The 44,526-nt window shown below is 64.6% G+C and carries 27 protein-coding genes; 16 read left to right on the top strand and 11 right to left on the bottom strand.

Annotated features, from left to right (window positions below; translation table 11 throughout):
- Positions 1–138: 138 nt before the first annotated feature.
- The gene (locus E8E91_RS12265) at positions 139–4,266 is read right to left on the bottom strand and encodes a sulfite reductase subunit alpha (protein WP_280375961.1); all 4,128 of its coding nucleotides are present in this window, start codon (positions 4,264–4,266) and stop codon (positions 139–141) included.
- Positions 4,267–4,861: 595 nt separating this feature from the next.
- On the opposite strand from E8E91_RS12265, the gene nirB reads away from it, so the two are divergent.
- Both nirB and nirD read left to right on the top strand, forming a co-directional pair.
- The gene (nirB, locus tag E8E91_RS12260) at positions 4,862–7,420 is read left to right on the top strand and encodes a nitrite reductase large subunit NirB (protein ID WP_280375960.1); all 2,559 of its coding nucleotides are present in this window, start codon (positions 4,862–4,864) and stop codon (positions 7,418–7,420) included.
- A complete protein-coding gene (nirD, locus tag E8E91_RS12255) occupies positions 7,420–7,788 on the top strand; it encodes a nitrite reductase small subunit NirD (protein ID WP_280372280.1) in 369 nt (122 codons plus the stop codon). The genes nirB and nirD overlap by 1 nt, the downstream gene beginning before the upstream one ends.
- 609 nt (positions 7,789–8,397) lie before the next feature.
- On the opposite strand, the gene E8E91_RS12250 is transcribed toward nirD, so the two are convergent.
- Complete coding sequence (locus E8E91_RS12250; protein ID WP_280375959.1) at positions 8,398–8,667, bottom strand: hypothetical protein; 270 nt, start codon at positions 8,665–8,667, stop codon at positions 8,398–8,400.
- A gap of 154 nt (positions 8,668–8,821) precedes the next feature.
- Positions 8,822–9,481 (bottom strand): gamma-glutamylcyclotransferase, encoded by a 660-nt coding sequence (locus E8E91_RS12245; protein ID WP_280375958.1) that lies wholly within the window; start codon positions 9,479–9,481, stop codon positions 8,822–8,824.
- 459 nt (positions 9,482–9,940) lie between these two features.
- Here E8E91_RS12245 and E8E91_RS12240 point away from each other — a divergent pair, with 459 nt between their 5' ends.
- Complete coding sequence (locus tag E8E91_RS12240) at positions 9,941–10,618, top strand: response regulator transcription factor (protein ID WP_280375957.1); 678 nt, start codon at positions 9,941–9,943, stop codon at positions 10,616–10,618.
- Here the strand turns inward: E8E91_RS12240 and E8E91_RS12235 are convergent.
- The gene (locus E8E91_RS12235; protein WP_348532216.1) at positions 10,615–12,057 is read right to left on the bottom strand and encodes an ATP-binding protein; all 1,443 of its coding nucleotides are present in this window, start codon (positions 12,055–12,057) and stop codon (positions 10,615–10,617) included. The two genes, E8E91_RS12240 and E8E91_RS12235, sit on opposite strands and share 4 nt — an antisense overlap.
- A gap of 155 nt (positions 12,058–12,212) precedes the next feature.
- Here E8E91_RS12235 and E8E91_RS12230 point away from each other — a divergent pair, with 155 nt between their 5' ends.
- The 6 genes from E8E91_RS12230 to E8E91_RS12205 all read left to right on the top strand — a co-directional run bounded on the left by E8E91_RS12230 (position 12,213) and on the right by E8E91_RS12205 (position 23,302).
- A complete protein-coding gene (locus tag E8E91_RS12230) occupies positions 12,213–18,179 on the top strand; it encodes a peroxidase family protein (protein ID WP_280375955.1) in 5,967 nt (1,988 codons plus the stop codon).
- Positions 18,180–18,463: 284 nt separating this feature from the next.
- Complete coding sequence (locus E8E91_RS12225) at positions 18,464–19,120, top strand: DUF3313 domain-containing protein (RefSeq protein WP_280375954.1); 657 nt, start codon at positions 18,464–18,466, stop codon at positions 19,118–19,120.
- Between the two features lie 185 nt (positions 19,121–19,305).
- Positions 19,306–19,644, top strand: coding sequence for a DUF3302 domain-containing protein (locus E8E91_RS12220; RefSeq protein WP_280375962.1), 339 nt, complete (start codon positions 19,306–19,308; stop codon positions 19,642–19,644).
- Between the two features lies 1 nt (position 19,645).
- The gene (locus tag E8E91_RS12215) at positions 19,646–20,605 is read left to right on the top strand and encodes an HlyD family secretion protein (RefSeq protein WP_280375953.1); all 960 of its coding nucleotides are present in this window, start codon (positions 19,646–19,648) and stop codon (positions 20,603–20,605) included.
- A gap of 244 nt (positions 20,606–20,849) precedes the next feature.
- The gene (ppk2, locus tag E8E91_RS12210) at positions 20,850–21,668 is read left to right on the top strand and encodes a polyphosphate kinase 2 (protein ID WP_280375952.1); all 819 of its coding nucleotides are present in this window, start codon (positions 20,850–20,852) and stop codon (positions 21,666–21,668) included.
- 149 nt (positions 21,669–21,817) lie between these two features.
- Positions 21,818–23,302, top strand: a complete 1,485-nt coding sequence (locus E8E91_RS12205; protein ID WP_280375951.1) for a transglycosylase SLT domain-containing protein — start codon at positions 21,818–21,820, stop codon at positions 23,300–23,302.
- A gap of 42 nt (positions 23,303–23,344) precedes the next feature.
- On the opposite strand, the gene E8E91_RS12200 is transcribed toward E8E91_RS12205, so the two are convergent.
- Together E8E91_RS12200 and E8E91_RS12195 are read right to left on the bottom strand one after the other, a co-directional pair.
- A complete protein-coding gene (locus E8E91_RS12200) occupies positions 23,345–23,845 on the bottom strand; it encodes an outer membrane beta-barrel protein (protein WP_280375950.1) in 501 nt (166 codons plus the stop codon).
- Positions 23,846–23,889: 44 nt separating this feature from the next.
- A complete protein-coding gene (locus E8E91_RS12195; RefSeq protein ID WP_280375949.1) occupies positions 23,890–24,462 on the bottom strand; it encodes a DUF3313 family protein in 573 nt (190 codons plus the stop codon).
- Between the two features lie 40 nt (positions 24,463–24,502).
- Here E8E91_RS12195 and E8E91_RS12190 point away from each other — a divergent pair, with 40 nt between their 5' ends.
- The 3 genes from E8E91_RS12190 to E8E91_RS12180 are packed head-to-tail and all read left to right on the top strand — an operon-like array spanning position 24,503 to position 26,177.
- Positions 24,503–24,865 (top strand): hypothetical protein, encoded by a 363-nt coding sequence (locus E8E91_RS12190; RefSeq protein WP_280375948.1) that lies wholly within the window; start codon positions 24,503–24,505, stop codon positions 24,863–24,865.
- Positions 24,862–25,707 carry a winged helix-turn-helix domain-containing protein gene (locus tag E8E91_RS12185; RefSeq protein WP_280375947.1) on the top strand — a complete coding sequence of 282 codons (846 nt, stop codon included), beginning with the start codon at positions 24,862–24,864 and terminating at the stop codon, positions 25,705–25,707. Before E8E91_RS12190 ends, E8E91_RS12185 begins: the two co-directional genes overlap by 4 nt.
- Entirely contained in the window at positions 25,704–26,177 is a 474-nt protein-coding gene (locus E8E91_RS12180) for a hypothetical protein (RefSeq protein ID WP_280375946.1), read from the top strand. The genes E8E91_RS12185 and E8E91_RS12180 overlap by 4 nt, the downstream gene beginning before the upstream one ends.
- A gap of 59 nt (positions 26,178–26,236) precedes the next feature.
- Here the strand turns inward: E8E91_RS12180 and E8E91_RS12175 are convergent, their stop codons facing one another.
- Positions 26,237–26,416: a hypothetical protein gene (locus E8E91_RS12175; protein WP_280375945.1), complete on the bottom strand. Its 180-nt coding sequence runs from the start codon at positions 26,414–26,416 to the stop codon at positions 26,237–26,239.
- 769 nt (positions 26,417–27,185) lie between these two features.
- On the opposite strand from E8E91_RS12175, the gene E8E91_RS12170 reads away from it, so the two are divergent.
- Together E8E91_RS12170 and E8E91_RS12165 are read left to right on the top strand one after the other, a co-directional pair.
- Complete coding sequence (locus E8E91_RS12170; protein ID WP_280375944.1) at positions 27,186–28,262, top strand: hypothetical protein; 1,077 nt, start codon at positions 27,186–27,188, stop codon at positions 28,260–28,262.
- Positions 28,262–28,681 carry a hypothetical protein gene (locus E8E91_RS12165; protein WP_280375943.1) on the top strand — a complete coding sequence of 140 codons (420 nt, stop codon included), beginning with the start codon at positions 28,262–28,264 and terminating at the stop codon, positions 28,679–28,681. The genes E8E91_RS12170 and E8E91_RS12165 overlap by 1 nt, the downstream gene beginning before the upstream one ends.
- Before the next feature lie 4 nt (positions 28,682–28,685).
- On the opposite strand, the gene E8E91_RS12160 is transcribed toward E8E91_RS12165, so the two are convergent.
- From E8E91_RS12160 to msuE, 4 genes are all read right to left on the bottom strand, one after another.
- Positions 28,686–29,807: a sigma-54 dependent transcriptional regulator gene (locus E8E91_RS12160; protein WP_280372263.1), complete on the bottom strand. Its 1,122-nt coding sequence runs from the start codon at positions 29,805–29,807 to the stop codon at positions 28,686–28,688.
- Positions 29,804–30,988, bottom strand: a complete 1,185-nt coding sequence (locus E8E91_RS12155; protein WP_280375942.1) for an acyl-CoA dehydrogenase family protein — start codon at positions 30,986–30,988, stop codon at positions 29,804–29,806. The genes E8E91_RS12160 and E8E91_RS12155 overlap by 4 nt, the downstream gene beginning before the upstream one ends.
- A gap of 64 nt (positions 30,989–31,052) precedes the next feature.
- Complete coding sequence (gene ssuD, locus E8E91_RS12150; RefSeq protein WP_280372261.1) at positions 31,053–32,198, bottom strand: FMNH2-dependent alkanesulfonate monooxygenase; 1,146 nt, start codon at positions 32,196–32,198, stop codon at positions 31,053–31,055.
- A gap of 10 nt (positions 32,199–32,208) precedes the next feature.
- On the bottom strand, positions 32,209–32,772 hold the full coding sequence (gene msuE / locus E8E91_RS12145; protein WP_280375941.1) for an FMN reductase: 564 nt from the start codon (positions 32,770–32,772) through the stop codon (positions 32,209–32,211).
- Positions 32,773–33,057: 285 nt separating this feature from the next.
- On the opposite strand from msuE, the gene E8E91_RS12140 reads away from it, so the two are divergent.
- The gene (locus E8E91_RS12140; protein ID WP_280375940.1) at positions 33,058–34,122 is read left to right on the top strand and encodes a sigma-54 dependent transcriptional regulator; all 1,065 of its coding nucleotides are present in this window, start codon (positions 33,058–33,060) and stop codon (positions 34,120–34,122) included.
- A gap of 821 nt (positions 34,123–34,943) precedes the next feature.
- Positions 34,944–44,526: peroxidase family protein (locus tag E8E91_RS12135; RefSeq protein ID WP_280375939.1), on the top strand; the 9,583-nt coding region annotated here is incomplete at its 3' end.

The following is a 44,526-nucleotide window of genomic DNA, read 5'->3' as shown; positions in this document are numbered from 1 at the left end:
CGCACCCTACGGTCCAGACCGGGCGAAAGAGGTCGGCGTTGTGCTCGGTAGTGGATTCGCCCCCTTCCAGGGGGCTACCGCAAGTCCACGTTCTACGAACGTGGATGTTTACTCGCCAAACGGGCCGCAGGTCCGCCCTCAATACACATCCCGCACATAGCGCTTGTCCCTGGCCAGGGCGCTGACGTAAGCCTCGGCTTGTGCTGCGCTCATCCCACCGTGCTCCCGCACCACCGCCTTGAGCGCCGCGTCCACGTCCTTGGCCATGCGGCTGGCGTCGCCACAGACATAGAAATGCGCGCCGTCCTCCAGCCAGCGCCACAGCTCGGCGCCCTGTTCGAGCATGCGCTGCTGCACGTACACCTTCTCCGCCTGGTCGCGGGAGAAGGCAGTGTCCAGGCGGTGCAGATGGCCGGAGGCCTGCCAGGCTTCCAGCTCGTCGCGGTAGTAGAAGTCGGTGGCTTCCCGCTGTTCGCCGAAGAACAGCCAGTTGCGGCCTTTGGCGCCCGATGCCTGGCGTTCCTGGAGGAAGGCGCGGAAAGGGGCGATGCCGGTGCCGGGGCCGACCATGATCATCGGCCGCTCGGGGTCGGCTGGTACGCGGAAGTGGGCGGACTTCTGGATGAAGATCGACACATCGCCCTGGTGCGCGCGGTCGGCGAGAAAGGCCGAGCAGATACCGGCGCGGTCCTGGCCCTCGCACTGGTAACGCACGGTGGACACTGTCAAATGCACCTCCTCCGGCGTCGCCAGGGGGCTGGATGCGATGGAGTAGAGGCGCGGCTGCAGGCGTTTCAGCCGGCCCAGCAGCTCGTCCGCGCTGACCCGGACCGGATGGGCGCGTAGCAGGTCGGCCAGTTGCCGTCCCCAGAGCCAGTCGTCCAGCCCGGCCTTGTTCGCTGGTTCCAGCAGGGCCGTGAGTTCGCCGCTCGCGGAACGCTCGGCGACGAAGCGCAGCAGGTCGGGGGTGATCTTCGCGATGTCGAAGTAACGGCCCAGGGCGGTCGACAGCGGCATCGCGCCCTGGTCCTTCACCTCCACCCGCTGGTCACCGTCCAGCTTGAGTGCGGCCAGCACTTCGTTCACCAGATTCGGGCAGTTGCTCGGCCATACCCCCAGCGCATCGCCAGCTTGATAGCGCAAACCGCTGTCTTTGAGATCGAGCACGATCTGCCGGGTTTCCTTGCTGGAACCTGGGGCATTCAGCACCGGGTTGCGCAGCAGACGAGAGGCGAGGGGGCGTTGGCGGTTGTAAGTGGGCGCATCGGCGTCCTCCGCCGCTGCTCCGATGGTTTCCGGCACGGGTTGCGTGACCAGGTGGCCGGCCAGGGCGGCACGGACGTTGGCCAGCCACGCCTGCGCCGGTTCCTCATAGTCCGGTTCGCAGTCCACCCGTGGCGCAAGGCGGCGCGCGCCGAGGGCTTCGAGGCGGGCGTCGAGCTTGCGGCCGAAGCCGCAGAACTGGTCGTAGTTGGAATCCCCCATGGCCAGCACGGCAAAGTCCAGCCCGGCCAGCGAAGGGGCGCTCTCCGCATTCAGGGCGCTCCAGAAGGCGGCGCCATTGTCGGACGGATCACCGTCGCCGAAGGTACTGGCGATCAGCAGCGCGGCACCGGCGCCGGCCAATTCGGCAGGCTGGGCGAGGTCCATGGAACGGACCTGTACTGCACGGCCGTCGGCCTTGAGGCTGTTGGCGCAATGGGTGGCGACGCTTTCCGCATTGCCGGTTTGCGAGCACCAGAGCACCAGCAGAGGCTTTTCCGCAGTCGGTGCCTCGGCTGCTACGGGCGCGGGCGCCTCCCAGCTACGGGAGAACAGCCCGGCGAGGATGCCGTCCAGCAGCAGGCGGGTTTCCGGGGCCAGCGGCGCGCTGGCCGGCAAGGTAGGGACGCCACCTTGCTTGCGGCTCTCTTCGCTGCGCAGGCCGAGCAGGTAACCCTGGAGGTAGCGCTGTTCGGTGGGCGCCAGGCAGAGCTCGGCGCTGGCATCGAGGTTCAGCAGACGGGCGAAGGCGTTGATCGGCATGTCGGCGAGTTCCTCCGGAAAACCGGCAGCGGCGCTGGCCGCGGCCGGCTCGACTTCTACCAAGGGGATGAGCTGGGGGCTGGCCGGAGCGACGGGTGCCAGGGCAACGGCGCTGTACTTGAACTCCGGCTGCAGCGAAATGGGGTCGATGGCGTCGCTGGTCACGGCGTTGATCGCGAGGTCCTCGCCATAGCGGTCGTTCCAGTGGAAGGGCGCAAAGCAGTTGCCCGGCTGCACCCGGTCGCTGACCACCGCCGGCAGCACCGCGCGGCCACGGCGGGAGCGCACTTCCACCTGGCCCTTGTCGACGATGCCAAGGCGGCTGGCATCGGCCGGGTGGATCTCCACGAAGGGGCCGGGGTTGAGCTTGTTCAGGATGGCGACCTTGCCGGTCTTGGTCAGGGTGTGCCACTGGTGCTGCACGCGCCCGGTGTTGAGTACCAGGGGAAACTCGTCGTCGGGCAGCTCCGCCGGCTCCATGTGGGGGCGGGCCAGGAACACGCCCTTGCCGTCTTCGGTGGCGAAGGCGATGGCCGGGCGATTGCCGTCGGCGTCGGTCCTGGGCGCCTGGCTGACGCCGTCATTGAGGTAGCGAATGGGGTTGCGCGCATTGGCTTCGCTACCGGGCGCACAGGGCCATTGCATCGGTCCCTGGCGCAGCAGTTCATGGCTGGCGCCGCGTATGTCGTAGCCGGTCTTGGGGTTCCAGGCCTGTTTGATCTCGTCGAACACGTCCTCGGCGGAGCGGTAGCTGAAGGCCTCTTCGAAACCCATGGCACAGGCGACGCGGGCGATGATCTGCCAGTCCGGCAGGCTGTCGCCGGGGGCGTCCACGGCCTTGCCGGTGAGGGTGAGATTGCGCTCGGAGTTGATCATCACGCCTTCCGCCTCGGCCCAGAGCGCGCCGGGCAGGAGAATGTCGGCGTAGCGGTTGGTTTCGGTATCGAGGAAGGCGTCCTGGGTGATCACCAGTTCGGCGGCCTGCAGCCCCTCGATGGCGCTGCGGCGATTCGGCACGGTGGCCACCAGGTTGGTGCAGATGATCCAGCAGGCCTTGATGTCCCCGTCACGCATGGCCTCGAACAGGGCGACGGTGCCGTTGCCGCCGTCCTGGCGCAGGTGTCCGCGCGGGAGCTTCCACAGGTCTTCGATGAAGGCGCGATCGTCAGCCACCAGCAGCGAGCGCTGGCCGGGCAGGCCGGGGCCCATGTAGCCCATTTCCCGTCCGCCCATGGCGTTGGGCTGGCCGGTGAGGGAGAAGGGCCCGCTGCCCGGACGGCTGATGGCGCCGGTGGCAAGGTGCAGGTTGCACAGGGCGTTGGTGTTCCAGGTGCCGTGGGTGCTCTGGTTGAGGCCCATGGTCCAGCAGCTCATCCAGTCCCGCGCTTCGCCGATCCATTGGGCGGCCTTGTGGATATCCGCTTCAGGCAGGCCGGTGATGGCGGCGACGCGTTCCGGTGCGTAGTGCTCGAGGAAGGCCGGCATGGCTTCCCAGCCTGTGGTGTGCGCGGTGATGAAGTCGGGATGGGTATGGCCGTTCTTGTGCAGCAGGTGCAGCAGGCCGTTGAGCAGGGCGAGGTCGGTGCCCGGCCTGATCGGCAGGTAGAGGCTGGCCTTGTCGGCGGTGGCGGTGCGGCGTGGGTCGACCACGATCAGCTTCGCCCCGGCCTTGACCCTGTCCATCATGCGCAGGAAGAGGATTGGGTGGCAGTCGGCCATATTGGCGCCCGTCACCAGGAACAGGTCGGCCTTGTCGAAATCCTGATAGGAGCCGGGCGGGCCGTCCGAACCCAGGGAGAGCTTGTAGCCGCTGCTCGCGCTGGCCATGCACAGGCGGGAGTTGGATTCGATGTGGCGGGTGCGGATGAATCCCTTGGCCAGCTTGTTGGCCAGGTACTGCGCCTCCAGGGACATCTGCCCGGACACATAAAAGGAAATGGCGTCTGGGCCGTGGGCGTCGAGCAGCTCGCGCAGGCGCCGGGCGGTGTCGCCGATGGCTTGGTCGATGCCGGTGCGTACCGGGTCGCGGCTGCGTTCATGGCGCAGGTAGGCGTGCTCCATGCGGCCCGAGTCGGTCAGCGGCTGGGCGCAGGTGTTGCCCTTGGTGCAGAGGCGGCCGAAGTTGGTCGGGTGGGACTTGTCGCCGCTCACCTTGACCACGCGGTTGTCCGCCACTTCCATGACGATGCCGCAGCCGACGCCGCAATAGGGACACACGCTTCGCACTGTCTTGTTCGCCATATCCGTACCTTGCGCAGAAACGAAAAAGCGCCATGCCACCCACCGTCGGAACGGGGGAGACACGGCGCCTTTGTCGTGGGGTGGGGCAATCGGCATTGATTGCCTTGTCGCAGCTATCGCAAGGCACATGCCAAGTCCCCTGCGATGCGCGTGAAGGCTTGGCGGGACGCTGCTTGCGGGTAATTTCCCGCTTGATTCGCAATGCACTGGATGAGCTTCAGGATGGGGCGCGGAAGGTGCATTCGCACCGTTTTGGTTCTTGTCCGGATGCTCGCCGGATTCGCTGTCGGCACCGGTCGAGGCAGCTGCCGGATCTGCTGCAGGCCGCGCTGTTGCTGGGGTCGGGGCAGGAGCGCGAAACATAGTTCGGCAATCTGGCACAGCCACTGCATAGGCAAAACCAGGCCCACCACGAACAGTGCGGAGGGCGGCCCGGCAGATCAATGGCGATCACTTCCCCGGGCTGACAGGTGCGCTAAGCAATGCTGCTCGGCTGCACCCATGAACGAACAGGCAAAGGCGCCTGGGACGGCAAGTCCCAGGCGCTTTTTTTTTGCTCCCAGAAAACGTGATTGGCTTGGGCCGGGTGCTACCTATGAACTCCAACTTCGCTTCCCCTGATGTGCAAACGCTGATCGTCATCGGCAATGGCATGGTCGGCCATCATTGCGTCGAGCAATTGATCGAGCGCGGTGCCCTGGATCGCTACCGCATCGAAGTCTTCAGCGAAGAGCCGCTGCGCGCCTATGACCGCGTGCACCTGTCCGAATACTTCACGGGTCGCGATGCCGAATCCCTGGCCCTGAGCGAGGCCAGCCTCTATCAGACGCCGGGCGTGACCCTGCACCTGGGCGTGCCGGTACTGGAGATTGACCGCGAGCGTCGCGAGGTGATCACCGCCAACGGTAGCCTGGCCTACGACAAGCTGGTGCTGGCCACCGGCTCCTATCCCTTCGTGCCCCCCATCGAGGGTGCCGAGGGCGACTCGCGGCTGGTCTATCGCACCCTGGCTGACCTCGACACCATCCGCGCGGCTGCCGTCCAGGCACGTCGTGGCGTGGTGGTGGGCGGTGGCCTGCTGGGCCTGGAAGCGGCCAATGCGCTGAAGTCCCTGGGCCTCGACGCCCACGTGGTGGAGTTCGCCCCGCGCCTGATGCCGGTGCAGCTCGACGACCAGGGCGGCCTGGCCCTCAAGGCGCGTATCGAAGCACTGGGCGTGGGGGTGCACCTCTCGAAGGCTACCCAGTCCATCAGCGCCGGTGAGGACTATCGCTATCGGATGAACTTCGCGGGCGAGGATTTCCTCGAAACCGACCTGATCGTCTTCTCCGCCGGTATCCGCCCGCAGGACGCCCTGGCCCGCCAGTGCGGCCTCGAACTGGGCCCGCGCGGCGGCGTGGCCATCGATGGCCAATGCCTGACCTCGGACGCGGACATCTTCGCCATCGGGGAATGCGCCGCCTGGAACGGTAGCATCTTCGGCCTGGTCGCCCCCGGCTACCAGATGGCCCGCAGCGTCGCCGCGCAGCTTTGCGGTGAAGACGCCGATCCCTTCATCGGTGCCGATATGTCCACCAAGCTGAAGCTGCTGGGCGTGGACGTGGGCTCCATCGGCGACGCTCACGGTGCGCTGCCGGGCGCCCGCAGCTACCGCTTCATCGACGAGGCCACCTCCAGCTATCGCCGCCTGGTGGTGTCCGCCGACGGCAAGCAGGCCCTGGGTGCGGTGCTGGTGGGTGACAACAGCTACTACGACACCCTGCTGCAATACGTGCAGAACGGCATCAAGCTGCCGGCCGACCCGTCCAGCCTGATCCTGCCGGTAGGCGAAGGCGCGCCGGCCCTGGGCGCCGATGCACTGCCGGCCACCGCCACCGTCTGCTCCTGTCACAACGTCAGCAAGGGCGCCATCTGCTCGGCCATCGACAGTGGCTGCACCGACGTCGCCGGGGTCAAGGCCTGCACCAAGGCGGCCACTGGCTGCGGCGGTTGCGCAGCGTTGCTCAAGCAGGTGGTCGAGCACGAGCTGTCGGCCCGTGGCGTGGCGGTGGACAAGAGCCTCTGCGAGCACTTCGCTTACACCCGCCAGGAGCTCTATGCACTGGTGCGGGTGGAAGGCATCGAGACCTTCGAGGAGATGCTCGCCAAGCATGGCCGCGGCCACGTCGGCTGCGAGATCTGCAAGCCGGCCATCGGCTCCATCCTTGCTTCCTGCTGGAACCGGCCGATCCAGAACCCCTGGCTGGTGCCGCTGCAGGACACCAACGACACCTTCATGGCCAACATGCAGAAGAACGGCACCTACTCGGTCGTGCCACGCATCCCCGGCGGCGAGATCACCCCGGAAGGCCTGATCGCCATTGGCGAGGTGGCGAAGAAGTACAAGCTCTACACCAAGATCACCGGGGGCCAGCGCATCGACCTGTTCGGCGCCCAGCTCCACGAACTGCCGGAAATCTGGGGTGATCTGATCGCCGCCGGGTTTGAAACCGGCCACGCCTACGGCAAGTCCACCCGTACCGTGAAGTCCTGCGTGGGTAGCACCTGGTGCCGCTACGGCGTGCAGGACAGCGTGAAGATGGCCCTGGACATCGAGAACCGCTACAAGGGCCTGCGCTCGCCGCACAAGCTGAAGTTCGCCGTCTCCGGCTGCACCCGCGAATGCGCCGAGGCGCAGAGCAAGGACGTGGGTGTGATCGCCACCGAGAAGGGCTGGAACCTCTACGTCTGCGGCAACGGTGGCATGCGTCCGCGCCACGCCGAGCTGTTCGCCACTGATCTCGATGACGAAACCCTGATCCGCTACATCGACCGCTTCCTGATGTTCTACATCCGCACCGCCGACAAGCTGCAGCGCACCTCGGTCTGGCGCGAGAGCCTGGAAGGCGGCCTGGATTACCTCAAGGCGGTGATCATCGACGACAGCCTGGGACTGGGTGCGGAGCTCGAAGCACAGATGCAACTGGTGGTGGACCGCTACGAATGCGAGTGGGCCAACGCCATCAAGGACCCGGAGAAGCTCAAGCGCTTCCGCACTTTCGTCAACGACGGGCGCGGTGATCCGGATATCCATTTCGTCAATGAACGTGGGCAGATCCGTCCGGTGACGGCGGCCGAGCTCACGCTGATCCCTGTAGCCGAGGAGGTGGTCTGATGATCGAAGCAAGCCTGCAACGCAGTGAAGTCCGGGGCCGCTGGCAGCCCGTCTGCCGCCGGGAAGACCTGGTGCCCAACTCGGGCGTGGTGGCCTGGGTGAGCAATATCCAGGTGGCGCTCTTCTATCTGAACGGCGAGGAGGGCGAGCAGTTGTTCGCGGTGCAGAACCACGACCCAATGGCCCATGCCAACGTGATCGGCCGTGGCATCGTCGGCCACCTGGGCGGTTCCCTGGTGATCGCCTCGCCGCTCTACAAGCAGCACTACCGCCTGGAGGACGGTTCATGCCTGGAGTATCCGGAGCAGAAGCTGCGGGTATGGCCGGTCAGGTTGCAAGGGGATGTGGTGGAGCTTGGGGTGGAGTAGTCCCGACGTTCGCGACGCTTGCTGAGGGGGAGCTAACTCTGTGGGGCAAACTCATTCGCTATGCCTGCGTTAGCTGTTGCGGTGTTGAAGGGAGCTCTCTATCCAGGCTTTAGGGCTAGCCGGCTTCCCCTCACCCCCGGCCCCTCTCCCTGAAGAGGAGAGGGGTGACTCGCGTCGGCGAGGCCAAAGTAGTCCTGAAGCCCATACACCGCCTGAAACTGAGCGAAATAGGTGGGGCGGGGACTCCGCCCCTTCAGGAGGCCGAGCGGGATCGTTGCAGAGGGGGACGAGCGGCATGGATGCCGCGAGAGGCGTGTGGGGCCATGGATGGCCCCTCTCGCCGTGCCCCCGGCGCAACGATGGAGGGAGGGAACCCGACGAAGTCGGGCCGGATGCAGGGGCAAGCGTTTTTGGTTTCTTTTTTGGCGATTGAAAAAAGAGACTCGCCGGGAGGCGAAACTGCAAGTGTCCGCAGAACTCGATAAACAGCCTGGCTCAGCGGTTCCAGCAACACTTGGCGCAGATGCTAAGAGCCGTACAGCGCAGACCTGCGGCCTGCTTGGCGAATTAATTCGCCCCCACAAAAAATATGTGCCAGCCGGGTGGGGGCTAAGCCTTGCTTTCGGCCGGGCCGTGGGCCCGCGCATACATCAGGTGGGCATCCATGAGCAGCGCTTCCATCGTCGATAGCAGGACCTCCTGGCGCAGCTGGCCGGAGGCACCGGCATTCCGCTCGTGGCGCAGGCGCTCGATCAGGTTGGAAACCTGAGCCAGGCGGTAGTCGCCCAGTCGGTGGCAATCCTCGGGGCTGGCGTCGGCGCGCACATCCAGAACGTCGATGGGGAAGTCTTCCAGGGTGGGAAAACGATGCGAAGTCATGCGCGGGGTGCTCGTAGCGGCTGGCGGGCTCGAAACGCTACGCACGGGCCCTGTAGGAATTCAAGGCAAACACATTGTGTGATCTTTCGTGTTGTGGATAAGGAATCCGAGGCGCCAGGCAGCGATCGCAGGCGAGAGGTTGGACCCACAGCGATCAGCTGAAACTCAGCGCACCCTGTTTGCAGCAGCGCACCAGGGCTTCCTCCAGTTTGCGATCGGGCATGGCGTGGGCTCGCAGGATGTTCGCGGTCTTTTCCACATAGTCCCGTGTGCTGCCGTAATGACCGCTGGCGCCGTCGAAGACCTGGCGCAGCACGTGGTCCGGCAGTGCGCCGGCATAGCAGGCGAAGTCACGCCGCAGCACGAAGCCCAGGGCCTTCACCTTGGGGCCTCTCTCCAGTTGGCAATTGAGCCATTTGGGCTCGTAGGCCGCATCGGGCATTTCCCGCTGCCAAAGGGCGATCAGGTGCTCCTGCAGCTGTTCCTCCGGCAGTCGGTAGGCGAAACCTGCACAGGAGCCGCCACGGTCGAGGCCCAGCACCAGCCCCGGAGATTCCGGGGTGCCGCGATGGATCAGCGACCAGAGATACAGGCCACGATGGTAGCCGTGGATGCGCGCGCGGCGCCTTTCTTCCGTGGGACATTCCGGCCGCCAGATCAGCGAGCCGTAGGCGAACAGCCAGACCGGACCGCCGCGATGGCGGGCCATGGTGTTTTCCAGGGAGGCGAGCAGTTCGGCGCGGGTGAGTTGCGCCGGCTGGTCGAGCAGCGGCGGGTAGGGCGTGAAAGGTGTGTCGTGGTTGCTTCCGGTCATAAGCGTACTGCGGATGCCAATGATGTGCGGACTCTCCCGGCCCGCTTCCTGTTTTTTAGCAGGTGGAAGGGCAATGGCGAACAGGCAGTCGTCGAATTTCCCGCAAAAATCCCGCGGATAGAGCTGATCACGCTCGACTGATAAAGCAAAGGAATGACCCGACATCGAGTTATCGCTAACGGCGATAAGTCGATAGAGCTGTTGCGTGCGCCTGACGAGGTTCGACGGCAGGGACATGGATGAATGCGCCGCCCGTCGCCCGGAGTACCGTCCATTCGGGAAAACCGCGCATTCAGCGGGGGCGCGCGCGCCCTCACCGGCATGGGAGGCAGGGCGCTGCTACTACTCAGGGTTGTCGGGGGACGTACGCCTCGCCATCGGGACAGTCCCCAATCCCGCCCAGTGCCGGCCTGCTGCCGCCGGTGAGGTGGGCCTGCGTCACTCGGGGAGTAACCTTTCGTGGAAGCCAGGATCAGGATCGGCATCGTCGACGACCATCCCCTGCTCAGGCAAGGTGTGGCCTCCGCACTCAAGCGTATCGGGGATTTCCAGGTCGTGGAGCAGGGCTCCCGCTCGGAGGACGCTGTGGATATTGCCCTGCGCCTTAAGCCCGACGTGCTGCTGATGGATGTGAACATGCCGGGCGACTGCTTTGCCGCCGTGCGCCGAATCACGGCCGAGGCGAGGGGCGTGCGGGTGCTGATGCTGACCGTTTCGGAAAGCGAAGACGATGCCTATGCGGCACTGGAAGCCGGGGCCCAGGGGTATGTGCTCAAGGGCGTCAGCGGGCCCGAACTGGTGCAGGCGATCCGCACTGTGGCCGGAGGCGAAAGCTTCATCACGCCAGCCTTCGCCAGCCGGCTGCTGGGGCGAATGCGGCATCGGCAGGATGTGGAGCGGCATCGGATCGAGCTGACCCACCGCGAAGAGCAGATTATCCGAGAAGTGGCAAACGGCCTGACCAACCGCGAAGTGGCCGACAAGCTCAATCTGAGCGAGAAGACCGTGAAGTACTACATGACCAACGTGATGCAGAAACTCCACGCACGCAATCGCGTGGAAGCCGTCGCTGCCCTGCGTCGCCAGTGGGATGAAGACCACGAGCAGACGCTCGACATGCAGGGCAAGGCGCGCTAGCCGGCCACCTCATCGTCCATCCTGAAGCGGGCGCTGACGCGGGTGCCTTCGCCCGGCGCTGACTGGATGTCGAACTGCCCACCCAGTGCTTCCACTCGGTAACGCATGCCGGCGAGCCCCAGTCGGCGGCGGCCTTGCCCATTGCTGGCCTGGTCGCTGGGGACGAAGCCATTGCCCGAGTCGGCCACCTGTACCTCCAGTTGCCCCTCAACCATACGGGCCGAGAGTTTCTGGCCCTGGCCACCAGCGTGTATCACGGCGTTGTTCAGGGCTTCCTGGGTGAAGCGGTAGAGGCAGATCTTCAGTGACATCGTGGCGTCGTCAGGCAACGGCTGGATATCCAGCTCCACCTGGGTATCGGTGCGCTGTTCGTGGCGCTGCACCACCAGGCGTAGCACCTGTTCCAGTCCCATTTCACTGATTTCCGGGACCGCCAGTCCACGGGAAATGTCGCGGATTTCGCGGAGGGCGTCCTGGCCGGCGCTGCGCAGGGTTTCCAGGGCATCTCCGTCGAAAGGTTCGCCTTGCTGTTGCAGGCGTTCGCGTAGTTGGGCGAGTTCATCCAGGCGGACCAGAATGAGTGTCAGCAATTGTGCTGGGCCGTCATGCAGGTCAGCACCCAGGCGTCGCAGGGTCAGTTCGCTGATGCGCGAGAATTCCTGGTTGGCAGTAGTGATGCGGCGCTGCAGCTGGGTATTGCGGGCATGCAGGCGTGCCTGTTCGACCATCCGCTGTTTCAAGGCGACCTGCTGGCGCTCGATGATGCGCTCGCCGCGGCGCACCACGAAGAAGAGCAATCCCAGCATCGCCAGCGTGGCCGAGCCGACCACTGCCCAGACCTGCAGGCGCACGGTATGGATTTCCTGTTCCAACTGGTCGGCGCGTTCATAGAACTCACCCACTGCCACCACCTTGCCCGAGCCGGATTCCCGCAGGGGCGCGTAGATTTCGTAGAGGGGAACCTTGAGGCTGCGCTCGAAGGCGTTCTCGTCCTGGCTGAGGTCTTCCAGGTCGGTGACGATTTCGCCCTGCAATGCCTCGCCGATCTCATCGGTGGGGAACTTGCGGTGCATTACCGACTTGTCGGTGCTGTAGATCACCGTCCCATCCGGGCGCCAGATCTTCACCGAAGCCACATGGCGGTTAAGGCTGCTGTTGACGATCAGCCGGTCAATGGCCGCCGCGCTTTCCGGGGGAATATCCTGGGTTCGCGCCAGCTCCTGCACGAAGGGTTCGAGGAAGCTTTCCATGTAGACGGCACCGGCCTGCGCCGCCGACTGCACGGCCGCCCGCTCGATGCGCTGGCTCACCAGGTTGCCCACCAGGCTCATGGTCAGGCCGAGGATCAGGCTGGCGGCGATGACGAACTGGGTGGAGCGCTTAAGCTGGCGAATCCGCTGGCGCAGGCGGCTTCCCCAGGAGCGGTGCGGCTCCGACATTGGTCCGGAGTCGGGTTGGACCAAAGTCGGGGCGCCGACTTGACCCAAGGTCTGCTGATTTGGTTCGACCTTCGCATCTGCGGGCATTCGCCTGACTCCTCGATGCTTTCTCCCAGGCCCCTGGCAATGCCCGGACAGGGCAATGGGAGATCGTTATGTACAGCCTGAAAAGCTTCACGCTCAACCTGAAGGATATTAGCTACCTGTTGCAGCAGGTCAGTTTCCCCACCCTGCGCGTAGTGGGTTACTCCGCCACGGGCGCCGCCCTGTTCGGCTATACCGGCGTCGATGGCGTGGTGCATGTACTGGGCACCGATGGCAGCTTCGATCCGCTGGCCCTCCCGGCTGGCGAGAGCGTCTGGTACAACGGCGCGCGCGACCCCATCGGCCTGCGCAACGTCTCCGGCTATTTCAACAACCTCACTCACGATGGCCATGCCTGGGGCAGCTTCGGCCAGGACTTCATCCGCCTGACCCTGCCGGACTACAGCCAGTACGTGCAGCAGAACGCCGACAACGCGGCCTGGCAGGATTACCTCTCCAGTCACCCTGGTGCCGAGTTGGGCACGCCGGCTTCCTACGCCGACCCGTTCGCCTCGCTGGTGGACTACACGCCGAGGATGATCAGCCAGACCATCGTCAGTGGCGGCGTGGTCTTCGCCACTGACGCCCAGGGCCACATCCTGCATGACGCCAACGGCGTCGCAGTGGTCAGCGATCCGGGGCTGCTCGGCCAGCTGGGCGAAGCCGATCCGACCTCCCCCAGTAGCGGTCAGTACTTCATCCGTAATCTCAACACGGTTTCCGGCGACCCCTCGACCACCGGCTGGTTCACGCTGTTCGGCCAGTTCTTCGACCATGGACTGGACTTCATCGACAAGCCGAGCCGGACCGCCACCATCACCATTCCCCTGGCACCCGACGACCCGCTCTACGGCTCCATCGGCCCGGACGGCCAGCCGGTGCATTCGATCACTGTCCACAGGGCCAGCGTGGGCAGCTTCGATGCTGCAGGCAATCCGCAATACCGCAACCTGGACTCGCCCTACATCGACCAGAACCAGACTTACGGTTCCGAGGCCTCTGTCACTCAACTGCTGCGCGAATGGGTGGCTGATCCGTCCAACCCTGGCCAGTTCCGACCGGGGGGCCGCCTGTTCGACGGCAACACTCTTAGCGATGAAGCCGCCTGGACGCTCAATGGCGTGCTCACCCACCAGACACTGCCGACCCTTAACGAGTTGCGCGCCCATATCGTGGCCACCGGGCGCGATGATCTGACCTGGGATGACCTGGCCAATTTCCGCGTGCGCGACGACGCAGGGCATGTGCTGGACGCGGACCCTGTCACCTCCGGCGTCCAGGCGGTCCATACCCGCGAGGCCCTGCTGCTGGACATGAACCCGCACTTCGATGACGTGCACATCGATGTGGCTCGCCTCATGGCCCTGGACAGTCACCTGGTGAGCGTGACGTTCGACCCGACGAACCCCTACGGGATCCTGTTCCACTACGACAACGGCCCGACCAAGTCCCTGTTCGGTCTGGTCAATCCCTCTGACTTCTCAATCTTTGCCGATCCGGGCACTGCCGATTACGCGGTCGCCAACGAGCTGTTGCTGGAGTCGGTGGGTGACCACTACATCGCCGGCGACGGCCGTGCCAACGAGAACTTCGGGCTGACCGCCATGCACCATGTCTTCCATGAAGACCACAATGTTCAGTTGATCAACCTGCAACAGGAGATTCTCCAAGCCGATGTGGGGGTTCGCCACAATTGGCAGGTCGGCATCGACAACGGGGCCGGGGGCTACTACACCGACGCAGCCGGCAACTACACGCTGACTGACGGCGTGACTGTCTCCTGGAACCATGACCTGCTGTTCCAGGGGGCCAAGCTGGTGGTGGAAATGGAGTACCAGCACGTTGCCATTGACCAGTACGCACGGCTGATCACGCCTGACCTGCCCGAGTTCGTCACCTATGACTCCGGCATCAACGCCAATATCTCCCTGGAGTATGGCCAGGCTGCATTCCGCTTCGGGCACTCGCAGTTGCGTGAAACCATCGATGCCCTGGAGCGGGACCTCAGCGGTGCCTACGACCTGACCGGGTCCATCACCCGCTACGCCCTGGAGAAGGCCTTCCTCAACCCCGGTGGCTTCGCTGAAGTCGGCCCGACTGCAATCGCTCTCGGCATGACGCGCCAGGTCAGCAACGAAATCGACGAGTTCGTCACCCCGGCGCTGCAGCAGGGCCTGCTGGGCCAACCGCTGGACCTGCCCACCATCAACCTGGCGCGCGGCCGTGACCTGGGGCTACCGACGCTTAATGCGGCCCGTCAGCAGATCCACGATGCGCTGATCGCCGAGCGGCAGACGCCCGCCGGCTCCCAGCACCACACCAACCTGATCGTGGATGCGTTGACGCCCTACACGAGCTGGAGCGACTTCGCCAACAACATGATTCACCCCGAATCCCTGGTGAACTTCATCGCCGCCTACTCCTTCGACGGTGATGTGGCCCATGCCCAGGCCATCATCGACGCCGACCAGACGGGCGCGGATGCCACCTGGGCCGGCGGCGTGGTAACGGCCGAGGATGCGGCGCGCTTCCTGTCCAACGCCGCTGACCAGAATGGCAACTTCGTTGCCGGTTCCGACGGCTTCAACCACATCGACCTGTGGATTGGCGGCCTGGCAGAGAAACACGTCTACACCGGCCAGCTCGGCACCACTTTCAACGCCATCTTCGAAGACCAGATGGAGCGGCTGATGGATGGCGACCGGTTCTATTACCTGTTCCGCCTCGACCTCGGATTGCCGGGCATGACCAACCTCAACGAGCAGGTGGTCACCGAGCAGTTCAAGGACATCATCGAGCGCACCACGGATGCCCGGCACCTGGCCGGTGACGTGTTCGGCTACATGGACAGCTACATCGAGCTGAGCTACCAGGACTCGGGCGCCACTGCCACGGCCTACAAGAGCGAGCACAAGTACGGCCACCTGGTGGACGCCAACCAGATGGGCGTCTATTCCACTGGCGGCTCAGGCGGTATCGGCGGCAACGGCCTGCTGCTCAGCCTGGTCAACCCGGAAACCCATGCTTCCGGCACGTACATCCGCGACTACCGTCCCGACCAGGGGGTGAATCCTGATGGCACTGCCGCCGTGGGCTACAACGCCCACGAGGTGGTGGCCGGGACCGACTATGCCGACTGGCTGGACCTGGGTGATGGCGACGACACCGGCTATGGCGAGGATGGCAACGATATCCTCGACGGCAAGGCCGGCGCGGACCACCTCTACGGCGGCAATGGCAATGACGTGATCTACGGTGGCGACATCGAGGACTTCCTCGACGGCGGCGACGGCGATGACATCGTCTATGCCGGTACCAGTGCAGGCGCCATCGACATCGTCATCGGCGGCAACGGCAATGACCATCTCTATGGCGAGGCCGGGATCGACGAGCTCTACGGCGGCGCCGGCAATGACTATATCGACGCCGGCGGCGATACCGACCTGGTCCATGGCGGTGACGGCAGCGACGAAATCTACGGCGGCGACGGGCCGGACATCCTTTTCGCCGAGGCCGGTGACGACATCATTTCCGGCGGCTCCACGGGCGATCAGCTGTTCGGGGAAGAGGGCGACGACATCCTCCTGCCCGGCATCGGTGGCGCACCGGGACAGGGGGACGGCGACGAAGCCCTTGGCGATGTCGGCTTCGATATCGCGGCATTCAGTGATGTGAACATCCAGCTGGATGCCGCCGCCGACCTGAACCAGCAGAACATCGTTGCGGCACCGGGAACCGCCGTGCTGTTCCAGCCGTTCAACGCCCTGTTGGCGAACATCGAGGGCCTGATAGGCTCGCGATTCAGTGACGCAAGGGCCAATCCCGCCAACCCGGCCAGCCCGACGGCGGGCCTGATCGGTGATGGCAGCGAGAACTGGCTGGTGGGTGGCAGCGGCGACGACGTCGTGCAGGGGAATGCCGGCAATGACGTGCTGGTGGGTGACTCGATTGGCTTGGCCGACCTCAACCACTTTCTTGCCGCTCAGGGATTCGCCCAGCACTTTACCGGGCTGCAGGCTGCGCGCTCGGGCTTCGTGCTCGGCGACAACCACGCCGGCGGTACGGCGGACGGCGCTGCCGACGAGGCGGTCTACAGCGGCAATTTCGCCGACTACAGCATCACCCTGATCAGCGATACCAACCCGGGCAGCAACGAGATTCGCGGCTTCAGGATCACCGACAAGCGCGTCGGCGCCGCCAACCTCGATGCAACCGACATCCTCGTCGGCATCGAGAAAGTCCGCTTCGCGGACCGCACCATCAGCCTGGACGTGAGCAACCAACTGCCGACCGGCAGACCCCTGGTTACCGGATTCGCCACAGCTCCAACCACCCCCAGCCGGCCATTGCCGACGCAGTACCGCCTGACCGCCAGCACCGCTGCCATCCAGGACGCCGATGGCATTCCCTCCGGTGCTGGCGCGTTCAGCTTCCAGTGGCAGGTACTGTCGGGGGCCGTCTGGGCTGCCATCAATGGCGCCACCGCCTCGACCTATGCACCGGTTGCCGCACAGGTCGGTCAGCAGTTGCGGGTAGCGGTCAGCTTCACCGACAACCACGGCGTGGTGGAGACGGTCTATTCCGATCCTACCGAGGCGGTCGGACGCTTTATCGAAGGCACCTCCCTCAACGACAACGGCCAGGGCGGTTTCCTGGATCGCGCAGCCCTGGTGGGGACGGCCTTCCAGGACGTCATGCTCGGCTATGCCGGCAACGATGTACTTAGCGGCGGCGACGGCAGCGACCTGCTGGATGGTGGCAGTGGCAATGACAGCATGAGCGGCGGTGCGGGCAACGACACCTACGTGGTTGGCTCCACCGGCGACGCGGTGAACGAGGCGCTGAACGGCGGTATCGACACGGTGCAGTCCTCGGTCAGTGTCAACCTCGCGGCCAACGTCGAGAACCTGGTACTGACCGGCACCGCCAACATCAACGGCGTGGGCAACGGGCTGGACAACCTGCTGATGGGTAATGCCGGCAATAACCGGCTGATCGGCCAGGCCGGCAACGATAACGTGCAAGGCGGAGCGGGGAGCGACACCCTCGTGGCCACGGTGGGCGACGGCAACGACCACTACGACGGCGGTGACGGGGTGGATACCTACGACCTGTCCGGCACGTCCGCCAATGCCAGCGTCGATCTGGCTGCAGGCACCGCCAGCAGCGCGCAGACCGGCATTGATCTGCTGGTATCCATCGAGAACGTCCTGGGCAGCAGCGGCGCCAACCAGATCACAGGCAGCTCGGCCGACAACCGCCTCGAAGGGCTCGGCGGCAACGATAACCTGGCCGGTGCACAGGGCAACGACGTGCTCGTGGGAGGGCAGGGCAATGACAGCGCGAGCGGCGGTCAGGGTGACGACCGGTTCATTGCCAGCCTGTTCGACGGCAATGACGTCTATGCCGGTAACGACGGCGTGGATACCTACGACCTTTCTGCTACCGGAGCTGCAGCCGTGGTCAGCCTGGCCACGGGTGTGGCCAGTAGCAGTCAGATCGGCAGCGATTTGTTAAGTGGTATCGAGAGCGTGACAGGCGGATCGGGTGCCGACACCCTGACCGGTGATGCGCTGGCCAACCAGCTTGCCGGTGGTGGCGGCGACGACAGTCTCAGCGGCGGGACAGGTGCCGATGTCCTGGCCGGCGGTGCGGGACGCGATCTGCTCACCGGCGGTGCGGATGCCGACACCTTCGTCTTCGCTGCGCTCAATGACTCGGGTACCAGCAACGGTACTCGGGATGTGATCAACGACTTCCAGCAGGGGAGTGATCGCATCGACCTCGGCCAGATCGATGCGAGGACGACCGGACCTGGCAATGCAGGGAATCAGGACTTCAGCTTCCTGGGTGAATGGAATGGCGCCGGCAATGAATTCAATGGACAGGCTCAGTTGAGGTTCCATTACGTCAACGTCGGCGGTGTGGAGCACACCTATGTGGAGGGCAACGTGAACAACAACAATGCCGCCGACTTCCAGATCGACCTCGTCGGGCACGTCGCCCTGGCAGCGGGTGACTTCATCGGCGTCGTCTGAACTTCCTCCGCCCGGCACTCCCTTGGAGGTCGGAGCGCCACTCCATCCCGCCCCATCCCCCATGCAGCCCGGTGCCACCCGCGCTGGGCTGCATGATCCCTTCGACAACGGTGTTCCAGTCGGCCGACACGTTTTGTTGCAAGGAACTCCGTCACACTGTCATGAAATGCTAAAGAACTGTCGTGAAATGCGAAGTGCTGAAAAGCGCTCATCCATAGGCTTTGCCGCCAGTCAGAAGAGGGGTGCAACCCGCAGGGTCAACCCCGTCAAAACTGGAGTCTTCTATGGTGAAACCGCTATTCGGATTTGCTCTGGCAGCGATCGTTATGCTGGGCAGCGGCTGTTCCAGCAAGGTCACCCAGCCCGAGGAGTATTCGGGCTTCCTGAGGGATTACTCGCAGCTCGAAGAGAAGATGTCTGCCAGCGGCCAGCCCGTGCTGCGCTGGACGGCGCCGGACTTCGACGCGAAGCGCTACGGCACGCTCCTGGTGGAAAAGCCGGTGTTCCATCCGGCCCCGGCCCCCAGCGACCAGGTGAGCCAGCAGACCATGGACCAGATCGCCACCTACATGCGCCTGGCGCTGCAGCGCGAGCTGATCGGCAAGGCCCGCCTGGTCGGCACACCGGAGGCGGACACCCTGATCGTGCGTCCGTCCATCTCTGCCGTGGCGATCTCCACCGAGCACCTGAAGGCCTACGAGGTCATTCCGATCGCCCTGCTGGCGGCTGCCACCACCACAGCGGTGGGAACGCGCGACCAGGAAGTGGCCATCTACGCCGAAGTGGAAGCGGTGGACGCGGCCAGCGGCAAGCCCGTCGTCAGGGCGGTGCGCAAGGGACAGGGATTGAGCCTGGAAAACCGCAAGACGCCGCTGGTCCTGGATGACCTCAAGCCGGTGCTCGACGACTGGGCGCGGGACGCGCGCAACTTCCGGCCCTGACGGGTCTCCCCCGATAAACCTCCAGGTGGGAACCGGTCGATGGCCGGTTCCCTTTCGCGTGTGCCGGAAACCCTGGCGCGCGACGGCCTGGCCACAAATCCGCAACAAGTCCGGCGCCTTGCACAACCCAACCGGATGTGGACGTCTTCCCCCGAAAACCAGGTGATGAAATGGTAAGTGACGGGATTCTCGATTACTTCGCCCTTGGCGTGCTGTTCTTCGTCGTGATCGTGCTGTTCTACGGCATCATCGTGATCCACGACATTCCTTATGAAATCTCCAAGCGGCGCAACCACCCGCACCAGGACGCCATTCATGCCGCTGGCTGGGTGAGCCTGTTCACCCTGCATGCGATCTGGCCGTTCCTGTGGATCTGGGCAATGTTGTACCGCGACGATCGCGGCTGGGGTTTCAGCACGCCGAAGGCGGAGCTGGAGCAGCAACTGGCCGAGATGCGCTGGCGCCTCGAACGCCTCGAAGGGCAGGGCGCGTCCCGTTCGGCCCGCGCGGTAGAGGAGGCCTGACATGGACCTGTTGCTGATCCTCACCTACACGGCCATCTGCGTCGCCATCTTCAAGATCTTCAAGATCCCGCTGAACAAGTGGTCGGTGCCCACTGCCGCGCTGGGCGGCGTGGTGCTGATCGGGACGCTGATCTTCCTGATGAACTACAACCACCCGTACTCCGAAGTGGCGCGCAGCTACTTCGTGTCGACGCCGGTGATTCCGACCGTCAGCGGCCAGGTGGTGGAGGTGCCGGTCAAGACCAACCAGCCCCTGGAGAAGGGCGATGTGCTGTTCCGCATCGACCCGACGCCGTTCGAGAACAAGGTCAAATCCATCAAGGCGCAACTGGTGTCGGCCCGCGCCGACCAGTCCCGCGCCCGGGAGCTGGCGGCGCGCAATGTCGGCAACCGCCGCGACGTGGACCTCACCACCGCACGGGTGGACGACCTGCAGGCGCAACTGAACATCGCCCAGTTCGACCTGGATCACACCGTGGTGCGCGCGCCGAGCAAGGGCTTCGTGACCCATGTGTCGCTGCGCCCGGGAATGATGGCCACGCGGATGCCGCTGCGTCCGTCGATGGTGTTCATCCCGGACGAGGGGCACTACATCGCCGCCTGGATGCGCCAGAACAGCCAGTTGCGCCTGACCCCCGGTGACGAGGCCGAAGTGGCTTTCGACGGCATCCCGGGCCAGGTGTTCAAGGGCAAGGTGAAGCAGGTGATTTCGGTGATTGGCGAAGGCCAGGTGCAGCCCTCCGGCAACCTGCTCAGTTTCACCGGCACGCCGCCTCCTGGCCGGGTGCCGGTGATCGTCGAGATCACCGACCCGGACTATGCCCAGTACGCGGCCCTGATGCCCGGCGGCGCCTACGGCCAGGCGGCGCTCTACAGCGAGCATTTCCATCATGTGGCGGTGATGCGCAAGATCCTCCTGCGCATGGCGGCCTGGATGAACTACATCTTCCCCTTCCATTGAGCGTTGCACCTGCCTTTCGCCTCGGAACCCCTGTGGGTGCCGGGGCGACAGGCAGGTGATTTTTTTTGGCTGCGGGAAATCCGGTTTGGGCGGCGTAACGGTTTGCCGCCCTCCGGTTTCAAGGACTGGCGGGACGTTCCCGCCGGCCGGATGCGGGACGGTCACAGGGAGTACCCGAGCGTGTCCGGACAATCGGCTGGATTCCGCCCTGCGGAGTCCGGATGTCTGGAAGAGAGAGGGATGTATGACCGGGAAATCCGACAAATCCAGGGAATCGAGCAAAGCGCCCAGAATTCCGCGCAAGGAATACGAGGCGGAGCTGAAGCGACTGCATGTCGAACTGGTGAAGCTGCAACGCTGGGTCGTCCAGGAAGGCATGCGCATCTGCATCGTCTTCGAAGGGCGCGACGGGGCAGGCAAGGGCGGGGTGATCAAGGCCCTGACCGAACGCACCAGCTCGCGCATCTTCCGTAGCGTCGCGCTGCCGACGCCCACCGAGCGGGAGAAGTCGCAGATGTACGTGCAGCGCTACATCAGCCACTTTCCGGCGGGCGGGGAGGTCGTGATCTTCGACCGCAGCTGGTACAACCGCGCCGGCGTCGAACGGGTCATGGGGTTCTGCAGTGAAAAGGACGTGCAGAAGTTCTTTGCCTTCACGCCCCTGTTCGAGCGAGCGGTGGTGGAGTCGGGGATCATCCTCCTGAAGTACTGGCTGGAAGTCAGCCCGGAGGAACAGCAGCGCCGGCTCGAAGACCGGATCAACGACGGCCGCAAGACCTGGAAGCTGTCGCCGATGGACATCCGCTCCTTCGGCCGCTGGGATGAATACACCCGCGCCCGCGATGAAATGTTCATCGCCACCGATACGTCCTGGGCGCCCTGGCACATCGCCCGCTCCGAGGACAAGCGCCGGGTGCGCCTCAATGTCATCCGGCACATCCTGGACCAGGTGCCCTACCAGGACGTCCGCGATGAGAAGAAAGTCAGGCTGCCGAAGCGCGGCAAGCTGGGGGCCTACCAGTCGCCCGACTATCCCTTCCGTTACATCGAAGAAAAATACTGACCCGACACACGGGCGCTGAACCTTGCCTTGCGTGCATCGCCGCTCTCAGACCGACCTGTCCGGCCTGGGGCGGAGCGATACGCTCCACGAACCAGACGACAGGAACCCCGATGGGAACTCGAACACGGCGCGGACCGCTGCGCTCTCTGATGGGATCGCTCGCCCTTCCGGCCGGCTTGCTGATGGGGTTGCTGCCATTGCAGGTGGCCCTGGCCAATGCCATGCAGCAGGAAGCCTCGCGGATTGCGGTACCGATTCTCGCCCCCGAGCCGCCGCCGGATCGCACGGATGATTTCGACTGCCTCCGCGAGCGCCGCAGCATCCGCATCCTGGTGCCCTATAGCCGCACCTTCTTCCACATCGACCAGGGCCGCCAGAAAGGCGTGAGCCACGAGGTTGGCCTCGCCTTCGAACGCTGGCTGAACCAGCGCTACCCGCGCCAGGCCGGCAAGCGCCGCTGGCATGTGATGTTCATTCCGGTTAGCCGCGAACAGCTGCTACCCAGCCTGGTCCGGGGCGTCGGCGATATCGCCGCGGGCGGGCTGGTGGAAGGGGAGACCGCGCGCTTTGGCGGGCAGGTGGTCACCGCCCCCGGCGCGTTCCGCGCCGACCCGGTGCTGGTGACCGGCCCGGCTGGCGAGCCGATCGGCAGTCTCGATGACCTGTCCGGCAAGGAAGTGGCGGTACCGGCACTTGGTAATGATTTCTGGGAACTGCTGGCGCTGAATCGGACCTTCATCGAGCGCAATCTGGCGCCGATCCGCGTGGTGCCGGTGGCCGAAGGTACCGAGCCTGAAGAACTGCTGGCGCTGGTGGATGCCGGCGTCCATGCCGCCGCCGTGGTGGACCGGCGTGTGGCCCAGGCCTGGCAGCCGACCTTGGGACGGATCGCGATCCAGCGGCCAGTGGAGCTCGATTGGGGCGGCCATTACGCCTGGGCGGTGCGCCAGAACAACCCCGAGCTGCACGCGGTGCTGGCGGAATTCCTCGCCGAACAGGATCGCGGCAGCCGCCTCGGACGGGACCTGCGCAATGGCAGACGCGATCCGGGACGCTTTCTCGGCGAACCGGCGTCGGCTGAGGAGCTGCGCCGTTTCCGTCAGCTCAACCAGGCCTTCGTTGCATCCGCCGGACGTTACGACCTGGACCCGCTGATGCTGATGGCCCAGGCTTTCCACGAGTCCCGCTTCAACCAGCGCGCACGCAGTAGCCAGGGCGCGGTGGGCGTGATGCAGGTACTGCCGAGCACGGCGGCCGATCCCAACGTAGGGGTGGCGGGCGTGCGCAATAGCGCGGAACGCAACGTCGAGGCGGCCAGCAAGTACCTGCGCTTTCTCGCCGACACCTATCTCGACGATCCGGCGCTCGATCCGGACGATCGCCTGTTCATGCTGCTGGCAGCGTACAACGCCGGGCCGGGCAACCTGCAGAAGGCCAGGCGCATGGCGCGGGAAAGCGGCCTGGACCCGGACCGCTGGTTCGGCCATGTGGAGGCGGTGGTGGCGAGAGAGCTGGGCCGCGAGCCCATCGACTATGTGAGCAACGTGTACAAGTACTACATCGCCTACAAGTTCGCCCGGGACCGGGAGGAAGCACAGCCGGCAAGGATGCTGGGCAGGCTGGAGGGAATCTGAGGAGGGCGCGGCCCACTGCCGGGGCAGGGGCCGCGAAGGGTGTCAGAAAAGCAGGTAGGCGCTGGCGCTGGTCTGGTCGAGCTCGATGTCGCCGACCTTCAGCACTTCCTGTTCCAGGCGCACGCCGACGTTGCGGAATACATCCAGCTCGACGCCGAGGCCGTAGGTCAGGTCCAGATCGTTGCTGTCGCCGGCGACGTCCGCGTCGGCATCCCAGGCATGGACGCCGGCGCTGGCGAACAGGCGCACACGGTCACCCACCGGTACGCCGAAGTGGGCGGCGGCCTGGACGGAGTGGCCGTCGAAGTCGCCACGGTCGCCCTCGAAGCTACCGAGGTCGACCCAGGCGCCTTCGAAGGCCAGGTAGGGGTTCAGGCGGTAGCCGATGTAGGCCTTGTAGGCGTTGTCGTCGTCACCGAGGCTGTGCTCGTCGGTTTCTACCTTGGTCACGCCGCCACCCACGTAGAAGCCGCGGTCATCCGCGACGGCGTTGAGGGCGCTGAGGGCAAAGAGGGCGGCTGCAAGTTGTTTGCCGAATTTCATCTGTGGTCCTGCATGGTTTGTTGGTTGGAATGAGGATGGAGGGATCAGGCCGATCCCTTGCGCTGGAATTCGCGGTCCAGGCGCTCGCGGATGCGCAGCACTGCCGCGTCCATGGCGGGGTAGATGTCCTCGACCACGGGCTTGTCGGATTGCCCGAGGTTGCGGCCCTTGGCCCGGTCGACGGCACGGCCGAGGGTTTCGCCGGAAAGGCCGTCACGGACCTCGCTGTCGAAGAACACGTAGAGGGTTTCGTCGCGTACGCCGGTGGCGTGCAGGGAGAGGCCGACCAGGAAGCCGATGGGGATGTATTCCATGACGCTCGGATCGCGCGGGGTACGTTCCAGGTCGCTGATCGACACGCGCAGCGACAGGGCCCCTGGTGTGGGGCGTGCCACCAGGCGGTAGCCGGCGGATGTCAGTTGCCGTTCCAGTTGGCCACGGAAGTGGAGGAGCAGTTTGTTGATATCCGTATTGGACGCGCCGAGCTCCAAGTCGCTGCTGGCGAATGAAGAGGTTTTTGGCAAGTCGATGAAAACGACCTTGTCATGGTTGTTGGAAAACGGTGCCGGGTATTTCTTCCAGGCAATGGTGCTTTCATCTCGTTCGATGACGTTCATCAGGACGTCGGTCTGTTTTCCTGAAACTATCGAGGGGTCGATGCTCGGCGCCATTGAACAACCGAACAGCGCTGTCGAAAGCGCAAGGATGGAAAGTTCTTTGAAATGCATGGGGATTCCTGTTGAAGACGCGTCGGCATGCGCGCGCCTGAGACCGGCAAAGGCTCGCCGGTACCGGCTTCGAAAGTGGCAGCGCGGCGTGCCGCCAGGAGGGGAGGAGAACTGCAACGCCGCGCTGCCGCGCCATTTCCGGCGCCCTGGCACTCTGAGGCAGGGGCGCGGAAAACAAGAATCAAAAATCGTTATTTATGCCGTGCAGCGTGCAGCTGTAAGTCGATGTGCGAGAGAATTCGCAGTCTCTCCTGCGGGTAATGAAATCAATAAGCTCAGAAAACTTTCATGAAAAGCCAGTTCAAGTTTCAGCTGAAAAGTGGCGGCACTGCAGTATTCGATGCCGCGAATAATCAGTTACATATAAGTTTGACTTCCGGCGATCCGCGTGCGGTGACCTTGTCCTATTCGGAATCGCGCCTGTTACAACTTCTGCTGGATAGTCCCGGGGAAACCCGTAGTCGCAACGAAATAATGGAATATGCCTGGGACAATCGCGTCGTTGCCGCGGGAAGTCTCAATCAGGCGATATTCACCCTGCGCAATCTGATCGAAGACGGCACCGACCACGAACTGCTGCAGACGGTCCCGCGCCGGGGCTATCGGTTCAATGCGCAGTACGTGGTGGACGATTCCGCGCCCGAGTCCGCAGCGGCCGTTTCCGATGTGCCAACCGCTATTGAGCCGGTGGAATCTGTGCCTGCGGCGGCTGCGTCAATCACCGCTCGCGAAAATCGGCTGGAGCGCCTGCTGCGCTCGCCGAAGCTGCTGGTGCCAGCCTATGGGGCGATGTTCTGCCTGCTCGCCCTGGTGGTGCTGTATCGCCTGGGCGTATTCGATGGCGCCGCGTCCGACCTGGTGGTCGAGGACGTGGTGGCGGGGCCGACGACCTTCCATTTCGTCGGTGACAGTGCCGAGGAGATCGCCCGCATCCGCGAAGCGTTCAAGCCGGCGCTGGACACCCGTGAGGATGGATTGGCCGGGCATATCTGGATCAACCGCTCCAACCGTCTCTACGACCTCAGTTGCGTCCGTACCGATGGCGCGACGGAGAACCTGATCTTCCTGGAGGACAACCCGATGGCCAATCTGCAACTGGAGATGGTCCGCCGCTGCATGAGGGGCTGGCCATGATGCTGCGCCGCTACAAGCATGCGTTCATCCTCGGTGGCCTTGCCCTGCTGGCGGTGGCCGGACTGGCGTTCGATCACGCGGCCTATTCGCGCGGGGTTTCCTACCATGGCGCGAATCGCATCGTGCTCAACGACGGCAGCCTGATACGTTCGGAAGAGCGGGTCATCATCGGTGATGTGCTGAGCTTCGCCGCCATGGAGCGGGTCGGCTCGGAGGTGAACTACGCGTCCCTGCTGGCGGACGTCGTTCATGTCGGTCCCCGCAGTCTCGAACTCCAGCTGCAGAAAGCCCAGACCAGCCGTGCCAAGCCATTGCAACAGCTGAGCGAGATTCCCGATGTGTTCTTCGGGCGACAGTACGGTCTGGCGACGGGGGCGACATTGCGCCTGGAATTCCTGCCTGTGCCCGATGGCAGGGTGATCTGCTACTACGCCCGCGAGATCGACAACGTCCGTTGTCTCAACCGTTGAGTTCCAGGCCGGGGCGGAGTGGCGGCCACGGGCGGACCGCTCTCCGACGCCCGTCCCTGTCAGGCGGTTTCCGGCAGGCGCAGCTCGGTCCGCTCCATGAGTTGTCCATCCAGGGTTCGGGTTTCCACGCTCAGGATGACCGTGGGCCGCTCCGTGCGAATGACCTTGATGCGAGTGAGGGTCTCCGGCGTCTGCTGGATGACCAGGGATTCCCCGACGTTTCGACACAGGACCAGCATTTCAAACGCTCCACTGAAGTTGTCACGCCGTCGATTGTCGAAGCCGCTCTGCGCCTGATGCGAATCAAAAATGGTCATTGCTGTTCGGGGGAAGGCGCTGGGGCTTTGGCCCCACCAGCTAAAGAGCTTTGTCTGTGTTAGCTGTTGCGACGTTGAATTGAGAGCTCTAGTGGTGGGCCTACTGAACTTCCGTGCCAGCCGACACATCCCTCACCCCCGGCCCCTCTCCCTGAAGAGGAGAGGGGTGACTCGCGCCGGCGAGGTCCAAACAATCCTGAAGCAGCTTGCGGCCTGAAACTGGGCAACCGAGGTGGGGCAGCGACTCCGCCCCTTCAGGAGGCTGAGCGGAATCGTTGCAGAGGGGGACGAGCGGCATGGATGCCGCGAGAGGCGTGTGGGGCCATGGATGGCCCCTCTCGCCGTGCCCCCGGCGCAACGATGGAGGGAGGGAAGTCCGGCGAAGCCGGACCCGGATGCAGGGGCAAGCCCTTTTGGTTTCTTTTGGGGCGACTGCCAAAAGAGACTCGCCGGGAGGCGAAACCAGAAACATCCGCATAACTCGGCAAGCAGCTTGGCTCAGTGGTCCTTTCGCACCTTCGACCCCCTGGAATCCGCAGGCCGCGCATTGCTGACGGGAAATGAAGATTGCTGATTTTGATTTCCGCCTTCCCCCTCCAAGAATCCTGCTGTCCCGAGGTCGATGACCCGAGGAGGGTCACGGCCTTCCGGGAACATCCGGGACCAGTCTTGCTACGAGAAGGGGCATTGAATGAAGTTCGTACCTGTCATCCGGCCGATCTGCTGGATCGTCTGTTCGGTCCTGGTTGCCGCGTCTTTCGGGGTCATGGGCAGTTCCATCATCGGCGGATTGCTGATGCTGTCCGGTGCGATCTGGCTGTGCCCGGCGTCCTGGTGCGCGATCGAAAGCCTCACCGGGAAAGCCGGCAGCAGTGTCGCCGTGGCCATTCTTGCGGTGCCGCTGTTCCTTCTCGGCGTGCACATCAGTACCACCGCCAGGGAACTGGTCTCGGCGCCCGCTCCCGCGCTGCAGGCCAAGGATGGCGATGCCCTGTCCAAGCAGGAGAGTGGCGATCACCCGAAGGTGGACCCGGGCGCCCTGAACTTCTTTCGCCACATCATGGAGCAGGACTACCTGGTGGCCCTGAGCGGAGGGAAGTCGGCGCTGAACGCGCTGTCGATGGTCAACCCGGTGGAGCGCATGCCCAGCTCGAAGCTGGCGCGGTTGTATGAAGGCGACGACGAGGCGGTCGATCCCTTCTTCAGGGGCCGCAAGCTCATCGTCACCGGCGAGGTCCTGGCCGTTCGCATCGACTATGCCGATGACGTGATCCTGGAGCTGCCCGGCGCCAACGACATGTTCAACGTGCAGGCGGAGCTCCATAGCGATCCGAAGAAGTTCTCCGAGCCGGTGGTCGAGGGGAAATACGTCGACCTCTATTGCACCGTGTACGGCAAGGTCAGCGATGAAACCGCAAGCAATCTCTACCTGAAGGACTGCACCGAAGTCGATTTCACCCCCGACGCCAAGGCCTATGCTGACAACCTGACCGAAGCCCTGCGCGGCTGGCTGCGTACCGGCGGCCGGCACATCTTCCCCACCGACAACGCGGCCACCTACTTCCTGGTGTCGTACCTGGCGGGCACCCAGTTGCCTACAGGCAACCCCTGCTTGCGCGAGGAGGCACCGCTGGAAGAGTGCGTGAGCTCCCTGGACAAGATGAAGGCCAGTGCCCTGTTCGAAAGTGCCCGTGGCGACCTGCAGCGCTGGCAGGAATGGCTGGGTCTGCCGACACCTGACGACTACAGCCAGTTGAGCAGCCGCTGATGGGATTTCCGCTGCGGGTATTGGCGATCTTCTGCCTGCTGGGGCTGGCCGCCGCCCCGGTGCGGGCGGCCGAGGTGCATCTGCGTGGGCACTGGCTGCAGGTGGTGGACGACGAGGACAGCCTGGTCGGCGTGCTCAGCCGTGCCGAAGAAGGCGACGCGGTGGCCGCCGAGCTGTACCTGCAGGCCTATCGCGATGGCGTTGCGGTCGGCGAGGAAGTGCACCACTTCGCCCTGGATGAAACGGTGCGGCTGTTCGCCATTCCGCTGGAAGATGACGTCGACTGCTACCGGGTGGTGGGCGTGGTCGGCCTGGATGCCGAGGGACGACAGGTCAGCGCCACCGACGATTCTTTGCCGGAGACGGGCGAATGCTGCGGTCCCGCGGCGTTGCCCACTCAGGGTTTGCGGCCGAGCTGAGCCATCAGACCGATAGCTGCACCTCGCGCTGGCCGTCGATACGTTGCACGCCGCGCCGGCTCACCACCAGCTCGCCTATGGCGATCAGGCGACTGCGGGTGACGTTGCGGCTGAGGCCGAGCAGGTTGGCCGTGTGCACCTGGTTGTAGTGGCAGTGGCGGTAGGCCGCACGGAGCAGGGCGTCTTCCACCTTCTGGTGCAGGTTGTCGGCCTGCTCCGCGAACAGGCGCTGGAAGGCCTGCTGCAATTGCGCCTCGGCGCCGCCTTCGTGGGCACGGGGTTCCTCCGGGCGGTCGATACGCAGGTTCGACAAGTGCAGGTCGGCGGCCTGGATCAGCCCGTCGCGGCAGATCAGCAGGGTGTGGTGGATGACGTTCTCAAGCTCGCGGATGTTGCCCGGCCAGGAATAGCCGCGCAGCTTGTGTTCGGCTTCGGCGCTGAGTTCGCTGCGGCCGTAACCGAGGCGGCGGCTGTATTCGTCGATGAAGTGGCGGGTCAGCGGCAGGATGTCGCCGGGCCGCTCGCGCAGGGGGCTGAGCTCCAGGCTGACGACGTTGAGCCGGTAGTACAGGTCTTCGCGGAAATGCCCGGCATTGATGGCCTTTTCCAGTTGCACGTTGGTGGCGGCCAGCACCCGCACGTCGATGGGGATGCTCTTGCGCGAACCCAGGCGCACAACCTCCCGCTCCTGCAGCACCCGCAGCAGCTTGACCTGGATGGGCATGGGCAGGTCGCCGATCTCATCGAGGAACAGCGTGCCGCCGTTGGCCGCTTCGAACCAGCCGGCCTTGGCCGCCAGCGCGCCGGTGAAGGCGCCTTTCTCATGGCCGAACAGCTCGGCCTCCACCAGGGACTCGGAAAACGCGCCGCAGTTGACCGCCACGAAGGGGCCGTCACGGCGACTGCTGAGGTTGTGCACGTGGCGCGCCACCAGCTCTTTGCCGGTACCGGTTTCGCCGATGATCAGCACGCTGGCCTCACTCGGCGCCACCTGCTGCAGGTGCGCCAGCAGCGCCTGGGACTTGGGGTCTTCGAACACCTGGGCGGTGGCCCGCACGGATGTGGCCAGGGCTGGGGAGGGGGGGAGGGTGAGCAGGCCGGAAGGGGCTTGGCGCGGTGCTTTCATGAGTAGAAGGTCGGCTTCGGCAGGGTCTGGTTGAGGGCCCACTCACCCAGTTCGCGGACCTTGTAGTCCACCGGGTCGTGCAGGGTCTGGGTGCGCAGGTTGCGCCAGTGGCGGTCCAGGCGCAGGGCGGCATGGGTGGAGCGCGCGCCGGTCACCTCGAACAGGCGGCTGCACAGGTCGAGGCCAGTGCGGGTGGCCGCAACCTTGGCGGTGGCGATGGCCAGGGCCAGTTCGCCCCGCTGGGCCTCACCGAGGTCGGGGCCCTGGTTCCAGGCTGCGTCCAGCAGGGCGGCGGCGCGCCTCACCAGGGCACGGACGCCTTCCAGGCCTACCCAGAACTCGCCGTAATGGGCCAGCACGTAGGGATCTTCACCGATGTGGCTGGCCGGTGATTTGAACCAGGGGCGGGCTTCCTTGAGCGTGTAGGCGCGGGCCTCCTCAAAGGAGCCTTCGGCAATGCCCAGGTAGATATGGGTGAAGATCAGTTGCGCGATCAGCGGGCGCAGACAGGCGAAGGGCGTGCTCAGCGGGCCCGGGTCCAGCAGCAGTTCGTTTTCCTCGACCCGCACCCGCTCGAAGATTGCGCTGCCGCTGTCGGTCTGGCGCTGGCCGATGTTGTCCCAGTCATCTGCCAGGCTGATGCCGCTACGGGCCGTGGGGATGGCAGCGATCAGCAGCTTGCCGGTTTCTTCGTCCAGGCCGGAGGCGATCAGCATCTGCGAATCGAGGGCACCGGAGCAGAAGCTCTTCTTGCCGGAGAATTCTCGCCAGCCGTCGAAGCGCTTCACCGTCGTTCGGGTGTCCAGTGGGTTCAGCGCGTTACCCCAGAACCATTGGCTGCGTGCGGTGAGCTGGAACCAGGGCTGCCATTGCTCGGGGCGGGAGAACAGGCGCACGGTCGCGAGCATCAGGTGCTGGAAGGCGAAGACGTGGGCGATGGAGCTGTCCACGCGGGCGAATTCGCGTACCACGTCCAGGGTGGTTTGCCAGTCCTGGCCGAGTCCGCCGTATTGCTCGGGAATGATCAGTGACAGCAGGCCGCTCTGGCGGATGGCATCGCGTTCGGCCTTGGGTGTACCGCCACGGGCGTCGCGCTCGGCGGCCGTTTCGGCAAAGCCGGCCGCCAGCTCGCGGGCAATTTCCAGTGGCGAGGGATGGGGGAGATGCTGCGGGGCATTCACGCGGGATACCTCTTCAGGTGAGATTCTTGTTGGGACGCCCCTTGGTGAGAAGGGGCGGGCAGGCTCAGCTCGCAGCGGCCTTGGGCAATACGTCGTTGGCGATCATTTCGCCGAACGGGCCGGTGAGGTTGGTGACGCCGCGACCGGCCAGACTGGCGTAGGGCTCGGGCAGCAGCGGGAACACCAGTTCGGCGAAGCGGTAGGCCTCTTCCAGGTGCGGGTAGCCGGAAAAGATGAAGCTCTCTATGCCGAGGTCGGCGTATTCCTTGATGCGCGTCGCCACCTGCTGTGGGTCGCCCACCAGGGCGGTGCCGGCGCCACCACGCACCAGCCCGACGCCGGCCCAGAGGTTCGGGGCGATTTCCAGGTTGTCGCGGCGTCCGCCATGCAGCGCGGCCATGCGCCGTTGGCCTTCGGAATCGAAACGGGCGAAGGACTGCTGGGCGGCGGCGATGGTGTCGTCGGAAATGTGCTCGATCAGCTTGCTGGCGGCGCGCCAGGCTTCTTCCGCCGTTTCGCGCACGATCACGTGCAGGCGAATCCCGAACTTCACGGTGCGGCCATGGCGGGCGGCGCGTTCGCGTACGTCGGCAATCTTCTTCGCCACTGCCGCGGGCGGTTCGCCCCAGGTCAGGTAGACGTCCACCTGCTCGGCGGCCAGGTCATGGGCAGCGTCGGAGGAGCCGCCGAAGTAGAGCGGCGGATAGGGCTGCTGGAGCGGCGGGTAGAGCGCCTTGGCGTTCTCCACCTGGATGTGCTTGCCCTCGAAATCAACCGACTCGCCCTGCAACACGCGGCGCCAGATACGCAGGAACTCGTCGGTGACCTCGTAGCGTTCGGCATGGCTCAGGTGGATGCCATCGCCACGGTTTTCGTCCGGGTCGCCGCCGGTGACCACGTTGATCAGCAGGCGCCCGCCGGAAAGGCGGTCGAGGGTCGCGGCCATGCGCGCGGAGACGGTGGGGGAGATTATTCCCGGACGGATCGCCACCAGGTAGCGCAGACGCTCGGTCAGGGGTGCCAGGGCCGACGCGACCACCCAGGAGTCCTCGCAGGAGCGGCCGGTGGGGATCAATACGCCGTGGTAGCCGAGGCTGTCGGCGGCCTGCGCCACCTGCTTGAGGTAGGGCAGGGAGACCGGCCGGGCGCCCTGGGTGGTGCCGAGGAAATGGCCATCGCCGTGGGTGGGGAGAAACCAGAAAACGTTCATGTCAGGTCCTTCAGGCGATCTTCAGCAGGTCGGCGGCAGCGCCGGGGAATAGAGGCGCTGCACGTTCGGCGGCGAGGCGGATGCGGGCTTTCAGCGCGTCACTGCTGATCTGGTAGTTGTCGAAATCGGCCTCGGAGGCGTAGACGCCGATGGGCAGGGTCAGCGACTGGAAGAAGCTGAACAGCGGGCGCAGTTGGTGGTCGAGGACCAGCGCGTGGCGCTCGCTGCCGCCGGTGGCGGCGAGCAGCACCGGGGTGTCGATCAGGGCGTTCTGGTCGATCAGGTCGAACAGGTGCTTGAACTGGCCCGGATAGGTACCGCGATAGACCGGCGTGGCCACCACCAGCAGGTCGGCGCTTTCGATGGCGCGCAGTTCGTGCTCGACCGTCTCCGGCAATTCCTTGCGGGACAGCGCGCCGCCGACCGAGCGGGCGATGTCGCCCAGTTCGATCAGGTGACTGTGGATGGGCAGGTGCTGGCCCAGTTCGGCGACGATGGCCTGAGTCAGGACCAGGGTGCGGGAAGGACGGAAGGTGCTGCCGGTGACAGCGACCACTTTGATCGGCTTGGTCATGGGGAATCCCTTGTGATGTTGCTCTGTGTGCAGCAGGACAGAGCAAGGGGCGTACCAAGGCGCAAAGTGTGCGGAATCAGGGCAGTTAGGTGACGTTTTGCGGATGTTCTCTGGCTGATGGGCAGCAGTTTTGTTGCTTGGGTGTTGCCCTGGCAACACCTCTGCTGGCGATGGAGTGTCCGTGCATATGTGAAATTGGAATATATAAATGCGAATAGATAATTTTTTTATCTATATGGGCATCGGGCATCATTCCTCTGCGCTTTCGGATGCCAGGAATGCACCATGTCTCTGCTTACTCTCCCCAATGCCCGTGAACTGACCAAGTCCGTCCGGGCCACTGTGCTTGTTTTCGAGGATCCGGCCTCCCGTGATCTGCTCGGCCGCATCGAGCGCCTGGCTCCCAGCGAGGCCAACGCCTTGATCGTCGGGGAAACCGGCACTGGCAAGGAACTGGTGGCCCGGCATATCCACAACCTCAGTCGCCGCTCCGGTGGTCCGTTCGTGGCGGTGAACTGTGGCGCCTTCGCGGAAACCCTGGTGGAGAGCGAGCTCTTCGGTCACGAGAAGGGGGCCTTCACTGGTGCCACTCAGAGCAAGGCCGGTTGGTTCGAGGCGGCCAACGGCGGCACCCTGTTCCTCGACGAGATCGGTGACTTGCCGTTGAACATGCAGGTGAAGCTCCTGCGGGTGCTGCAGGAGCGGGAAGTGGTGCGGCTCGGCTCGCGCACACCGATCCCCATCGATGTGCGCCTGGTGGCGGCGACCAACGTCAACCTGGCGGATGCCGTCATCGCCGGACATTTCCGCGAGGACCTCTTCTACCGGCTGCATGTGGCCAAGATCCAGTTGCCGCCGCTGCGCGAGCGCAAGGGGGACATCCTGCCCCTGGCGGCATTCTTCCTCGAAGAACATTGCCGACGCCTCGGCTACACCCCGGCGAGCCTGAGTCCGGAAGCCGAGCGCAAGCTGCTCGTCCATGGCTGGCCGGGCAACATCCGTGAACTGGAGAACGCTATCCACCACGCGCTGCTGGTGTGCCGCAACCGCCAGGTACAACCGGCTGACCTGCACCTGGTGGACATTCGCCTGGCCTCCATCCGCCAGGACCAGCCGCTCCAGCCCGTTGGCCTGGAAGCCGCGCTGGAGGCACTGTTCGAGGAGAACCGGCCGGACCTCTACGAACGCATCGAGGAACGCCTGTTCCGCACCGCCTACCGCTTCTGCCACGGCAACCAGTTACAGACCGCCCGCCTGCTGGGCATCAGCCGCAACATCGTAAGGGCGCGGCTGGAGAAGATTGGCGAGTTGGAAGTCGCCCATCGCACTCCCGGCGTTCGTCTGGCTTGATCCCATTTCCCGCGCCTCATCCCGGGGGCGCAGCGGACTGTAGGAGCGAGCTTGCTTGCGAACCTCCTGAGCCGCCACTTCGCGAGCAAGCTCGCTCCTACACAAATTCCACTCCCGCTGCCTATTCAGGCAAAAAGCACGGTTTTTTGACTCATGAAGTCGCGGATTTTGCAAGGCTAGGCCCGGCTCCTCCGGGCGGTGGCAAACAGCGGATTAACGGAAGCGTCAGTCGCGAAGCGCTCTAGGACGGGCTTTTCAGCAATTGGGGATGGCCCCCGAAATGGGTGGGGATGGCCCCGGAGTGCCCCTCGGAATTGCCTTTGTAAGAACATATTGCAGTGGAAATTCGATTAAAAATAATGACTTAAGTGATCTAAACGGTCGAATTTGGTAGGAATGACGTACGCTTGACAGTGTTTTTTGGCGAATCTTTAGTCAGGTATGTAAGAAATTGTTTCGCAATGCGGATAGCTGCACCGTGAGGGCGTTGCAGCCTTAGCCGAGAAACAATGAACGCTAGGGAGAACGTCATGAGCACTGTTTCGCACACCGCATTTCCAGGGGCGCTTTCGCCCCTCTCGCAGCATCTTTCCGAATTTCACGGTCCGCCGGGCGGATGACCCCCGGTGTCGGCACGACATTGCCGGCACCTTCAGGGATAGAACCTCCTGCTGAAGAGCGTGAATCGCGCTAGCACCAGCGTCGCTTCAAGGTAGGCGTCATCTAGTCCCCCAAATCCCGAAGTCAAGTCGAAAGCGTGGAGCCCTGTCCTTGCTGCCATGGCGCACGCCCTTACGCAGTCGGAATTGAGGAATCAGCAAATGGCCAATTTCAACCTCGCGGACCTGGATTTCATTCTCCAGCAGATTCTCATCGCTGAAGCCCACGCCAATGGCGAGGAGCTCATTGACTTGCTGCCCAACGTGCAGGTGCCCTTCGGCCTGCGCACCATAGACGGCTCGTTCAACAACCTGTTTGCCGGCCAGACCGAGTTCGGTTCCGCGGACAACCTTTTCCCGCGTCTGCTGGACCCGGTGTTCCGGACCGCCGATGCCGGCACGTCCTACGCGCAGACCACCGGGACGGTAATCGACGCCCAGCCGCGCATCATCAGTAACCTGATCGTCGATGATACCGCCAGCAACCCGGCGGCCGTGGCGGCGGCCTTCGATCCTGGCGTCGACGGGATCCTCGGAACGCCCGACGACGTGTTGAAGGACGGCGCCCAGGTCGTGACCAGTCCCGGCCTTGATGGGTTGTTCGGCACGGCCGATGACAAGCCGACCTTCTTCATTCCGAACGTTGCCCCTGACGCCGGCCTATCTGCGCCCTTCAACGCCTGGATGACCTTCTTCGGTCAGTTCTTCGACCACGGCCTGGACCTGGTCACCAAGGGTGGCAACGACATCGTTTTCATTCCCCTGCAACCGGACGACCCGCGTTTCGTGGTGGGCAGCCCGACCAACTTCATGGTCCTGACCCGCGCCACCCAGTTCGGTGGCCCTGGCCTCAACCAGAACACCACCTCGCCCTTCGTCGACCAGAACCAGACCTACAGCTCGCACCCGTCGCACCAGGTGTTCCTGCGTGCCTACGAGATCGGTGCCGATGGTCATCCCCATGCCACCGGCAAGCTGATCACCAATCGCGCCCTGGGCGCGGATGGCCAATTCGGTACCGCCGACGATACGGAACTTGGCGGCATGGCCACCTGGGCGGTGGTCAAGGCACAGGCCCGTGACATCCTCGGGATCAACCTGACCGATGCCAACGTGTTTGACGTGCCGCTGCTGGCCACCGATGCCTATGGCAACTTCATCAAGGGGCCGAATGGCTTCCCGCAGGTGGTGATGAAAGGAGCCGACGGCCTGGCCGGCACCGCCGATGACATCCTGGTGGAAGGCAACCCGCTGGCGCCGATCGACCTGACCAATGCGGTCGGCACCGGCCACCAGTTCCTCATCGACATCGCCCACAGCGCTGACCCCACGGGCGGTCTGACCGCGGATGCCGACAACATCATCAACGTGGGAACCGCGCCCGCAGCCGGAACCTATGACAACGAGCTGCTGGACGCCCACTACATGGCCGGTGACGGCCGGGTCAACGAGAACATCGGCCTGACCACCGTGCACCATGTGTTCCACTCCGAGCACAACCGCCTGGTGGAACAGACCAAGAGCACGCTGCTGGCCTCCGGCAACCTGGCCGAGCTGACCCCCTGGCTGATGCCGGGTACGGCGCCAACCGTATTCCCGACTACTGCCGCCGAGATCGCTGCCCTGGACTGGAACGGCGAGCGTCTGTTCCAGGCCGCCAAGTTCGGCACCGAGATGCAGTACCAGCACCTGGTGTTCGAGGAGTTCGCCCGTACCATCCAGCCGCAGGTTGATGCGTTCCTGGCGCCTACCGGCTATGACACCACCATCGATCCGTCCATCGTCGCCGAGTTCGCCCACACGGTTTACCGCTTCGGCCACTCGATGCTGACCGAGACCATCGATCGCTTCGACCCGAACTTCAACCCGATCACGGCGGACCCGTTGCACCCAACCAACGACCAGCAGCTGGGCCTGATCGCCGCCTTCCTCAACCCACTGGCCTATGCCGCCAGCGGCCCGACGGCGGAAGCCGCTGCTGGGGCCATCGTCCGTGGTGTGACCCGCACCGTGGGCAATGAGATCGACGAGTTCGTCACCGAGGCCTTGCGCAACAACCTGGTGGGCCTGCCGCTGGACCTCGCAGCCATCAATATCGCCCGTGGTCGTGACGCTGGCATTCCCTCGCTGAACGCCGCTCGCCGCGAGTTCTACCACATGACCGGCGACGAGCAGCTCACACCCTACACGAGCTGGGTGGACTTCCTCGATCACCTGAAGCACCCGGAATCGCTGATCAACTTCATCGCCGCCTACGGCACCCACGCCAGCATCACTGGCGCCACTACCCTGGCGGCCAAGCGCGCCGCCGCAACCCTGCTGGTGCTGGGCGGCGCCGGCGAACCGGCCGACCGCATGGACTTCCTGCACAGCACCGGGGCCTGGGCCAGCGGCGCCGATGGTGTGACCACCACCGGCCTGGACCTGATTGACTTCTGGATCGGCGGCCTGGCCGAAGAGAAGATGCCCTTCGGCGGCATGCTCGGCTCGACCTTTAACTTCGTGTTCGAGACCCAGCTGGAGGCCCTGCAGAACGGTGACCGCTTCTATTACCTGTCGCGCACCGCGGGGATGCACTTCGGCACGGAGCTGGAGAACAACTCCTTCGCCAAGCTGGTGATGCTCAACACCGATGCTACTCACCTGGCCAACGCGATCTTCTCCACACCGACCTGGATCCTCGAGGTCAACCAGGCCGCACAGCACACCGGCCTGAACGACGCCGGCGCGGACGGCATTCAGGGCACGGCGGATGATGTAGTCGGCGCAGACGGCATTGCCGGCAACTCCGACCCCACCGGCGGTATCGTCATCAACGGTATTGAAATCACCCCGCTGGTGATCCGCGACAATCCCAATACCGCTGCCGTGGAAACCAACTACCTGCGCTACACCGGGGAAGACCACATAGTGCTCGGTGGCACAGCGCTTGACGACACTCTCATCTCCGGCGACGGCGACGACACCCTCTACGGCGATGGCGGCAACGACGAACTCGAAGGCGGGTACGGCAACGACACCGTCATGGGTGGCGCCGGTGACGACGTCCTCACCGATATGGGTGGCGACAACCGCATGGAAGGTGGCGACGGCAACGACGTGATCGAAGTCGGCAACATGATGGCCGGCGGCGCCGGCAACCTGATCCTCGGCGGCAACGGCAAGGACTTCATCGTCACCATCGAAGACATGTCCACCACCTTCGGTGGCCAGGGCGACGACTTCATCTACAGCGCCAAGACCAGCCTGCCGCCCACCGGCAACGAGGGTAACGACTGGATCGAATGGGGTACCCAGGACGGTGCGCCCGGCGACAACTTCGCCCCCTTGCTGGCTGATAACGTGATCGGTCACGACATCTTCATCGGTGGCGGCGGCTTCGACGAGATGATCGGGGAGGGCGGCGACGACATCTTCGTGGGCAGCGATGCCCAGGACAAGATGGACGGCATGTCCGGCTATGACTGGGTCACCTACAAGAACGACAACATCGGCGTCACCGTCGACCTGGCCCTGGCGGCCTTCCTCGGCATCGGTGAGGTGGGCGACCACATCGCCTTCCCGGTGGCACAGTCGCCGGCGTCGATCTTCGACCGCTTCGCCGAAGTGGAAGGCCTGTCCGGTTCCGCCTTCGCCGACATCCTGCGCGGCGACGACGTGGACCCGACCACCATCATCAACCATGGCGGCGCCACCGGCGGTGCCCTGACCAACCTCGACCTGATCACCGGCCTGCGGGCCTTCGTCGGTGACCAGGCCGCGGTGGGTGCGGACGGCATCCTCGGCACAGCGGATGACCTGGTGGACACCTTCGTCGGCGGCAACATCATCCTCGGCGGTGGCAGCAGCGACATCATGGAAGGTCGCGGCGGCAACGACCTGATCGATGGTGACCTGATGCTGAACGTACGTATCAGCGTACGCGCTAATGTCGATGGCACCGGCGCGGAAATCGCCACCTTCGACAGCATGGTGGACCTGATCCCCCTGATGCTGAACCACACCTTCAACCCCGGTCAGCTGGTGGCAGTGCGTGAGCTGCTCGATAGCGGTGCCGGCTTCGACACCGCCAACTACCGGGGGCGCGCTGCCGATTACACGGTGGTGACCAATGCCGACGGTTCCGTCACCGTGACCGACTCGGTGGCCGGCCGCGACGGTATCGATCGCCTGACCAACGTCGAGCGCATCCAGTTCTCCGACGGCAGGCAGGTGCTGGTCGCCGGCCTCAATGCCGAGCCGACGGGACTGCTGACCATCACCGATACCAATGGCGGCGCCATGCAGGTTGGTGATTTCCTCACCGTCTCCGCGGCCGGCGTCAACGACGGTGACAACCCTGGCGGCGATATCACCGACGTCAACTATGTCTGGCAGGTCGAGCGCGTTCCGGGCAGCGGCGTATTCGAGGACATCATCGCCGCACCGGCGGGCGACCTGGCCTTCCAGAGCGCCAACGGCATCCGCTTCCGGATCACTCCGGACCTCGCGGGTCTGTCGATCCGGGTCAAGGGCGTCTACCAGGATGCCGGCGGCGTCACCGAGCAGGTGTTCTCCGCACCGTCCGCCGCCGTGGCCGCCTTCACTCCGCCGCCGCCCACTCCGGTGGTCGATGTGGGGCCGGGCGTTACCCAGAGCGGCCCCGGCATCCAGCTGGTGCGCGGGGACCTGAACTTCATCCTCGATCAGATCCGCATCGCTGAAGCACATGCGTCCGGTGTGGACCTGCTGTCCCTGCTGCCGAACGTGCGCGCCTCCATGGGCCTGCGTACCGTCACCGGTGAGTTCAACAACCTGCTGAACTTCTCCGGTATCGACCAGAGCCAGTTCGGTGCAGCCGACAACACCTTCCCGCGCCTGTTGCCGCCTGAATTCACCAACGAGAACGATGAGGCCGCCTTCAACGGCGTCGCCAACACCGACTACAACACCTCCGTCAGCGTGGTGGACAGCGACCCGCGCACCATCAGCAACCTGATCGTCGACCAGACCGCCAACAACCCGGCGGCGGTGGCGTCGACCTTCGATCCTGGCTTGGACGGGGTTCTCGGTACGGCCGACGATGTGTTGAAGGACGGCAACCTGGTCGTGACCAGTCCTGGCCTGGACGGTCTGTTCGGCACGGCCGATGACCAGCAGGTGAACTTCATCGCCAACACCATGCCGGACGCTGGCCTGACCGCGCCGTTCAACGCCTGGATGACCTTCTTCGGGCAGTTCTTCGACCACGGCCTGGACCTGGTGACCAAGGGTGGCAGCGGCGCCGTGTTCATCCCGCTGCAGCCGGATGATCCGCGCTTCGTCGCGGGCAGCCCGACCAACTTCATGGTCCTCACCCGCGCTACCCAGGTGGGCGGCGTACCGGGGCAGAACGAGAACACCACCTCGCCCTTCGTCGACCAGAACCAGACCTACAGCTCGCACCCGTCTCACCAGGTGTTCCTGCGTGAGTACATCTCCACCCCGACTGGGCCCAAGGCGACCGGTGAGCTGATCACCAACCGCAACCTGGGTGCCGATGGCGAGTTCGGCACAGCCGACGACGTGGAAATCGGTGGCATGGCCACCTGGGCAGTGGTCAAGGCCCAGGCCCGTGACATCCTCGGGATCAACCTGACCGATGCCAACGTGTTCGATGTGCCGCTGCTGGCCACCGACGACTACGGCAACTTCATCAAGGGGCCGAACGGCTTCCCGATGGTGGTCTTCGTAGGTCCTGACGGCCTGCCGGGCACCGCTGACGATGTGCTCACCGAAGGTGACCCGACCGCCAACGGCGGTGTGGGGATCAGCCTGACCGGCGCTGTCAGCACCGGTCACCAGTTCCTCATCGACATCGCCCACAGCGCCGATCCCACCGGCGGCCTGACCGCCGACGCCGACAACATCGTCAACGTGGGTACTCCGCCGGCAGCGGGAACCTACGACAACGAGCTGCTCGACGCGCACTACATGGCTGGTGACGGCCGGGTCAACGAGAACATCGGCCTGACCTCCGTCCACGCGATCTTCCACTCCGAGCACAACCGCCTGGTGGCGCAGACCAAGTCCACCGTGCTGGCCAGCAACGACCTGGCGTTCCTCACCGAGTGGCTGCTGCCGGGTACGGCTCCGGCAGCCTTCCCGACCACTGCGGCGGACATCGCCGCCCTGCAGTGGAATGGCGAGCGGCTGTTCCAGACCGCCAAGTTCGGTACCGAAATGCAGTACCAGCACCTGGTGTTCGAGGAGTTCGCGCGGACCATCCAGCCCAACGTCGACCCGTTCTTCGCGCCGACCCAGGTCTATGACGTCAACCTCGATCCGTCGATCGTCGCCGAGTTCGCCCACACGGTTTACCGTTTCGGCCACTCGATGCTGACTGAGACAGTCGATCGCTTCGACGCCAACTTCAACCCGATCGTCGCTGACCCGCTGCACCCGACCAACGACCAGCAACTGGGCCTGATCGCCGCCTTCCTCAACCCGCTGGCCTATGCCGCCAGCGGCGTGACCCCGGAAGACGCTACCAGTGCCATCGTGCGTGGCGTGACCCGTACCGTGGGCAACCAGATCGACGAGTTCGTCACCGAGGCGCTGCGCAACAACCTGGTGGGCCTGCCGCTGGACCTGGCAGCGCTGAACATCGCCCGTGGCCGCGACACCGGCGTGCCGAGCCTCAACCATGCCCGGGCCTCGTTCTACGAAGCCACCGGCGACGCCAACCTGAAGCCCTACGTGAGCTGGGCCGACATGGTGATGCACCTGAAGCATCCGGAGTCGCTGATCAACTTCATCGCGGCCTACGGTACCCATGACACCATCACCGCTGCCACCCTGCTGGCCGACAAACGTGCCGCCGCGACCGCCATCGTCCTGGGCGGGGCAACCGCACCTGCCGACCGGCTGGACTTCCTCAATGGCACTGGCGCATGGACCGGCGTGGAAACCGGCCTCAACCTGGTGGACTTCTGGATCGGTGGCCTGGCCGAGAAGGTCACGCCGTTCGGCGGCATGCTGGGCTCGACCTTCAACTTCGTGTTCGAGAACCAGTTGGAGAAACTCCAGGACGGCGACCGCTTCTACTACCTGGAACGTACCGCCGGCCTGAACTTCAACGCTGAGCTGGAAGGCAACTCGTTCGCCAAGCTGATCATGGCCAACACCCATGCCACCCACCTGCCGGGTGTGGTCTTCCTGACTCCGGCCTTCACCCTGGAGGTCAACCCGCTGGTGCAGCACACCGGCCTCAACGATGCCGGCGCGGATGGTATCCAGGGCACGGCAGACGACGTGGTTGGTGCCGACGGCATCGCTGGCAACTCCGACCCGCTGGGCGACAACCCGCTGTTGCCAGAGGTGAGCCGCGACAACCCGGCGACCCCGGGGACGGACACCAACTACCTGCTGTATCGCGGTGCCGAGCACGTGGTGCTGGGCGGCAGTGCCGGCAATGACATCCTGCGCTCCAGCGAGGGCGACGACACCCTCTATGGTGACGGCGGCGAGGACCGTCTGGACGGCGGCTACGGCAATGACTTCATCAATGGTGGCGACGGCGACGACATCATCACGGACGTGGGTGGCGACGACAACATCAAGGGTGACAACGGCAACGACGTGATCCAGGGTGGCAACGGCGTCAACCTGATCCTCGGCGGCTTCGGCAACGACTTCATCATCACCGGTGAAGACGCCAGCGAAGCCTTCGGCGGCCAGGGCAACGACTTCATCCTGGGCTCGAAAGCCAACGAGCAGGACATGGGCAACGAGGGTGATGACTGGCTGGAAGCCGGTACCTCGGACGGCGCCCCTGGTGACAACTTCGATCCGGCTGGCAACGACCCGATCGCCGGCAACGACGTCTACGTCGGCAGCGGCGAAAACGACAAGTTCAACGCCGAGGGCGGCGACGACATCATGGTCGGCAGCGCTGGCCAGGGTGACCGTTACATCGGTTCCTCCGGTTACGACTGGGCGACCTTCAAGAACGATACCCGCGGCGTCACCATCGACATCAGCGACCGCTTCTTCGATCAGCCGCAGATGCCGGGTTCAGGTGCCTCGGTACTGTCCCGCTTCGACTTCGTCGAAGGTCTGTCGGGTTCCGCCTTCGGTGACGTGCTTAGCGGTGACGATTCCGATGCCGCTTCGTTGCCGGTGGCCGGCGCCAAGGGCAGCGTGCTGACCAACATCGCGCTGATCTCCGGGCTCCAGGGCTTCCTCAACCAGATGCTCGGTACTGTGGCTGTGCCGTCCGTGGCCTTCTTCGACGGCGGCAACATCATGCTCGGCGGCAGCGGCAGCGACATCATCATGGGACGGGGTGGCGATGACCTGATCGATGGCGACAGATGGCTGAACGTACGCATCAGCGTGCGGGCCAACCTCGATGGCAGCGGTGCGGAGATCGCCAGCTTCAACAACATGACCGAGATGGTGCCGCTGATGGTCAACGGTACCTATCACGCCGGGCAGCTGGTGATCGTACGGGAGCTCCTGCAAGGCACCGCTGCACTGGATACGGCCGCGTACCGTGGCCTGTCGTCGGAGTACGACTTCGTGGTCAATGCCGATGGCACGGTCACCGTGACTGACTCGGTGGCTGGACGTGACGGTACCGACCACCTGAACAGCATCGAGCGGCTGCAGTTCACCGACGGCGTCATCGACCTGTCCGGCACCGATGCGCGCCCGGTCGGCGCGGTGAGCATCAGCGACGCTACGCCTGAAGTCGGCACGCTGCTCACTGCTTCCCTGGCTGGCGTGACCGATGCCGACAATGCCGGCGGCACCATTACCGGAGCGGTGTCCTACTACTGGCAGGTGGAAACCAACGCGGGCAGCGGCATCTTCGACGACATCACCTTCGTCGCCGCCGGCGAGGTCTCCCGCGCCACGGGCCGCAGCTTCCGCGTCACCGCCGACCTGGCCGGCCTGGCCCTGCGGGTGATGGCCATCTACAAGGACGCCAATGGTGTGCTGGAGACCGTGCTGTCGAACGTGACGGATCTGGTCGCGGCTACTGCGGTCAACGATGCGCCGACTGGTGCGCCGCTGATCAGCGATACCACGCCGTTGGTGGGGCAGGGCCTGACTGCCACGCGCGGCACCATCGCCGATGCCGATGGCACCACCACTTCGGTGTTCAGCTTCCAGTGGCAGTCGTCGCTCGACGGGGTGACCTTCGCCAACATCGCTGGCGCCAACACGGCCAACTTCACCCCGGACGCGACCCTGGCAGGGCGCTTCCTGCGGGTCGTGACCACCTTTGTCGATGACGGCGGCTTCAGCAACACGGTGAACTCGGCGGCGACCGCCGCGGTGGGTGTGGCGTTCATCGGCGGCCCGGCGGGTGAGACCTTCACTGGCACCGCGGGCGATGATGTGGCCAATGGTGGTGGCGGCAACGACATCCTCAACGGCCTGGCCGGCAACGACACGCTCAATGGCGAGGCGGGGGATGATGTGCTCAATGGTGGGCTTGGCAATGACACGATGGCGGGTGGACTGGGCAACGATACCTATGAAGTGACTGAGCTTGGGGACGTTGTGACCGAGCTTGCTGGCGAAGGTACTGACCTGGTCCGGACCACCCTGGCGAACTACACCTTGGGCGCAAACTTGGAAAACCTGACGTACACCGGTAGTGGTGCCTTCACCGGTTCGGGCAATGGACTGGCCAACACGCTTACCGGCGGAGCTGGAAGTGACGTTCTGAACGGTTTCGCAGGAGACGACACGCTGGTGGGTGGGGCTGGGAATG

Source organism: Pseudomonas sp. BN515, assembly GCF_029873155.1.
In the GTDB taxonomy this organism is placed as follows: domain Bacteria; phylum Pseudomonadota; class Gammaproteobacteria; order Pseudomonadales; family Pseudomonadaceae; genus Metapseudomonas.
The sequence above is the reverse complement of the archived record's forward strand: the minus strand, read 5'-3'. Positions and strand labels throughout refer to the sequence as shown.

Excerpts from the sequence above, each read along its gene's own strand:
- E8E91_RS12245 (WP_280375958.1), bottom strand. The coding sequence starts at position 9,481 with ATGACCGGAAGCAACCACGACACACCTTTCACGCCCTACCCGCCGCTG.
- E8E91_RS12175 (WP_280375945.1), bottom strand. The coding sequence starts at position 26,416 with ATGCTGGTCCTGTGTCGAAACGTCGGGGAATCCCTGGTCATCCAGCAG.
- E8E91_RS12170 (WP_280375944.1), top strand. The coding sequence starts at position 27,186 with ATGAAGTTCGTACCTGTCATCCGGCCGATCTGCTGGATCGTCTGTTCG.
- E8E91_RS12140 (WP_280375940.1), top strand. The coding sequence starts at position 33,058 with ATGTCTCTGCTTACTCTCCCCAATGCCCGTGAACTGACCAAGTCCGTC.
- E8E91_RS12195 (WP_280375949.1), bottom strand. The coding sequence starts at position 24,462 with ATGAACGTCATCGAACGAGATGAAAGCACCATTGCCTGGAAGAAATAC.
- E8E91_RS12165 (WP_280375943.1), top strand. The coding sequence starts at position 28,262 with ATGGGATTTCCGCTGCGGGTATTGGCGATCTTCTGCCTGCTGGGGCTG.
- nirB (WP_280375960.1), top strand. The coding sequence starts at position 4,862 with ATGAACTCCAACTTCGCTTCCCCTGATGTGCAAACGCTGATCGTCATC.
- E8E91_RS12215 (WP_280375953.1), top strand. The coding sequence starts at position 19,646 with ATGGACCTGTTGCTGATCCTCACCTACACGGCCATCTGCGTCGCCATC.
- E8E91_RS12190 (WP_280375948.1), top strand. The coding sequence starts at position 24,503 with ATGCTCGGCGCCATTGAACAACCGAACAGCGCTGTCGAAAGCGCAAGG.
- E8E91_RS12200 (WP_280375950.1), bottom strand. The coding sequence starts at position 23,845 with ATGAAATTCGGCAAACAACTTGCAGCCGCCCTCTTTGCCCTCAGCGCC.
- E8E91_RS12180 (WP_280375946.1), top strand. The coding sequence starts at position 25,704 with ATGATGCTGCGCCGCTACAAGCATGCGTTCATCCTCGGTGGCCTTGCC.
- E8E91_RS12185 (WP_280375947.1), top strand. The coding sequence starts at position 24,862 with ATGAAAAGCCAGTTCAAGTTTCAGCTGAAAAGTGGCGGCACTGCAGTA.
- E8E91_RS12265 (WP_280375961.1), bottom strand. The coding sequence starts at position 4,266 with ATGGCGAACAAGACAGTGCGAAGCGTGTGTCCCTATTGCGGCGTCGGC.
- E8E91_RS12160 (WP_280372263.1), bottom strand. The coding sequence starts at position 29,807 with ATGAAAGCACCGCGCCAAGCCCCTTCCGGCCTGCTCACCCTCCCCCCC.
- ssuD (WP_280372261.1), bottom strand. The coding sequence starts at position 32,198 with ATGAACGTTTTCTGGTTTCTCCCCACCCACGGCGATGGCCATTTCCTC.
- ppk2 (WP_280375952.1), top strand. The coding sequence starts at position 20,850 with ATGACCGGGAAATCCGACAAATCCAGGGAATCGAGCAAAGCGCCCAGA.
- msuE (WP_280375941.1), bottom strand. The coding sequence starts at position 32,772 with ATGACCAAGCCGATCAAAGTGGTCGCTGTCACCGGCAGCACCTTCCGT.
- E8E91_RS12230 (WP_280375955.1), top strand. The coding sequence starts at position 12,213 with ATGTACAGCCTGAAAAGCTTCACGCTCAACCTGAAGGATATTAGCTAC.
- E8E91_RS12225 (WP_280375954.1), top strand. The coding sequence starts at position 18,464 with ATGGTGAAACCGCTATTCGGATTTGCTCTGGCAGCGATCGTTATGCTG.
- E8E91_RS12250 (WP_280375959.1), bottom strand. The coding sequence starts at position 8,667 with ATGACTTCGCATCGTTTTCCCACCCTGGAAGACTTCCCCATCGACGTT.
- E8E91_RS12235 (WP_348532216.1), bottom strand. The coding sequence starts at position 12,057 with ATGTCGGAGCCGCACCGCTCCTGGGGAAGCCGCCTGCGCCAGCGGATT.
- nirD (WP_280372280.1), top strand. The coding sequence starts at position 7,420 with ATGATCGAAGCAAGCCTGCAACGCAGTGAAGTCCGGGGCCGCTGGCAG.
- E8E91_RS12205 (WP_280375951.1), top strand. The coding sequence starts at position 21,818 with ATGGGATCGCTCGCCCTTCCGGCCGGCTTGCTGATGGGGTTGCTGCCA.